Origin of the sequence: Methylobacterium sp. 37f (assembly GCF_023093475.1) — a bacterium.
Taxonomy (GTDB): domain Bacteria; phylum Pseudomonadota; class Alphaproteobacteria; order Rhizobiales; family Beijerinckiaceae; genus Methylobacterium.
The window spans coordinates 56362-99472 of the sequence record NZ_JAGHKN010000017.1; the positions used below are offsets into that span (position 1 = coordinate 56362).

46 protein-coding genes (1 of these 46 cut by a window edge) are annotated in these 43111 nt (G+C 67.8%); 23 read left to right on the forward strand and 23 right to left on the reverse strand.

Going from position 1 to position 43111, the window contains the following annotated elements; genetic code table 11:
- Positions 1 to 107, reverse strand: partial view of an MFS transporter gene (locus J7U37_RS13455; protein ID WP_056182866.1) — the start only. The gene continues 1063 nt to the left of window position 1, outside the view; only the first 107 of its 1170 coding nucleotides appear in the window; the start codon lies at positions 105 to 107; its stop codon lies beyond the left edge, outside the window.
- A gap of 116 nt (positions 108 to 223) precedes the next feature.
- On the opposite strand from J7U37_RS13455, the gene J7U37_RS13460 reads away from it, so the two are divergent.
- Entirely contained in the window at positions 224 to 1243 is a 1020-nt protein-coding gene (locus tag J7U37_RS13460; protein ID WP_247636043.1) for a LysR family transcriptional regulator, read from the forward strand.
- Here J7U37_RS13460 and pqqA (J7U37_RS13465) read toward each other — a convergent pair.
- Together pqqA (J7U37_RS13465) and pqqA (J7U37_RS13470) are read right to left on the reverse strand one after the other, a co-directional pair.
- A complete protein-coding gene (pqqA, locus tag J7U37_RS13465) occupies positions 1236 to 1325 on the reverse strand; it encodes a pyrroloquinoline quinone precursor peptide PqqA (RefSeq protein ID WP_056182869.1) in 90 nt (29 codons plus the stop codon). The two genes, J7U37_RS13460 and pqqA (J7U37_RS13465), sit on opposite strands and share 8 nt — an antisense overlap.
- Positions 1326 to 1403: 78 nt before the next feature.
- Entirely contained in the window at positions 1404 to 1493 is a 90-nt protein-coding gene (gene pqqA / locus J7U37_RS13470; RefSeq protein ID WP_056182869.1) for a pyrroloquinoline quinone precursor peptide PqqA, read from the reverse strand.
- A gap of 541 nt (positions 1494 to 2034) precedes the next feature.
- Here pqqA (J7U37_RS13470) and mgtE point away from each other — a divergent pair.
- Positions 2035 to 3405 (forward strand): magnesium transporter, encoded by a 1371-nt coding sequence (mgtE, locus tag J7U37_RS13475; RefSeq protein ID WP_056480409.1) that lies wholly within the window; start codon positions 2035 to 2037, stop codon positions 3403 to 3405.
- A gap of 99 nt (positions 3406 to 3504) precedes the next feature.
- Here mgtE and J7U37_RS13480 read toward each other — a convergent pair whose 3' ends face one another.
- Together J7U37_RS13480 and J7U37_RS13485 are read right to left on the reverse strand one after the other, a co-directional pair.
- Entirely contained in the window at positions 3505 to 4215 is a 711-nt protein-coding gene (locus J7U37_RS13480; protein WP_244476804.1) for a sigma-70 family RNA polymerase sigma factor, read from the reverse strand.
- A gap of 435 nt (positions 4216 to 4650) precedes the next feature.
- Complete coding sequence (locus J7U37_RS13485) at positions 4651 to 5361, reverse strand: Crp/Fnr family transcriptional regulator (protein ID WP_082503671.1); 711 nt, start codon at positions 5359 to 5361, stop codon at positions 4651 to 4653.
- Between the two features lie 482 nt (positions 5362 to 5843).
- On the opposite strand from J7U37_RS13485, the gene J7U37_RS13490 reads away from it, so the two are divergent.
- From J7U37_RS13490 to gmd, 3 genes are all read left to right on the forward strand, one after another.
- The gene (locus tag J7U37_RS13490) at positions 5844 to 6602 is read left to right on the forward strand and encodes a Crp/Fnr family transcriptional regulator (protein ID WP_244476805.1); all 759 of its coding nucleotides are present in this window, start codon (positions 5844 to 5846) and stop codon (positions 6600 to 6602) included.
- Positions 6603 to 6824: 222 nt separating this feature from the next.
- The gene (locus J7U37_RS13495) at positions 6825 to 7790 is read left to right on the forward strand and encodes a GDP-L-fucose synthase (RefSeq protein ID WP_247636044.1); all 966 of its coding nucleotides are present in this window, start codon (positions 6825 to 6827) and stop codon (positions 7788 to 7790) included.
- Between the two features lie 51 nt (positions 7791 to 7841).
- Positions 7842 to 8918, forward strand: a complete 1077-nt coding sequence (gene gmd, locus J7U37_RS13500; protein WP_247636045.1) for a GDP-mannose 4,6-dehydratase — start codon at positions 7842 to 7844, stop codon at positions 8916 to 8918.
- Positions 8919 to 9046: 128 nt separating this feature from the next.
- Here the strand turns inward: gmd and J7U37_RS13505 are convergent, their stop codons facing one another.
- A complete protein-coding gene (locus J7U37_RS13505; protein ID WP_200935809.1) occupies positions 9047 to 9220 on the reverse strand; it encodes a hypothetical protein in 174 nt (57 codons plus the stop codon).
- A 253-nt stretch (positions 9221 to 9473) separates the two neighbouring features.
- On the opposite strand from J7U37_RS13505, the gene J7U37_RS13510 reads away from it, so the two are divergent.
- Together J7U37_RS13510 and J7U37_RS13515 are read left to right on the forward strand one after the other, a co-directional pair.
- A complete protein-coding gene (locus J7U37_RS13510) occupies positions 9474 to 10640 on the forward strand; it encodes an efflux RND transporter periplasmic adaptor subunit (protein ID WP_247636062.1) in 1167 nt (388 codons plus the stop codon).
- A gap of 12 nt (positions 10641 to 10652) precedes the next feature.
- A complete protein-coding gene (locus J7U37_RS13515; RefSeq protein ID WP_247636046.1) occupies positions 10653 to 13793 on the forward strand; it encodes an efflux RND transporter permease subunit in 3141 nt (1046 codons plus the stop codon).
- 110 nt (positions 13794 to 13903) lie between these two features.
- Here J7U37_RS13515 and J7U37_RS13520 read toward each other — a convergent pair whose 3' ends face one another.
- From J7U37_RS13520 to J7U37_RS13535, 4 genes are all read right to left on the reverse strand, one after another.
- Positions 13904 to 14098, reverse strand: coding sequence for a hypothetical protein (locus J7U37_RS13520; protein WP_056182889.1), 195 nt, complete (start codon positions 14096 to 14098; stop codon positions 13904 to 13906).
- 149 nt (positions 14099 to 14247) lie between these two features.
- The gene (locus tag J7U37_RS13525) at positions 14248 to 15654 is read right to left on the reverse strand and encodes an ATP-binding protein (RefSeq protein WP_056182891.1); all 1407 of its coding nucleotides are present in this window, start codon (positions 15652 to 15654) and stop codon (positions 14248 to 14250) included.
- Positions 15655 to 15659: 5 nt separating this feature from the next.
- Complete coding sequence (locus tag J7U37_RS13530; protein WP_056182895.1) at positions 15660 to 16382, reverse strand: response regulator; 723 nt, start codon at positions 16380 to 16382, stop codon at positions 15660 to 15662.
- Positions 16382 to 16891 carry a MarR family transcriptional regulator gene (locus J7U37_RS13535; protein ID WP_247636063.1) on the reverse strand — a complete coding sequence of 170 codons (510 nt, stop codon included), beginning with the start codon at positions 16889 to 16891 and terminating at the stop codon, positions 16382 to 16384. Before J7U37_RS13535 ends, J7U37_RS13530 begins: the two co-directional genes overlap by 1 nt.
- 335 nt (positions 16892 to 17226) lie before the next feature.
- Here J7U37_RS13535 and J7U37_RS13540 point away from each other — a divergent pair, with 335 nt between their 5' ends.
- A complete protein-coding gene (locus J7U37_RS13540; RefSeq protein WP_247636047.1) occupies positions 17227 to 17472 on the forward strand; it encodes a DUF3072 domain-containing protein in 246 nt (81 codons plus the stop codon).
- A gap of 230 nt (positions 17473 to 17702) precedes the next feature.
- Positions 17703 to 17918, forward strand: coding sequence for a Flp family type IVb pilin (locus tag J7U37_RS13545; protein ID WP_247636048.1), 216 nt, complete (start codon positions 17703 to 17705; stop codon positions 17916 to 17918).
- Positions 17919 to 17943: 25 nt separating this feature from the next.
- On the opposite strand, the gene J7U37_RS13550 is transcribed toward J7U37_RS13545, so the two are convergent.
- Complete coding sequence (locus tag J7U37_RS13550) at positions 17944 to 18819, reverse strand: DUF937 domain-containing protein (protein WP_247636049.1); 876 nt, start codon at positions 18817 to 18819, stop codon at positions 17944 to 17946.
- Between the two features lie 182 nt (positions 18820 to 19001).
- Here J7U37_RS13550 and sfsA point away from each other — a divergent pair, with 182 nt between their 5' ends.
- On the forward strand, positions 19002 to 19724 hold the full coding sequence (gene sfsA, locus J7U37_RS13555) for a DNA/RNA nuclease SfsA (protein WP_247636064.1): 723 nt from the start codon (positions 19002 to 19004) through the stop codon (positions 19722 to 19724).
- Between the two features lie 30 nt (positions 19725 to 19754).
- Here the strand turns inward: sfsA and J7U37_RS13560 are convergent, their stop codons facing one another.
- Entirely contained in the window at positions 19755 to 20585 is an 831-nt protein-coding gene (locus J7U37_RS13560) for an FkbM family methyltransferase (protein WP_247636050.1), read from the reverse strand.
- 346 nt (positions 20586 to 20931) lie between these two features.
- Here J7U37_RS13560 and J7U37_RS13565 point away from each other — a divergent pair, with 346 nt between their 5' ends.
- Both J7U37_RS13565 and J7U37_RS13570 read left to right on the forward strand, forming a co-directional pair.
- A complete protein-coding gene (locus J7U37_RS13565; protein ID WP_247636051.1) occupies positions 20932 to 22191 on the forward strand; it encodes an outer membrane beta-barrel protein in 1260 nt (419 codons plus the stop codon).
- Positions 22192 to 22385: 194 nt separating this feature from the next.
- Positions 22386 to 23150, forward strand: coding sequence for an alpha/beta hydrolase (locus J7U37_RS13570; RefSeq protein WP_056480454.1), 765 nt, complete (start codon positions 22386 to 22388; stop codon positions 23148 to 23150).
- 17 nt (positions 23151 to 23167) lie between these two features.
- Here the strand turns inward: J7U37_RS13570 and J7U37_RS13575 are convergent, their stop codons facing one another.
- The 9 genes from J7U37_RS13575 to J7U37_RS13615 all read right to left on the reverse strand — a co-directional run bounded on the left by J7U37_RS13575 (position 23168) and on the right by J7U37_RS13615 (position 29305).
- Positions 23168 to 23929: an ABC transporter permease gene (locus J7U37_RS13575; RefSeq protein ID WP_247636052.1), complete on the reverse strand. Its 762-nt coding sequence runs from the start codon at positions 23927 to 23929 to the stop codon at positions 23168 to 23170.
- Positions 23926 to 24852, reverse strand: coding sequence for an ABC transporter ATP-binding protein (locus J7U37_RS13580; protein ID WP_247636053.1), 927 nt, complete (start codon positions 24850 to 24852; stop codon positions 23926 to 23928). Before J7U37_RS13580 ends, J7U37_RS13575 begins: the two co-directional genes overlap by 4 nt.
- Positions 24853 to 25025: 173 nt before the next feature.
- Complete coding sequence (locus J7U37_RS13585) at positions 25026 to 25511, reverse strand: ATP F0F1 synthase subunit B (RefSeq protein ID WP_200940927.1); 486 nt, start codon at positions 25509 to 25511, stop codon at positions 25026 to 25028.
- A 95-nt stretch (positions 25512 to 25606) separates the two neighbouring features.
- Complete coding sequence (locus J7U37_RS13590; protein ID WP_056182929.1) at positions 25607 to 26170, reverse strand: ATP synthase subunit B; 564 nt, start codon at positions 26168 to 26170, stop codon at positions 25607 to 25609.
- Between the two features lie 91 nt (positions 26171 to 26261).
- Positions 26262 to 26489 (reverse strand): F0F1 ATP synthase subunit C, encoded by a 228-nt coding sequence (locus J7U37_RS13595; RefSeq protein ID WP_018044493.1) that lies wholly within the window; start codon positions 26487 to 26489, stop codon positions 26262 to 26264.
- A gap of 93 nt (positions 26490 to 26582) precedes the next feature.
- On the reverse strand, positions 26583 to 27338 hold the full coding sequence (locus tag J7U37_RS13600) for a F0F1 ATP synthase subunit A (RefSeq protein ID WP_056182933.1): 756 nt from the start codon (positions 27336 to 27338) through the stop codon (positions 26583 to 26585).
- 121 nt (positions 27339 to 27459) lie between these two features.
- Positions 27460 to 27834, reverse strand: coding sequence for an AtpZ/AtpI family protein (locus J7U37_RS13605; protein ID WP_056182936.1), 375 nt, complete (start codon positions 27832 to 27834; stop codon positions 27460 to 27462).
- A 193-nt stretch (positions 27835 to 28027) separates the two neighbouring features.
- On the reverse strand, positions 28028 to 28681 hold the full coding sequence (locus J7U37_RS13610; protein ID WP_056182939.1) for a thioredoxin domain-containing protein: 654 nt from the start codon (positions 28679 to 28681) through the stop codon (positions 28028 to 28030).
- Between the two features lie 138 nt (positions 28682 to 28819).
- Positions 28820 to 29305 carry a DciA family protein gene (locus J7U37_RS13615; RefSeq protein ID WP_247636054.1) on the reverse strand — a complete coding sequence of 162 codons (486 nt, stop codon included), beginning with the start codon at positions 29303 to 29305 and terminating at the stop codon, positions 28820 to 28822.
- A gap of 224 nt (positions 29306 to 29529) precedes the next feature.
- Here J7U37_RS13615 and mutY point away from each other — a divergent pair, with 224 nt between their 5' ends.
- A complete protein-coding gene (gene mutY, locus J7U37_RS13620; RefSeq protein ID WP_247636055.1) occupies positions 29530 to 30843 on the forward strand; it encodes an A/G-specific adenine glycosylase in 1314 nt (437 codons plus the stop codon).
- A 70-nt stretch (positions 30844 to 30913) separates the two neighbouring features.
- Here mutY and J7U37_RS13625 read toward each other — a convergent pair whose 3' ends face one another.
- Positions 30914 to 32107 (reverse strand): site-specific DNA-methyltransferase, encoded by a 1194-nt coding sequence (locus J7U37_RS13625; RefSeq protein WP_280138732.1) that lies wholly within the window; start codon positions 32105 to 32107, stop codon positions 30914 to 30916.
- A gap of 602 nt (positions 32108 to 32709) precedes the next feature.
- On the opposite strand from J7U37_RS13625, the gene J7U37_RS13630 reads away from it, so the two are divergent.
- From J7U37_RS13630 to J7U37_RS13660, 7 genes are all read left to right on the forward strand, one after another.
- Positions 32710 to 33066: a septal ring lytic transglycosylase RlpA family protein gene (locus J7U37_RS13630; RefSeq protein ID WP_056182943.1), complete on the forward strand. Its 357-nt coding sequence runs from the start codon at positions 32710 to 32712 to the stop codon at positions 33064 to 33066.
- A 125-nt stretch (positions 33067 to 33191) separates the two neighbouring features.
- Entirely contained in the window at positions 33192 to 33506 is a 315-nt protein-coding gene (locus J7U37_RS13635) for a polyhydroxyalkanoic acid system family protein (protein ID WP_055951202.1), read from the forward strand.
- 101 nt (positions 33507 to 33607) lie between these two features.
- Entirely contained in the window at positions 33608 to 33835 is a 228-nt protein-coding gene (locus tag J7U37_RS13640; RefSeq protein WP_056480471.1) for a hypothetical protein, read from the forward strand.
- Positions 33836 to 33891: 56 nt separating this feature from the next.
- Positions 33892 to 35715, forward strand: a complete 1824-nt coding sequence (locus J7U37_RS13645) for an ATP-binding cassette domain-containing protein (RefSeq protein WP_247636056.1) — start codon at positions 33892 to 33894, stop codon at positions 35713 to 35715.
- Positions 35716 to 35780: 65 nt separating this feature from the next.
- Positions 35781 to 37862 carry a hypothetical protein gene (locus J7U37_RS13650; RefSeq protein WP_247636057.1) on the forward strand — a complete coding sequence of 694 codons (2082 nt, stop codon included), beginning with the start codon at positions 35781 to 35783 and terminating at the stop codon, positions 37860 to 37862.
- 22 nt (positions 37863 to 37884) lie between these two features.
- Positions 37885 to 38166, forward strand: a complete 282-nt coding sequence (locus J7U37_RS13655) for a hypothetical protein (RefSeq protein WP_056182956.1) — start codon at positions 37885 to 37887, stop codon at positions 38164 to 38166.
- Positions 38167 to 38374: 208 nt separating this feature from the next.
- Positions 38375 to 40936 carry an HWE histidine kinase domain-containing protein gene (locus J7U37_RS13660; protein WP_247636058.1) on the forward strand — a complete coding sequence of 854 codons (2562 nt, stop codon included), beginning with the start codon at positions 38375 to 38377 and terminating at the stop codon, positions 40934 to 40936.
- Between the two features lie 64 nt (positions 40937 to 41000).
- Here the strand turns inward: J7U37_RS13660 and J7U37_RS13665 are convergent, their stop codons facing one another.
- Complete coding sequence (locus tag J7U37_RS13665; RefSeq protein WP_247636059.1) at positions 41001 to 41621, reverse strand: biliverdin-producing heme oxygenase; 621 nt, start codon at positions 41619 to 41621, stop codon at positions 41001 to 41003.
- A 194-nt stretch (positions 41622 to 41815) separates the two neighbouring features.
- On the opposite strand from J7U37_RS13665, the gene J7U37_RS13670 reads away from it, so the two are divergent.
- The 3 genes from J7U37_RS13670 to J7U37_RS13680 all read left to right on the forward strand — a co-directional run.
- The gene (locus tag J7U37_RS13670) at positions 41816 to 42259 is read left to right on the forward strand and encodes a DMT family transporter (RefSeq protein WP_056182964.1); all 444 of its coding nucleotides are present in this window, start codon (positions 41816 to 41818) and stop codon (positions 42257 to 42259) included.
- Positions 42260 to 42378: 119 nt separating this feature from the next.
- On the forward strand, positions 42379 to 42840 hold the full coding sequence (locus tag J7U37_RS13675; protein WP_247636065.1) for a tellurite resistance TerB family protein: 462 nt from the start codon (positions 42379 to 42381) through the stop codon (positions 42838 to 42840).
- A gap of 144 nt (positions 42841 to 42984) precedes the next feature.
- The coding region (locus tag J7U37_RS13680) for a GTP-binding protein (RefSeq protein ID WP_247636066.1) at positions 42985 to 43111 on the forward strand (127 nt) is incomplete at its 3' end.

Here is a 43111-nt window from a genome sequence, read left to right on the forward strand (position 1 = left end):
CCGAGATCGCTCGCGATCAGCGGCAGCATACCCATCGGGGTGAACTCTGTGACGCCGATGCCGAAGGCACCGATGGCCAGGGCCAGCAGGGATGGATGGAGGGTCATGGCATGACGTCCCGGCACGGGGTTTTTGAGCAGTTGTTCCGGACATGCACATGATACCATCCGGGACAGGGCGGTAGTCCCGTTTCCGGATCGACATCTGTGCGTCAGGAGCACGAATGCAGCGCGACAAAATCGATCGTACGGGGGAGATGGCGACGTTCCTCGCGGTGGCGCGAGACGGCAGCCTGTCCGCCGCCGCTCGCACGCTGGGACTGACCGCCTCGGCCGTCAGCCGCATCGTGGCGCGCCTCGAAACCCGCCTCGGCGTCCGGCTGATCGTGCGGACCACCCGTACCCTGCGCCTCACCGCCGAGGGCGAGAGCTATGCCCGGGCGGCGCGGCGCATCCTCGCCGACATCCAGGAGAGCGAGAGCGCCATCGCCGATCAGGCCTCGCCCCGCGGCCGGGTTCGGATCAGCACCGCCTCGGCCCATGGCCGGCTGGTGATCGTGCCGCTGCTGGCGGAGTTCGTGAGGCGCTATCCCGGGATCTCCGTCGACATCGATCTCAGCGACCAGATCGCCGACATCCTCGGCGGACGGGCCGACGTGGCGATCCGCTTCGGAACCCTGCCCGACAGCCCGCTCACGGCGCGACGGCTGGGCGAGACGGGCCGCACGATCGTGGCCTCGCCCGCCTATCTGGCGCGTGCCGGGGTGCCGGTCGTTCCGGCCGATCTCGCACGGCACAATTGCCTGGATTTCAATTTCCGCCGCGCCGAGCCCGGCTGGCCGTTCCGCGAGGCGGGGCGCGATTACCTGTTGGCGGTCGGCGGCAACATGACCGCGAATAACGGCGAGACGCTGGTGCAACTCACCCTCGACGGGATCGGCATCACCCGCGTCGGCCATTTCCATATCGTCGACGATCTTGCGAGCGGTCGCCTGGTGCCGTTGCTGGAGCCCTACAATCCGCAGGACCGAGAGGCCATTCACGCGGTCTTCGTCGGCGGCGCCGCGATGCCGGCCCGCATCCGGGTCCTCATCGACTTCCTGGCGGAGATGCTGCGGGCGCCGACCGGGGCGGAGGGCACCCCGCAGGAGGACGGCGCAAACGAAAGGGGCGCTACCCTTTCGGATAGCACCCCCTCGGATCGGCAGGCCCCGCGAACGGGGCACGCGATCTCCCTTAGTTGAAGGGATCGATCTCGGCGGACTCGTAGCTGGTGACTTCCATGCCGACGCAGATCTCGGAAACGATGGGGGCGGACCACTTCATGACGTCACTCCTGGTTGGTTATGGTTGGAAAGAGCCGAACCCGACAGGTTCGACGCGTCTTCGAACTCAGGCCGGGCCTTAGTTGAAGGGATCGATCTCGGCGGACTCGTAGCTGGTGACTTCCATGCCGACGCAGATCTCGGAAACGATGGGGGCGGACCACTTCATGGGATAACTCCTTCGTGCTCGACGCCCTTGATATGCCGTTGGGTTGGGCACAATACAAGTGGACGCTACACTTATATTTCTCATAGGGTTGGCGGATATCGCGGGTCCAACCCTGGGTTTCAGCGGAAACTCTACGCCGTCCGAGGCTCGAACCGGCGATATGGTGCTGGATTGGAACCCGCGCGTGTCTCGCGTGCGATCCGCCTCGGAGATCGCGCGCTGGCGACGGGGCGGGATCCAACCCGCTCCGCCGGGGGAAAGATCCCGGCCCGGTCGGATTCGGCTTGACGCCCCGGGGAGGGGAGGCGCACTCACGCGCCGCCGAGCGGTTCCGCGCGTGATTCCCTGGTGTTTCACAACGTGCGGCGCGCCCCTCGGCTCCCTCTCGACGAATCCAATGCCCAGCGACAGTCCCGAACGATCGCCCGCGCCGTGCCCGGCCGCCTCCGCCCCTCGCGCCTGACGCCCCGCTGACCGGGCGCGGGTGCCCGATGCGGACGGCCGTTCACGGCCGGATCGCGCGCCCCTGCGAGGTGAGCCCATGAACGAGATCGCCCCCTTCCCGGCCGGCATCGACCCGGCGGTCCTCGCCGCCCGCCTCTCCGACGAGCGTGCGCCCGACATCGTCGAGGCCCTGAACGAGGAAGCTCCCGAGGTCGCCGCCGCCATCCTGCTGGGCCTGCCGCTGGAGCGCGCGATCGAGGTGCTCGACCAGCCGGAACTCGATTGCGCGGCCGACATCATCGAGATGCTGCCGCGCGACCGCGTCGCCTCCTACCTGTCGGGCATGTCGGCGGACCGGATCACCGACCTGTTCCGGGAGATCGAGGAGCCCGGACGCTCGGACCTGCGCGCCCGGCTGGACGCGGAGACCCGCGGCGCCGTCGACCATCTGAGCGCCTATGGCGAGGAGACGGTCGGCTCGCTGATGACGACCGAATTCGTCGCCGTGCCGGGCAACTGGACCGTGCAGCAGACTCTCGACCACGTCCGGCACGTGGAGAAGACGCGCGAGACCATCTACGCGATCTTCGTCCTCGATCCGCGCACCCGCGCCCTGACCAAGGCCGTACCCCTGCGCCGGCTGATCTCGGGCGATCCGGGCGACAACGTGCTCTCGGTGGCGCCGAACCGGCGCCCGCTGGCGGTGTCGCCGACGGCCAGCCGCGAGGAGGCCGCCCGCCTGATCTCGAAATACGACCTCCTGGCCCTGCCGGTGATCGACGCGGTCGGCCACGTCATCGGCATCGTCACGGTCGACGACATGATCGACGCCATGGTGGAGAAGCAGACCCAGGACGTGCAGCGCTTCGGCGGCATGGAGGCACTGCCCGAGCCCTACATGGATATCGGCTTCGGCACGATGATCCGGAAGCGGGCCGGGTGGCTCTGCGCCCTGTTCCTCGGCGAGATGATGACCGCCACGGCAATGCAGGGCTTCGAGGGCGAGCTCGAAAAGGCCATCGTGCTGACCTTGTTCATCCCCCTGATCATGAGTTCGGGCGGCAATTCCGGCAGCCAGGCGACGTCGCTTCTCATCCGTGCCCTGGCGCTGCACGAGGTGCGCCTGCGCGACTGGTGGCGGGTGGCCCTGCGCGAACTGCCCACCGGCCTCGTGCTCGGCATGATCCTCGGGGCGATCGGCATCATCCGTATCGTGATGTGGCAGAAGATCGGATTGTACGATTACGGCGAGCACTGGATGCTGGTGGCCGCCACGGTCGGAGCGGCGCTCGTCGGCATCGTCACCTTCGGCTCGCTCACCGGCTCAATGCTGCCGTTCCTGCTTCAGCGACTCGGTTTCGATCCCGCCACCGCCTCGGCGCCCTTCGTGGCCACGCTGGTCGATGTGACCGGGCTCGTCATCTACTTCTCGGTGGCGATGCTGATCCTGCGCGGAACGCTGCTGTAGGGTCGACCGGGTGGGCCGGCCGATCCCGTTCGGAAGGCCGGCATCCGACTGCGTCCGTCGCGACAGGCGGGGTTCGGCCGCAGGGTTCGGACGCGGGCCTCAGACCCGGGGCCGCAGACTGACGTCGCTCAGCACCGAATTGGCCAGGCGGTCGGGACCGATCTCGTTGGCGGAATAGCCCACCAGGGCCGCGAGGCTTTCGCGGGCACGCCAGACCCGGCTCTTCACCGTGCCGATCTTGCAGCCCATCACGGCGGCGGCCTCGTCGTAGGTCATATTATCGATGGCCACCAGGGTCAGCGCCTGCCGCAGGGTGCTCGACAGGCGCCCGATGGCGGCGTTGACATCCTCCAGGTCGAGGATTCCACCCTGCGCCGGCAGAGTGACCAGCTGGGCGGCGTAACTGCCGTCGCCATCCTCGACCTCGTGGACCCGCTTGCGCTGGCCTGAATAGAACGTGTTGCGCATGATGATGGTGAGCCAGCCGCAGACGTTGGTGCCGGGCGTGAAGCTCTCGCGGTACATCCAGGCCCGCAGCATCGTGTCCTGCACCAGATCGTCGGCGCGCGCGGCGTCACGGGTCAGGGAAAGGGCGTATTTGCGCAGCCCCGCCGCGTGATCCTGCAGACCCTGACGCACCTCCGCTGTGAGCGACTCGCCCCGGGCCGCCAGCACCGCCTCGAGGCGGGCGAGGAGGACGTCGAACCGGTCGGGCTGCTCGTCCTCCAGAGAGGCGTAGGTCTCGCGCAGATGCTGGCCGAGGGATCGTCGGATCGACGGCGCGATCTGCGGCGCCTCATTCGAGGTCAAGCGAGTCGGTACATCGGATGCGGATTGCGCTGTCATCCAGTCTCTTCTCGGGCAACTGGGAACGATAAAGGCCAGCAACTGGCCGGTTCCCTTCAGTTGCCGAGAGTGTGCAAAACCAGGAACACACTCGCATCAACACAGGTTAATGGGAAGACTTTCGTAGATCTACGGCACGTTTCCGTACCATTCCGTGCCAAAGTCATTGGATACAGCGAAGATTATTTAGTTTCCTCATGGAACAAAGCCGCAAAAAGCCCGCCGCGGCCGAAGCCGGGCGGGCCAAGTCTGGGGAGGAACGCATGATGCGTAGTCGGTCAACCGGCGCACGCGGCACGTGTTCACTGCCGAAAGCGCCGAGCTCATCGACGTCCGGGAGCACGACAGCGTGGGGGTGGTGACTGGTGGGTGCCGGCCCTGCCGGCTGGCCCGTCGAGATCAGGCTTCGTCGATCAGCCGGATGTATTCGGCCTCGGGCACGCCGTAGCTGTCGCCCGCGACCGCCAGCAGACCGGCCCGGTCGAGCACCTCGATGCGGCCGCGGCGGGCCTTGATCAGGCGGTTGCCCTCGAGCATCTGCAGCGCCAGCGTCACCGTCGTGCGCTGGACGCCAAGCATGAATGACAGGAAGTCATGGGTCACGGTGAGCTCGTCGCCGATGACCCGGTCGTGGCACATCAGGAGCCAGCGGGCGAGCCGGACCTCGATGTTGTAGCTGGCATTGGCGAAGGCCGTCTGCGCCGTCTGAACCAGCAGCGTCTGGACGAAGCGCAGCAGCAGCTTGCGCAGGGTCATGCTGCGCTCGGTGGCCGAGGTCAGCTCCGCGGCCCCGATGGCGATCATCTCGCCGGCATTCTGCACGAAGTGATCGTAGGGCGTGCGGTCGCTGCCGAGCAGCACCGGCGCGGCTCCCACCACACCCTCGGGCCCGATGATGCCGACCTCGACCTTGCTGTTCCCCGACGTGGTGATCGAAGCATAGCCCGCCTCCGGGAAGAAGAGGTCCCGGATCGGCTGATGCGGCTGGATCAACCCCTGGCGCAACTCCGTCGGAAGCGAGCGCAGATGCGGCTGAAGCAACGCGAAATCGCTTGGCGCGAGACGTTTGAGCAAACGGTTACGAACGGCAGATTGCTCTAGCAGCGACACGGCCTTGTCCCTTGGGGCAAGAGCACAAATAGTCTCTCGTGAACCCATACACAGGAATATATACAAGCGATCCCCGACTATCTGTACGATGCGAGACAAAGGCAAGCCCGCAAAGACGTCTGTCGGGTAGTCGACATTCGCCAAGTGTCGGGCACCACACCGAAGCCGAAGACCGGTGTTCAACCCAGCAAATTCGGATTTATAAGCCAGGAAGCTGGGGCAAATTCGTGGGAAATCCCTGGCTTGGTCGATGCTGGAAGACGCTTGCGCCTGCCGATGCAAGGGAACGATGCGCTGAGCGTCGCCTCTCCTTGCCCGGCTCTCGGCGATAGGACGCGCTAGTCGGCCCATGGGCAGGATGAACGGGCCGAGGATCAAGCAATAGTGACAGGTCATGCGAAGTGGAGCGTGAGCATCCATCACCTTGCTTCCTCGCATGCGTTGCGTGCGGGTCGATGAGGCCGGCATCACGCAGGACGGGATTGGTCCTCGACGCCGGCTCCGAAGTGGAAAGCCGCGCGGTTCGACCGCTCATCCATAAACTCGAGCGCTTCGGACCTCTTGCGGAGCCCGAACGGGACCTGCTGACCCGTCTCGCCGCCGAGGCCAGCCTGGTCGCCCCGCGGACGGATCTCGCCCACGAAGGCGAAATTCCGAACTGCCTCTTCGTCTTCCTCGAGGGCATGGCCTGCCGCTACAAGGTCCGAAGCAGCGGTGCGCGTCAGATCCTCGCCTATCTGGTGCCGGGTGATTTCTGCGACGTCGATGTCGGCCTGCTGACGCGCCGGGATCATGCGATCAGCACCCTCTCCAGCTGCCGCGTGGCCCGGATCGAACTCGATACCCTCCAGGACCTCATCGTGAATCAGCCGTCGCTGATCCGGGCGATGCGTCGGGCGACGCTGGTCGACGACGCGACCGCGCGCGAGTGGCTGGTCAATGTCGGGTCCCGCTCCGCGATCGAGCGCATCGCCCACCTGTTCCTGGAACTGCTCCTGCGCTTGCGGGCGATCGGGCTGACGCGCGGCGACAGCTACGATCTGCCGGTGTCGCAGCTTGATCTGGCCGAGACGACCGGACTCTCCACCGTTCACGTCAATCGCACGCTCCAGGACCTGAAGCGCCAGGGCCTCATCGAGCTGCGGTCCCGTCTCCTGACGATCCGGAACGTGCCACGACTGGTCACCCTCAGCGGCTTCAATCCACGGTACCTGTCGCTCGAAACGGTCGGGCTGCCCTGAAGGGCCTCGTGCGGCCGGGCGGGGCCGCCCGCAACAGCCGGTTGCAGCCGTGCCTTTCTCCTGCGGGCCTTTCTCCTGCGGGCCGTGTGCCGACCTGAACCACCGTCCAGGGGCCCGATTTCCGAAGCGCCCCGTCTCTGCTATCGCGGTCCGATCTGCAGGAAGCCGGAAGGCGCGGGCGAAGGCCCGGCCGGATGCCGGGCTCAAGGATCTGGTCATCCGATGACGTCATCCACCGAACGGTCCGGGTCCTACGATCTCACCGGCAAGCGCGTCCTGGTCGCGGGGCATCGGGGCATGGTGGGTGCGGCGCTGGTGCGCCGGCTCGCCTCGGAGAACTGCACCATCCTGACCCTCGGGCGGGACCGTGTCGATCTGCGGCGCCAGGCCGAGGTCGAGGCCTGGATGGCGGCGGAGCGGCCGCAGGCCCTGATCCTGGCCGCCGCCAAGGTCGGCGGGATCGTGGCCAACGACACCTATCCGGCCGACTTCCTCTACGACAACCTCATGATCGAGGCCAATCTGATCCAGAGCGCCCATGCGGTCGGCGTCGAGAAGCTGCTCTTCCTCGGCTCCTCCTGCATCTATCCGAAGATGGCGGCCCAGCCGATGACCGAGGACGCGCTTCTCACCGGGCCGCTCGAGCCCACCAACGAATGGTACGCCATCGCCAAGATCGCCGGATTGAAGCTGTGCCAGGCCTATCGCCGCCAGCACGGGGCCGACTTCATCTCGGCCATGCCGACCAACCTGTACGGGCCGGGCGACAATTACGATCCCCAGGGCAGCCACGTCCTGCCCGCCCTCCTGCGCAAGGTGCACGAGGCCCGGCGCGACGCCCGCGACCGCATCACGCTTTGGGGCACCGGAACCCCGTTCCGCGAGTTCCTCCACGTCGACGATCTGGCCGATGCCTGCATCTTCCTGATGCGGTCGTATTCGGGCGACGGTCCGGTCAATGTCGGCTCGGGCCAGGAAGTCACCATCCGGGCGCTGGCCGAGACCATCGCGGACGTCCTCGACTGGCAGGGGCAACTGGACTTCGACACCACCAAGCCCGACGGCACCCCGCGCAAGCGCCTCGACACCTCCCGCCTCGAGGCCCTCGGCTGGCGGCCGCGGATCGGCCTGCGCGACGGGATCGCGGAGGCCTATGCGTGGTTCCGCCACCATCACCCCGAGGCCTGACCCGGCCGGCCGCGCGCCTCATTCCCCTCCCGACGCCCTAAGGAGCGACGCATGTCCACGACGCAGAAAAGCGTGTCCACGACGCAGAAAACAGCTTTGATCACGGGCGTCACAGGACAGGATGGCGGCTATCTCGCCGCCCTGCTGCTCGCGAAGGGCTACATCGTCCACGGCATCAAGCGCCGCTCGTCGTCCTTCAACACCGGACGCGTGGACCATCTCTACGACGATCCCCGCTTCGCGCGGACCGACTTCCACATGCATTACGGCGAGCTGACCGACGCCACCAACCTGATCCGCATCATGCAGGAAACCCTGCCGGACGAGGTCTACAACCTCGGTGCCCAGAGCCACGTCCAGGTCAGCTTCGAGACCCCGGAATACACCGCCAATTCCGATGCCATCGGCACCCTTCGCCTGCTGGAGGCGATCCGCATCCTGGGCCTGAGCGAGAAGACGCGCTTCTACCAGGCCTCGACGTCCGAGCTCTACGGCAAGGTCCAGGAGGTGCCCCAGCGCGAGACGACCCCGTTCTATCCGCGCAGCCCCTACGCGGTGGCCAAGCTCTACGCCTACTGGATCGCGGTGAACTACCGCGAGGCCTACGGCATGCACGCCTCGAACGGCATCCTGTTCAATCACGAGAGCCCGACCCGGGGCGAGACTTTCGTCACCCGCAAGATCACCCGCGCGGTCGCGGCGATCGAGGTCGGCCGGCAACCGACGCTGTATCTCGGCAACCTCGATGCCATGCGCGACTGGGGCCATGCCCGCGACTACGTCGAGGGCATGTGGCGCATCCTCCAGCAGGAGGTGCCGGACGATTACGTGCTGGCCACCGGCGAGATGCACTCGGTGCGCGAATTCGTCGAGCGCTCCTTCGCGGTGGTCGGCCGGACGCTGGTCTGGAGCGGGGAAGGCGTCGACGAGCAGGGCCTCGACGCCAAGACCGGCCAGGTGCTGGTCAAGATCGATCCGGTGTATTTCCGGCCGACGGAGGTCGACCAGCTTCTGGGCGACCCCACCAAGGCCCGCGAGAAGCTCGGCTGGACCCACACCGTCACCTTCCCGGACCTCGTCGACGAGATGGTGCGCGCCGACCTCGCCGCCGCCCAGGCCAACCACTGAGGGACGACGTCCCGAATCTGCTTGTCCAACGCGAAACGCCCTCCTGTCCGATCGGACGGGAGGGCGTTTCGCTGATGGTCGACCGGGCTTGGAGACGACCGGGCTTGAAACGGTCATCCGGCGGCGAATCAGTCGATGGCGCGGGCCACCGGGCAGGCCGAGCGGATCGTCTCCGGCAGAGCCGTGTAGTCGGAATACCCGGCCTCGCGCGCCATCGCGTCCAGGGCCGAACTCGCGTCGAGGGCACTGCCGGTCCACAGAACGGCGCCATTGGTCTGCTGACGGACTTCGAAGATGCTCATGATTGGTTAACCCTCGCGGGGGAAAAGTCTATCCTTCTCCCAACGTGATGCCTGGCGAAAAGTTGCAGGGTTTCTTGCTCCCCGACCGCTCGTCGGCGCCGCGATCGGCCGTGCCCGGGGATACGCCATGAAAACGCCGGCCTCCTGCACCAGACATCGGCCTCCCGTCGTCGCCGAGCGAGTCATGCAGCCCCTTCGCTCCCCGATGTGCGGTCCCGGATCCCGCTTCGCCTTCGCTCTCGCCGCTTCCCTCATGGCTGGCGCGTTCGCGACAGGTGGCAGGGCCTGGGCCGCCGAGCCCGCCTCCGTGCCGGAGCCCGCCGCGGTGGCACCGGCCGTCACGGTGGTCGCAGCCGTGGAGCGCGCGGTGATCGAGCGCGCGGTGGTCACCGGAACCCTGGTGCCCCGCGACGAAATCCTGGTGGCTCCGGAGATCGAGGGCACCCGCATCACCGAATTGCTGGTGGAGGAGGGCGCGCAGGTGGCGCACGGCCAGCCCCTGGCCCGCCTCTCCCTCGAGATGATCGTGACCCAGGAAGCCGCCAATGTCGCCACCCTGGCCAAGGCGCAGGCCGCGATCATCCAGGCCCGCAGCCAGATCGTTCAGGCCGAGGCCGCGCAGGTGGAGGCGAACCTGGCGCTCGAGCGCACCCGCAGCCTCGTCCGCACCGGCAACGCCACCGCCGTAACCTTGGAACAGCGCATCTCGACCGCACAGGGCAACGAGGGCCGTCTCGCCGCCGCCCGCGGCGGCCTTCAGCTCGCCCAAGCCGATCTCGAAACCGCGCGGGCGCAGGGCGCCGAGATCGCCCTGCGCCGCGCCCGCACCGAGATCCGGGCCCCCGAGGCGGGGATCGTCAGCCGGCGCACCGCGCGGGTCGGTGCCACCGCCACGGCAGCCGGTGAGCCGATGTTCCGGCTGATCGCCCGCGGCGAGATCGAGCTCGAGGGAGAGATTCCCGAGGCCTGGATGCCGCGCCTGCATGTGGGCGACCCGGTCCAGCTCGATTGGGACGAGGGCCGGACCCTGCGGGGCCGCGTCCGCCGCATCGATCCGGAGATCGACCGCGCCACCCGCCTCGGCCGCGTCCGCATCAGCCTCGATCCCGACCCCACCCTGCGCATCGGCGCCTTCGCGCGCGGCAAGGTCGAGGTCGCCCGCCGAACCGGCGTCGCCGTGCCGCTCTCGGCGGTGCTCTACGCCGCCGATGGTGCCGCGAGCGTCTTCGTGGTGGCGAAAGACCACGTCGAAGCGCGCCGCATCGTTCCGGGCCTCGCGGCCGAGGGCTTCATGGAGATCCGCTCCGGCGTGCAGGCGGACGAGGCGGTGGTGGCCCGCGCCAGCAGCTTCCTGCGCGACGGGGATCGCGTCCGGGCCGTCGTCCCGCCCCTGAAGGCGGCCGATGCCGCTCCCCGCTGATCGGACCATCCCATGCGGTTGAACATCTCGGCCTGGGCGATCCGCAAACCGATCCCCTCGCTCGTCCTCTTCCTGGTGCTGGTCGTCCTCGGGCTGGTCAGCTTCCGCGCCCTGCCGATCACGCGCTTCCCCAACATCGACATCCCGATCGTGTCGGTCCAGGTCCTGCAATCGGGGGCGGCCCCGTCCGAGCTGCAGACTCAGGTCACCAAGGTGGTCGAGGACGCGGTGGCGGGGGTGAAGGGCGTCAAGCACGTCATCTCGACGATCTCGGAAGGCGTCTCCAGCACCACCATCGAGTTCCGCCTGGAGGTGAACAGCGACCGGGCGGTCAACGACGTCAAGGACGCCCTCTCGAAGGTCCGGGTGAACCTGCCCCGCACCATCGAGGAGCCGATCATCAACCGCGTCGAGATCGCGGGCCTTCCCATCATGATCTACGGCGCCTCGGCGCCCGCGATGACCCCGGAGGACCTGTCCTGGCTCATCGACGACGTCATCGCCCGGCAAGTCCAGAGCGTGAAGGGCGTCGGCGGCGTCGAGCGCCTCGGCGGCGTCGCCCGCGAGGTCCGGGTGACCCTGAAGCCCGACCGCCTGCTGGCCCTCGGCATCACGGCGGCCGACGTCAATCGGCAACTGCGCCTCACCGCCGCCGACATGGCCGGCGGGCGTGGCGAACTCGGTGGCCAGGAGCAGTCGATCCGGACCCTGGCGGGTGCCGCCAGCCTCGACACCCTGGCGGAGACCTCGATCATCGTGCCCGGCGGCCGCAAGGTGCGCCTCGACGAACTCGCCACCCTGGTCGACGGCTCGGAGGAGCCCCGCACCTTCGCCCGCTTCAACGGCGAGCCGGTCGTCGCCTTCGCGATCTCGCGCTCCACCGGCGCCAGCGACGCCGAAGTCGCGGTCGGCGTGGCCAAGCGCATCGCGGAACTCGGGAGCCGCTACCCGGGCGTGCGCTTCGACCTGATCGACACCTCCGTCATCAACACGGTGGGCAATTACCACTCGGCGATGCTGAGCCTCGTTGAGGGCGCCGCCCTGGCGGTGATCGTGGTGTTCCTGTTCCTGCGCGACTGGCGCGCGACCCTGATCGCCTCGATCGCGCTCCCGCTCTCGGTGCTGCCGACCTTCTGGGTGATGAGTACCCTCGGTTTCTCCCTGAACGCCGTCAGCCTGCTCGCCATCACGCTGGTGACCGGCATCCTCGTCGACGATGCCATCGTGGAGATCGAGAACATCGTCCGGCACATGCGCATGGGCAAGTCGCCCTACCGCGCCGCCCTGGAAGCCGCCGACGAGATCGGGCTCGCCGTCATCGCCATCACGGCGACGATCATGGCGATCTTCGCGCCCGTCTCGTTCATGAGCGGCATCGCCGGACAGTATTTCAAGCAGTTCGGCCTGACCATCGCGGCGGCGGTGTTCATGTCGCTCCTAGTGGCGCGCCTGATCACGCCTCTGCTCGCCGCGTATTTCCTGCGCGACCACGGCCCCGACCTGACGCGGGACGGGCCCGTCATGCGCGGCTACACCCGCGTGGTCGCCTGGTCGGTGCGCCACAAGTTCATCACACTGGTGCTCGGTTTGGCCTGCTTTGCCGGGTCGATCCTGTCGACCGGGCTGCTGCCGGCGGGCTTCCTGCCGGCGGAGGACGCGGCCCGCACCATCTTCGTGGTCGAGTTGCCGCCCGGCGCGCGCCTCGCCGACACCACGCGGGTCACCGACAGCCTGGTGGAACGCATCCGCGCCCTGCCGGAGGTACGCAGCGTCTTCATCGACGGCGGCCGCCAATTGCCGGGGAAGAAGGAGGTGCGGCTCGCCACCTTCACCATCAATCTCACCCCGAAGAACACCCGCCACCGCACCCAGAAGCAGGTCGATACCGCCGTGCGGGCGATCCTGCACGAGGAGCCCGACATCCGGTTCTGGGCCCTGCGCGAGGGCGGCCAGCGCGACGTCACCCTGATCGTTTCCGGCCCGGACAAGACCGTGGTGGCCGATACGGCGGCCAAGCTTCAGCGCGAGGCGGCGCGCGTTCCCCACCTCGTCAACGTGCTCTCGACGGCGCCCCTCGACCGCACCGAGATCCGCATCCGCCCGAAGCCCGGCGTCGCGGCCGAACTCGGCGTCTCCACCGATCTCATCGCCGAGACCGTGCGGGTGGGCACCATCGGCGACATCGGTGCGAATCTCGCCAAGTTCAACACCATCGACCGGCAGGTGCCGATCCGCGTGCAACTGCCCGAACGCCTGCGCGGCGACCTCTCGCAGCTCGAAACCCTCAAGGTCCCGGTGAAGGGCGGGGGGGCGGTGCCGCTCTCCACGGTGGCGGATCTCAGCCTCGGGCGCGGCCCCACCGCGATCGACCGCTACGACCGCGCCATCCGGGTGGCGCTGGAAGCCGACATGGAGGGGTCCGATGCCCTGGGCTCGCTCATCGCCGCGATCCTCGACCTTCCCACCGCGAAGGACCTTCCGCCCGGCGTGACCATCCGGCAGACCGGCGACGCCGAAGTGATGGGCGAGGTGTTCGAAGGCTTTGCCCTCGCCATGGGCGCCGGCCTGATGATGGTGTTCGGCGTGCTCGTGCTGCTGTTCGGCAACTTCCTGCAGCCGCTGACCATCCTGTTCTCGCTGCCGCTCTCCATCGGCGGCGCCATCCTGGGCCTGCTGATCTTCAACAAGCCGATCTCGATGCCGGTGGTGATCGGCATCCTCATGCTGATGGGCGTGGTGACCAAGAACGCCATCATGCTGGTGGACTTCGCCGTCGAGGAGATGGCGCGCGGGGTCGACCGCGTCACCGCGATCGTCGATGCGGGCCGCAAGCGCGCCCGGCCGATCGTGATGACCACCATCGCGATGGCGGCCGGCATGGTGCCCTCCGCCATGGCCCTCGGCATCGGCGGCGAGTTCCGGGCGCCGATGGCGATCGCGGTGATCGGCGGCCTCATCGTCTCCACCGGCCTGTCGCTGATCTTCGTGCCGGCGATCTTCATCCTGGTGGACGACCTGTCGCGCCTGTTCGTGCGTGTCTTCGGCCGCTTCATCGGCGCGGTGGACGAGCCGACGGAAGGCGCCTTCGCGCTGCCGGCGACGCCCTCGGCCAACGACCCGAAGCCGTTCCAGCCCCGCATCGCGGCGGAGTAGGGCGAGGCCAGCGACGCCGGGATGGCCCCTGAACGAAAACGCCCGGACCTCTCGGCCCGGGCGTTTTCGTCAGTGTCGCGAACAGGTTCGCTGCCGCGAACCCGAAAGCTTCAGCCCTCGGTGCGGGCCGCGAGGCGGCTTGCGGCGAAGCAGAGGCCGCCGGCGACGATGAACAGCACCACGAAGGTCTTCACAGTGGCGTAGAACAGGGCCGGCTCGATGCCCGCATCCGTATACAGCACGGCGCCGATGGCGGTGATCGGCAGGAGCAGGAGAATCAGGAGGGGGGTCAGCGGGTTGTTCATGCGGGTCTCTCAACCTCTGTCGGACCCGGTTCACCGGACCGTGTGGCGTTCACTGCCTTCCCCATAGCATCGCGGGGCGGTGCGCGCCAAGATCGTCTGGCCAAGCTCCTGCGGGACCGAGACGCTACGGCACGAACGAAGAAGCCCGGTCAGGCGGGAATTCGCACGGTCGCCCGCAGACCGCCGAGCGGACTGTCGTGCAGGGCGACGTCTCCGCCGTGGGCGCGGGCGATGTCGCGGGCGATGGAGAGGCCGAGCCCGGACCCGCCGGCATCCTGGCGCGCGTCGTCGAGGCGCACGAAGGGCTTGAACACCTCCTCCCGCTGATCGGCGGGAATGCCCGGTCCGTCATCGTCGATGGAGACCAGAAAGGCCCGGTGCTCGCGCCGGCCCGTGATCAGCACGGTGTCGCCGTAGCGGGCTGCGTTGGCGGCGAGGTTGAACAGGCAGCGCCGCATCGCGTCCGGCCGAAGCGTCACGTGGAAGGACGTCACGTCCGGGTGATCGTCCATTTCCACCGCGTCCACATGGGCGCCGAGGCGCTCCACATCGGTGCGCAGGTCCTCCAGCAGGGCGCGCATGTCGGTCGGCACCGCCGCCTCGCCCGAATCGCCGCGCGCGAAGGCGAGATAAGCCTCCAGCATCCGGCTCATCTCGTCGACGTCGCGCTGCAGGTCCTCGACCTCCGGGGTCTGCTCGACCAGCGCGAGGGAAAGCTTGAAGCGCGTGATGATGGTGCGCAGGTCGTGGCTGACCCCGTTGAGCATGGTCGTGCGCTGCTCCATCGCCCGCTCGATGCGTCGCTTCATCTCGATGAAGGCATGGCCCGCCTGACGGACCTCGCGGGCGCCGCGCGGCCGGAACTCGATCTCACGACCCTTGCCGAAGCTCTCGGCCACGGCGGCGAGACGCAGGATCGGCTTGATCTGGTTGCGCAGGAACAGGATGGCGACGCCGAGCAGCACCAGCGACGATCCACTCATCCACAGCAGGAAGATGTGCGAATTCGAGGCATAGGCCATGCTGCGCCGGGCGGTGACGCGCATCACCCCGTCGGGGATCGCCACTCGGATCTCGATGAGGCTGGAGCGGCCCACCGTATCGATCCAGTAGGGCCGGCGGATCTGGCGCCGGATCTCGTCGGAGAGGGCTTCGTCGAGGATCGAGAAGAACGGGCGCGGCCCCGCCGGCGGGAGCTTGGCCCCTTTCAGGATGTCGACGTCGAGGTTGAGCCGGTCGTTAGCGATCCGGGTCAGGGTCTCGGAATCCTTGTCCTGCGGATAGCTCTCGTAGATGTCGATCAGCGCGGCGACATCGGCCGTGACGGCGGCGGAGAGACGCCGCGTCACGAGCTGCCAGTGCCGCTCCATGAAGGTGTAGGCGATCACCGATTGGAGCAGCACCACGGGCGCGATGATGATGATCAGGGAGCGGGCATAGAGCCCCTTGGGCAGCACGTCGCCGATGGCGCGGCTGAGCAGCCGCCACAGGCGGGCCGGGCGGGGCAGGGCGGCGAGACGGGTCGCGGTGCGCTGCAGGAGGCCGGAGGCGGCCATGCGGATCAGTCGATTGCGAGGCGGTAACCGACGCCCCGCACCGTCTGCAGGAACAGCGGATTGGTCGGATCGACCTCCGTCTTCCGGCGCAGACGGTTGATCTGCACATCGATGCTGCGTTCGGCGGCGAGGCCCCCGCTCCCGGCCAGCGCCTCACGCTCCACGTTGGCCCCACCGGCCTGCGCCAGGATGGTCAGGATTTCCCGCTCCCGCTCGGTGATGCGGATGGTCTCGTCCTCGCGGCGCAGCTCGCCCCGGTCGATGCGATAGGAGAACGGGCCGAAGGTCACGGTGTCGTGCCCCCGGGCCCGGCCGCCATCGTCGCTGCGCCGCTTGATGATGTTGGACAGGCGCAGGATCAGTTCGCGCGGCTCGAAAGGCTTGGGCAGATAGTCGTCGGCACCGATCTCGAGACCCATCACCCGGTCGTTGGGGTTCGAGCGGGCGGTCAGCATCAGGATGGGGACGCGCGAGGTCTGGCGCACTTCGCGGGCATAGTCGAAGCCGCTCTCACCCGGCATCATCACGTCGAGCACCAGGGCGTCGAAGACGAAGCACTGTGCCTTGATCCGGGCCTCCGGGACGTTGCCGGCGGACGTCACCCGAAATCCCTGTTCGTAGAGGAAACGGGACAGCAGTTCGCGCACGCGGCGGTCGTCGTCGACCACCAGGATGTGCGGCGCATGGTCGGGCAGTTCGCTGCCCAGGCGCGGGCTGGGCGCGGCCATCAGGCGGCGCTCCGGGTGCGGCGCGCCATGAGGCGCCGGACGGCCGCGCGCGCGTCGGGTTCGATCATGCCGAACAGGAAGCTTTCGGCCGAGAGCGGCCGCTCGCCGCCATGCTCGGAATCCGTCAGCGCCCGTGCCACCCGGCGGCTCTGCAGCCGGATGAGATCGCCCGCGAGGTCGGCACCGGCGGCGGTGCAGAACAGAAGGCGCTGGCGGCGATCGTTCGTGCCGGTCTTCTGCGCGATGTAGCCCTGCTCGATCAAATCCTTCAGCACCCGATTGAGGCTCTGCTTGGTGATGCGCAGGATATCCAGAAGTTCGGCGATCGTAAGACCCGGATAGCGATCGACGAAATGCAGCACGCGATGGTGCGCCCGCCCGAAGCCATACTGGGCCAGGATGCGGTCGGGATCACCGACGAAATCCCGGTAGGCAAAGAACAGGAGCTCGATCAGATCGTCACCGGAGCCTGGGGTCGGCAGCTTTGCATCGGGATCGGCGTCTCGCATCACGGGGGCACTCACGTCGGGGGCGACCTCGATTTATGTCAGTGATGTTGACATGTTCCAGCCCCCCGATGAACCGTCAAGTCTCCTGGTCGAGAACAACACCGGCTGGATCCGTCAGGCGATTCCGGCCGGCGTCCCGCGTTGGCCGAACCAGGCTCGGCCGGACAGCACCGCATCAGCGTGTGGAACCCTGCACCGAGACCTGGGACACTTGCCTGGGACACTTGCCTGGGACACTTGACTACGGGACACGGCGATCCGCAGCGCGAGACCGCTGGAACCCGTCTGCGATCGCCGCGTTCACAAGAACATTTCGTGAACTCGAGGAACACACCATGGCCAAGACCCAGCATGCCGAGTCGGACACCAACCCGAAAACCGACCCGAAGGACACCTCCAATCAGATCAAGGATCCGAGCCAGTGGACCACTGGCGGCGAGCCGATGACCGGCGCGCAGGCCTCCTATCTCAAGACCCTGTCGGAGGAGGCGAAGTCGCCGGACTCGTTCGACCCGGACCTCGACAAGGCCGAAGCTTCGCAGCGGATCGATGAGCTGCGGAAGGAATCCGGCAAGGCCTGACGGGCGCCGACCCGCGACCCCCAGGACGGACCGGGCTGTCGCGGGCATTCCCCCGACGACCCGGTGCCAGCCGAAGACCCGGTGCCAGCCGAAGATTTCGCCACCGGCAAAATCCTTCCGAAAGAATTTTTCGGAATTTACCTCCGGGCTCGCCCATCAGCTTAAGGCCTCCGCAAGAAAGACCCTTTACCCATCAGCCGGCTAGGCCAGACGAAAGACACGATGCGACCATGACCGATCTGGTATCCAAACGAGCCAGCCTGCGGTCATGGACTGCCAATTCCGCCCTCGTCGGACGTTTCCTCAAGAATACGACCGGTTCTACGGCGATCGAGTACGGCCTAATTATGGGCTTGGTCTTCCTAGCGATCGTGACGGCGATCCATTACATGGCCGACCAGACCGCCGCGATGTACACCTATATTGGCAGCAAGCTCGTGAGCTAGTCGTCCTGATCCCGCCGACCGGCCCTCAGCGGCGGCCTGGCCCCCCAGCCCTTGGGGCAGGCCTCGAAGGATCTCCGGAGACGGAGGTTTCGCGGGGTGCAGAATCAGCGTCGATTTTCTTCGGGGCCTGCCAGAACGTGTCGAACAGGCGTTGCATCGCCCGCGCGTTCTCCTGCTGCACCTCCAGGCCGGTCTGAAACATCTGCTGCATTAGATCGAAGCCTGCATCTGCGCCGGGCTTGCTCTCTGCATTGGCCTGGGCCTTCGCGGAGGTTTTCGCCGAAGGCGTCGTTGAGGTCGCAGCTGTCGGGATGCGTGCCGGAGCCGGACGAAGTGGCGTCCGGGGTGCGGGTGCAGCGCTCACGCCCAGACCACCGCCCGTCAGAAAGGCTTGCATCATGTCGGACCAGGCATTGGGCGAAAATCCGAACGGATCGGGCATCGCACGGGGCGCCGGCGCGGGCTGCGGCGCCTGATTGATCATCACGTGGACGATGCCCGCCACCACCATGCCGGCCATGACGGGCAGCATCTGCTTCAGGGCCGGCATCGCCACTCCGCTCACGGTCGCCGCCTGCTGAAGCACCGCCTGGCTGAGATGGGGCGACCCGAAGAGCTGCTTGACCAGCATGTCCATCTGCGACGGCGGCGGCGGCGCGGCAGGGCCGACGAGGTTGAACATCTGGGCGAAGCCCATCGGGTCCTGGGCCGCATTGCGCTGCAACCCCATGGTCAGGGCCGGCAGAAGGGCCTGCATGGCGCGCAGACCCTGTTCCTGCGACAGTCCGAATTGGGGCCCGAAGCTCTGCAGCCCCCCCCCCGGAAACCCGAATCCCGGAATCGCCGAGCCCTGAGTCTGGGCGCCCGCCTGCGCCTGGAGAATGTCGAACAGGTTGAACATGGCGGCCTCGCGGACGAACACAGACGATCCCGGACGACGATCCGGGAATGTCCCATGGAGCGGGACTCTCCGATGGAGTCTGTCGCATCCGGCCAGCACTGACCAGCCCGGACGCCTCATCGCCGCCCGATTCCGGGGTGACGGGGGCGGACATCAACCTGTTTGTGACCCCGGACCCGCCGATGCGCTTCGCCGCGCCCCTGATCGAGGCGCGCCTCGTGCGTCGCTACAAGCGTTTTCTGGCCGAGATGGCGCTGGCGGACGGGCGCATCGTCACGGCCCACTGCGCCAATCCGGGAGCGATGCTGGGCCTCACGGCGCCGGGCGCGCGGGTCCTGCTCTCCGAGGCCCGCAGCCCGACACGCAAGCTCGCCTTCTCGTGGGAGCTGGTGGAGGCGGACCTGCCGGGCGGGCCGCAATGGGTCGGCATCAACACGATGCGGCCGAACGCCCTGGTGGCGGAGGCGTTCGCCGACGGGACCCTGCCGCCGCTTGCCCGCTACACGGCGCTGCGCCCGGAAGTCCGCTACGGCCGCGCGAGCCGGGTCGACTTCCTGGCCTCCGGGGAGAGCCCCACCGGTGCTCCTGTTCCGGCCTGCCACGTGGAGGTGAAGAACTGCCACCTCATGCGGGTGCCGGGTCTGGCGGAGTTTCCGGATTGCGTCGCGGCCCGGAGCGCCCGACACATGGCCGAGCTGGCCGCCGTGGTGGAGGCCGGAGGCCGGGCCATGGTCATCATCGTGGTGCAGATGTGGGCCGAGCGTTTCGACACCGCCCGCGACCTCGATCCGGCCTTCGACCGCGCCTTCCAGGCCGCCCGTGCGGCGGGTGTCGCCGTCCATGCCCATCGCTGCCGGATCGACCCGGCCGGCATCACCGTGGCCGATGCCATTCCGGTGCTGTAGCGCGGCGCATCCGGGCAAAAGGCCCTGCCGTCAGGGCGTGCGCTCGAAGATGAGGTTCAGGCGGGTCTGGGCGATCCGGCGGTAGCCGTGCTGTTCCAGCAGGGCGGGCAAGTCGATCTGCCACTGGTCGATGCCGTTCTCGACGATGAGCAGCCCGGGATGGAGCGAGGCCGGGGCGGCGCGCAGGAACGGCTCGAGGATCAGATCCTCCGCCCCCTCGACGTCGAGCTTCATGGCATCGATGCGCTCGATGCCCTCGCCGCGGGCGAGGTCCAGCAGGGGCAGAGCCGGGACGCGGATCTGAGCGCCCTCGTTGGTGCCGACGATCTTCAGGCTCGATTCGCCCCGGTTGCGCGGATCCACGAACAGGGTCAACTCGCCGGCCTTGTCGGCGACGGCGCAGGCCACGGCCTTGACCGTCCCGAACGGGTTCTGACCGATGTTGTAGGTCAGGCGGTCGAACACGTCGGGCTGGGGCTCGACGGCGAGGATGCGGGCGCGCGGCCCCGCGAAGGCGGCCACGAACAGCGCATAGGCGCCGATATTCGCCCCGATATCCAGGAAGGTGCAGCCCGGCCGCAGCTTCGCACGCAGACAATCCCGCTCCTCCGGATCGAAGAATTGCGGCGTGAAGAGCACCTTCTTCTCGCAGTTGTTGTTGTAGGGGTAGAGCCGCATGCGGGCGCCATAGCGCTCGACATCGAGAGGCGCCCCGCGGAGCAGGCCGATCGCCACGCGGCGGAGGAAAAGGGCGAGGCGCCGACCCGCCCAGCTGCCATAGGAAAGCCGGCCCGTCTGCCGGGCAATGCCCGCGACGAGGCCGGTGGGAGCGTAGGTGCCGAAGGGCTGGAAGTCTTTCATCGCGCCTGCTGATGCCAGCGCGGGAGCACGGCGGCAAGCGGTGGCGCCCGCGGCGCGGCGAACGGCACCTGTGGCAGCGCCCTAGGAGGTCGCAGCGATGCGACGGACACGAGCCGTGATCGAGGCTCATCGCTGCGAGACGGAACCGGTTCATCTCAACCGACGAGCGATCCGACGGGCTGAGGCCAGTCGCAACCTGTTCCATTGTGGCAACACCACGACCCAAACCGCGGCGCGCAGGTCTAATCTGCCTCAAAAGTAGGCGGATGCACAAAGGATAGCTTTGCCGCGACGCAGGTACTTTGAGACGTTCAATGCAACATCGATCCCGCCTCAGAGTTCCCCAATGACCATCAAGCAACCGCTCCTTGCTCTTACGGCCATCCTTCTCTCCTCGGTGTGTGCCTACGCCGCCGATCTGAGGGCGCCCGTAGCTCCGGCTCCGATCCCGGCGTCCTGCAAGGCTGAAATCACCTTCCCGGCCTATGGCGGCATCATCAAGCAGAACCCGAACCCGGCCTGCCTGACCATTGGCGGCTTCGGCGACATCTATGTCGGCGGCGCGGTGACCGGTTACTTCTACACGCAGCCGAACCAGTACACGTTCTCGCCCGCGCCTCTGCCGAGCGATCGCGCCGGCCGCGTCGACGTCTCGAACCTGATGGGCTTCATCCAGAAGGCTGACGGGCCGTTCCAGTTCTATGCCGCCTTCGGTGCCTACTCGATCCCGGGTCTCGGTCTGCCGATCTACGGCACCTTCGATCAGACCGATCTGCTGTACTCTCCCGCCCCGATCGTGTTCGGCAAGTACGTGATCAACGACAACTGGTCGGTCCAGGGCGGCCGCATGCCGACCCTGATCGGCTCCGAGCTGCCGTTCACCTTCCAGAACCTGAACATCTCGCGCGGCCTCCTCTTCAACCAGGAGAACGTGATCAACCAGGGCGTGCAGGTGAACTACTCGGACGGTCCGTGGGCGGCATCGTTCGCTGCCACGGACGGCTTCTATTCGGGTGAGATCAACTGGGTCACGGGTGCGATCACCTACAAGATCGACGCCGCCAACACGGTCGGCATCAACGGCGGCACCCACTTCTCCACCTACACCAACTTCGACTTCGTCAACCCCTTCGGCCGCCGCGGCCTGCGCTACCAATACGCCACCCCGGCGGCTCTGCAGAACAGCAGCATCATCAGCGCCAACTACACCTATGCCGACGGTCCGTGGATCGTGACGCCCTACGTCCAATACACCAACGTCGAGAGCAGCGTGGTGCTCGGCCTCGCCGGTGCCGAGACGATCGGCGGCGCACTTCTCGCCAGCTACGCCTTCACCGACAACTTCGCCCTGGCCGGCCGCGTCGAGTACATCAGCCAGAGCGGCAACCGTGGAAACCCGTTTGGGCAGACGTCGGTCCTCTACGGTGCCGGCAGCTCGGCCTTCTCCTTCACCGTCACCCCGACCTTCACCTTCGACCGCTACTTCGTCCGCGGTGAGTTCTCGACGGTCCAGCTCTACGACATCACCCCCGGCCTCGGCTTCGGCCGCAGCGGCCTGAAGACCTCGCAGGAGCGCTACATGCTCGAAACCGGTATCACTTTCTGATCCTCGCGATCCGACCGGTCTGACGAAAAGCGGCGGCAGGGGAAACCTGCCGCCGCTTTCTGTTTGAACGAGGCGGTCCGGCAGAGACATCTGCCGTTGAGATTTTCCGGCGAGCAGCATCGCGGGGCTTTCGTCAGGGCGCCGCACGGTCCAAGGAGGCAGGCACCATGCCCCGACCGATAAGGCCCGAGCCCATGCAGAGCTTCGATTCCGATGGTGTCGCGATCGCGTATATCGACGTGCCGGCCGAGGGCGGCACCGGCGATCCGGTGTTGCTGATCCACGGCTTCGCCTCGAATCATGCGGTGAACTGGGTCAATACCCTGTGGGTACGGACGCTGACCCAGGCCGGCTACCGCACCATCGCGTTCGACAACCGCGGCCATGGCGAGAGCCAGAAGCTCTACGACCCGGATCTCTACGGGGCCGACCTCATGGCCCAGGACGCGCGCCGCCTGCTCGACCATCTCGGCGTCGCCCGGGCCGACGTGATGGGCTACTCGATGGGTGCGCGCATCGCCGCCTTCCTCGCCCTCGACGCGCCGGAGCGGGTGCGCTCGCTGTTGCTGGGCGGTCTCGGCCTCCACCTGGTCGAGGGCAGGGGGCTTCCGGACGGCATCGCCGAAGCCCTGGAGGCGGAGCCCGGTGCGCCGGCCCCGAACCCGACCGCCGCCGCCTTTCGAACCTTCGCCGAGCAGACGAAGAGCGACCTGCGCGCCCTGGCCGCCTGCATGCGCGGCTCGCGCCAAGCCCTATCGCGGGCCGAGGTCGCGGAGATCCGCGCGCCGACCCTGGTCACCACCGGCACCCTCGATACGGTCTCGGGTTCCGGCCCGGCTCTGGTCGCTCTCCTGCCGAACGCCACCGCGCTCGAACTGCAGAACCGCGATCATAGTACGGCGGTGGGTGACCGGGGCCATCGGGCCGGCGTCCTCGATTTTCTCAAGCAGCGGCCCTGACCGGGTGCCGCCGGACCTCAGCTCTTGAGACGATAGCCGGTCCGGAAGATCCAGGTCACGCCCGCAAGGCACAGGGCCAGGAAGACCAGCGCCATGGCGAAGCTGACGCCGACGCCGACATCCGAGGTGCCGAAGAACGACCAGCGGAAGCCGCTGATCAGGTAGACCACCGGATTGGCGAGGCTCACCGCCCGCCAGAACGGCGGCAGCATCTCGATGGCGTAGAAGCTGCCGCCCAGGAAGGTCAGCGGGGTGACGATGAGGAGTGGCACCAACTGCAGCTTCTCGAAGCCGTCGGCCCAGAGGCCGATCAGAAAGCCGAACAGGCTGAAGGTCACCGCCGTCAGGAGCAGGAACAGCACCATCACGAACGGATGCTCGATGCGCAGGGGCACGAACAGGGTGGCGGTGGCAAGAATGATCAGGCCGATCAGAATCGACTTCGAGGCCGCTGCGCCGACATAGCCCAAGACGATTTCCAGCGGTGACACAGGCGCCGACAGGATTTCGTAGATCGTGCCGGCGAAGCGCGGGAAGTAGATGCCGAAGGAGGCGTTGGCGATGCTCTGCGTGAGCAGCGACAGCATCATCAGCCCGGGCACGATGAACGCCCCGTAGGCGACGCCGTCGACCGAGGCGACGCGTGAGCCGATGGCCGCCCCGAACACCACGAAGTAGAGCGAGGTGGCGATGACCGGGGCGACGATGCTCTGCAGCGCCGTGCGCCAGAAGCGGGCCATCTCGAAGCCGTAGATGGCACGGACCGCATACCAGTTCATGCGCGCTCCTTCACGAGGTCGACGAAGATTTCCTCCAGCGACGACTGGCTGGTCTGGAGATCGCGGAATCGGATGCCGGCCTGGGCCAGGTCCGCCAGCAACGCCGTGATGCCGGTGCGCTCGCCCTTGGTGTCGTAGGTGTAGACGAGGTCCTGGCCGCCCGGCTTGAGGGTGAGATCGTGGCGGGCCAGGGAGTCGGGAAGCGCGGTGAGCGGTTCCTGCAGGTTCAGGGTCATCTGCTTCTTGCCGAGCTTGCGCATCAGCTCCGCCTTCTCCTCGACCAGGATGATCTGTCCCTTGCGGATCACGCCGATGCGGTCGGCCATCTCTTCGGCCTCGTCGATGTAATGCGTGGTGAGGATGATGGTGACGCCCGTATCGCGCAGGGACCGGACGAGCCGCCACATGTCCCGCCGCAATTCCACGTCGACGCCCGCCGTCGGCTCGTCGAGAAAGAGGATGCGCGGCTCGTGGCTCAGCGCCTTGGCGATGAGAACGCGCCGCTTCATCCCACCGGACAGGGTCATGATCCGCGCGTCGCGCTTCTCCCACAGGGAGAGGTCCCGCAGCACCCGCTCGATATGGGCCGGATCGGGCTTGAGGCCGTTGAGGCCGCGACTGAAGCTCGTGGTGGCCCACACCGTCTCGAAGGCGTCGGTGGTGAGTTCCTGTGGCACGAGGCCGATGAGGCGGCGCGCCTTGCGGTAATCCCGGGCAATGTCGTGCCCAGCCGCCAGGATGCGCCCCTCGCTGGCGGTGACGATGCCGCAGACGGTGCTGATCAGCGTGGTCTTGCCGGCGCCGTTGGGGCCGAGAAGCGCGAAGATCTCGCCCTCGGCGATGTCGAGGCTGATGCCGTCGAGGGCCTTCAGGCCGGAGGCGTAAACCTTCGACAGGTTCTGGATCGAGATGATCGGCTGCATCGGGACTCCGCTGCGGCGTGGCGCCGGCACGATCGGGCCGGCGCTATAGCATGCCGCCGACGGGCAGGCGCCCGGAAAACGAAAAAGCCGCCTCGCGGCGGCTTCTGCGATGTCGCAGAGGATCGGTGTGCCGATGCCCGGTGCGGGAAAGACCCGGCATCGGGGATGCGACCTCAGGCCTGGAGGCGGTTCCGGACCTCGCCAAGGCTCTGGCGGACCAGACCTTCGGCGGCTTCGCCCTGCATGCGCTCGCGCAGGATCACCTCGGAGACCTTCACGGCCGCGTCGGCGGCGGCGGCACGGACCTGGGCGGTAGCCTGAACCTCAGCCTGGGCAATCTTGGTCTCGGCCGACTTCGTCCGGCGGGCGATGAAGTCGTTCAGGCGGGCATGGCCCTCCTCGGCGATGCGCTGGGCCTCCTCGCGGGCGGACGCCACGATCGCCTCGGCCTCGCGCTCGGCCTCCGAGCGGCGCTTCTTGTAATCGGCGAGCACGCCGGCAGCCTCTTCACGAAGCCGACGAGCCTCGTCGAGTTCGTGCCGGACGCGCTTGGCGCGGCCGTCGAGGCCCTTGGTGACCTGGTTGAAGCCGCCGACCTTCCAGACCAGGGCCATGAACAGCACGAAGGCGACTGCGACCCAGAACTCGGCTTCCAACAACATGCTCGTCGTCCCAACGTGGTGGCGTCCGGCGGGTGAGCCCGGGTCGGAGGACCCTCAGGCTCGGCCGGTGAGGTTTGGTTTGGCGGTCCGCCTCAGTGCGGGAACGCGACGCTGTCGAGGGCCCTGGCGAGGGAGGCCTCGTCGGGGCTGCGGCCGGTGAGGCGCTCGACGATGGCCGAAGCCGTCTCGCCGGCGATTCCGCGGACATTGCCCATGGCCTCGGTGGTCCGGGTCCGCAGCGTCGCCTCGGAGGCGGCGATGCGGGCATTGAGCTCGGCCTCGAGCGCCTTGCGCTTGGTCTCGGCTTCCTGCGTGAGGGCGGTGCGGGTCTCGAGGGCGATGGCCTGCGCCTTGGCCTGCGCGTCGCTCAAGGATTTCTCGTATGCGGCTCCGGCGGTGTCCGCCTCGGCCTTCAGGCGCTGGGCTTCGTCGAGGTCACCCGACAGGCGCACCGCGCGATCATGCAGGATCGCCTGGATGCGCGGCAGGGCGATCTTGTCCATCAGGTAATAGAGCAGCCCGAAGGCCAGGGCGAGCCAGATCAGCTGCGATGCGAAGGTATGGCTCTCGAAGGGCGGAAAGCCGCCGCCGTGCTCTGCAGGCGGAGTCGCCATGAAACCATCCTGTGTTGCGGTTGGGTGCGCCGGCTGAGCCATGACGTCCTTCGGAAAATGAGTTGGTCAGGACCGGACGCGTATCGCATCCCCTCGGGGACGCCGCGTCCGGTCCGATATCGGTTCGCTTCGACTAGACGGCGAACAGGAGCAGCAGCGCGACGAGCAGCGAGAAGATGCCGAGCGCTTCCGTGAGCGCGAAGCCAAGGAGCAGGTTGCCGCGCTGGCCGTCGGCGGCCGAGGGGTTGCGGAGCGCGCCGGCGTAGAACTGGCCGAAGAGGTTGCCGAGGCCGATGGCGGCGCCCGCCATACCGAGACAGGCGAGGCCGGCACCGATGTACTTGGCAGCTAAGGGATCCATCAAATTGCTCCTGGTGTCCGTATCGTCGTTGCGTGGAGAGAAATCCGGCCGCGATCGCGAACCGGGGACGGAAGGGGATGGCGTCCCGGCGCCTTAGTGGCCGGGATGCAGCGCGTCGCTGAGATAGATCGAGGCGAGCGTCGCGAAGACGTAGGCCTGCAGACCGGCGACGAGGAATTCAAGGGCCGTGACGGCGACGCTGAGCGCCAGCGGCAGCGGCGAAATCGCACCCCAGGCACCGGCCGCGAGCAGGGCCGGGACGAAGCCCGCGAAGATCTTCAGCGCGATGTGGCCCGCGAGCACGTTGGCGAAGAGACGAACCGCGAGGCTGATCGGGCGCGAGATGAACGACACGATCTCGATGGCGACGATCATCGGCAGCAGCCAGCCGGGCACGCCGGAGGGCACGAAGACCTTCAGGAATTTCGTGCCGTGGGCCATGAAGCCGTACACGATGACGGTGCCGATCACGAGCAGCGCCAGCGCGAAGGTGACGATGATGTGGCTGGTCACCGCGAAGGCGTAGGGGATCATGCCGAGCATGTTCAGCACGAGCACGAACATGAAGAGCGAAAAGATCAGCGGCATGAACCGCTCGGAACCGTGGCCTGCGGATTGGCGCAGGGTCGAGCCGATGAACTCGTAGAAGATCTCGGCCATCGACTGCATGCGGCCCGGCACCACCGAGCGGCGGGATGTAGCCACCACGGTGATCAGCGCGATGATCCCGACGGCGGCGAACATGTAGAGCGCGGACTGCGTGAACGCGATCTCCTGGTTACCGATATGACCGAAGGAGACCAGCGGCTTGAGCTCAAACTGGTGGATCGGATCCATCTTTACGGCCATTGCCGCTCCCGCCCTTCTGAACCTTGGCGAGCCAGACGACCCGCCACCACCGGTGCCGCCGAAGCGGCATTCTGAAAAACCCTGGTCCGGCCGCGCGTGCGGCGTTCCCCATCGGGACCACTCAAGGGTCCCGTTCCGTCGTCGGCGCCTTCGAGAGCGATCCCGCGGCACGCATGACGTTGTAGACGCCGGTCGCGAAGCCCAGCATCAGCAGGACGATCAGCCCCCAGGGTTTCGTCCCGAGGAAATGATCGAACATCCAGCCGAGAATGCCCCCGGCCAGGACGCCCGCGATGAACTCGGTCGAGAGCCGCATCGCTTGGCCGAGAGGAGAAGGCCCGGTCGCGGGACCGGGACGCGTGGAATGACCGGGAGGGGCACTGGGCCGCTTCCGCTCAATCTGCGTCTCAAGACGTTTGAGCCTCTGGGAGAGGTCGGCGTCCAGTGCTTTCTTCCGTCCGTCCCCGCCTTCGTCCCCTGTTTCGTTGCCGCTCACGGCGAAAACTCACATTGGCGAGAGGGTTGGGAACCGGTCGGAACGCCTCCGTCAGGCGGGGCGCACCATAGTTTCGCCTACCTTGGGTGTCAAGGCACCCTCGACACAGCGTAAGGTCCTGGCAACACACGAGAAATTCGTGTTTTACCGATCCGCCCCCAGGCGTTCGCAAAAGCCGGGAGCCGGTGGGTGATCAGGCGCCGAGGAGCGGCTTGATCACCTTTTCCATCCCGTCGATGGTCATCTCGCCCTTGAAGCGCTCGCCATTGATGAAGAAGGTCGGCGTCGAATCGACCTTGAAGGTGTCCATGCCCTTCTGCTTCACCGCGTTGACGGCTCCGTAGATCTTCTGATCCTTCAAGCAGGCCTCGAACTTCTCCTTCGAGAAGCCCGCCTGGCGCAGCATCTGCTCCAGGGCATCGACGGGCGATTGCGGCTTCTGGACGTAGGCCCAGCCCGCCTGCTGGTCGAACAGCAGGTCCGTAATGGGATAGTATTTCGCATCCCCGTCGCAGCGCGCCAGCATGAAGGCCGCCGTCGCCAGAGGGTCGAGGGGAAATTCCCGGAGCGTGAAGCGCACCTTGCCGGTGTCGATGTAGCGCTCCTTCAGGGCCGGCCAGGTGTTCTTGTGGAAGGCGGCGCAATGCGAGCAGGTCATCGAGGCATATTCGATGATCGTCACCTTGGCGTCCTTCGGTCCGAGCCAGACGTCTCCGAGCGGGCCGGGCTCCATCAGGGTCGAGAGGTTCGCATCCTCGGCCACGGCCGGGAGGGTGAACCGGGGCAGGAGGATCGCCGCGCCGACGGCAAGGCCGGTGGCTTTCAGGGCGTCGCGTCGGGTGATCATGCTCGGGGCGGGCTCCGGTCGCGGACCAAATCTGTTCGTCAGCGATGCGGTAGAATCCCGCAAGCGTCCTGACAAGGCAGCATGCGCCAACTCGCGCGCAGGAGCATGCGCCAACGCGCGCGAAACCGGATGCGTCGACTAGCGCTTGTGGGTGGTCGCGATGATCGCGGTCCCGAGACGATCGAGCGCATCGCGCAGGGCATCGTGCTCGATCACCTGCACGGCGAGCGCCACTTCGCCGCGGCGAACGGGGTCGATCACCGGGGGCGGTGGCCGGCGCCCGATCCGGTCCACCCGGCCCTGGCGCATCACGATCTTGCCGATGCAGGCCCAGCCGTAATGCGCGTTGATGCGCTGGATCACCACCGGCGCGAGATGCTGCAATTCGAGGGCGAACACGCCCTCCACCCGGACCACGAGGGTGCCGGGATCGGAACGACCCTCCTCCTCGCGCCGACGCCGGCGCGGCCATTCGAGCTTGGAGGGCTGGCAGTAGCGCGCCAGCCGCTCCCCGACGATCTCGGGCCAAGCGGCCAGGATATCGGTGGAGGCGAATCCTTGCGCCGCGAAGGCCGGGCCGATGCAGCCCTCCAGCAACTCGGCAAGGGGTTTGACACGCGCCATGCGCAGGGTTCCGTGGGTCGGTTCGCGACGGGTCCGAGACTCCGGTATCGCGTTCAATGGTTAGCATGCGGTTCCGGCGGGCCGAAGCCGCATTCCTCCGAGCGGCTTCGCTCGAAGGCGCACCGCTCGAAGCCGCACCACTCGAAGCCGCTTCGCCGAATGCGCGCTTTGAAGCGTCCGGCCGGACGGCTATGGACGGGCATCCCCACCACGCGCCGGTGCCCGTGTCCCACACAACACCTCTCGCCCCCGAGGCCGCGGACCTTCTGACCTGGTACGACCGGCATCGTCGGGTCCTGCCGTGGCGGGCGCTGCCGAGTGAGACACCCGACCCTTACCGGGTCTGGCTGTCGGAGGTGATGCTGCAGCAGACCACGATTGCGGCGGTGAAGCCGTATTTTCAGAAGTTCCTGGAGCGGTTTCCCACGGTGGAAGCCCTGGCGGAGGCGCCGGAAGAGAGCGTGATGTCGGCCTGGGCCGGGCTCGGCTATTATTCCCGCGCCCGCAACCTGCACGCCTGCGCCAAGGCGGTAGCGGCCGCCGGCCGGTTCCCCGACACGGCGGCGGCCCTGCGCAAGCTTCCCGGCATCGGCGCCTATACGGCGGGCGCCGTGGCGGCGATCGCCTTCGACCGGCCGGAAGCGGCGGTAGACGGGAATGTCGAGCGGGTGATGACGCGGCTCTTCGCCATCGAGACGACGCTGCCCGCGGCCCGCCCCGAAATCCGTCTCGTCACCCAGGCTCTGGTGCCGTCGGACCGCCCCGGCGACTTTGCCCAGGCCGTGATGGATCTCGGTGCCACCATCTGCACGCCGAAGCGTCCGGCTTGCGCCCTCTGCCCCTGGATGGCGCCGTGCCGCGCCCGCACCCTCGGCCTGCAGGAGACCTTCCCCCGCAAGGTGAAGGCGGTGAAGGGCACGCTGCGACGGGGCGCAGCCTTCGTGGCGATCCGCAGCGGCGACGAGGCGATCCTGCTGCGTACCCGTCCCCCCGAGGGCCTGCTGGGAGCCATGGCCGAGCCGCCCATGAGCCCGTGGGAGCCGGATTACGACCCGGCCCAGGCCCTCCTCGACGCGCCGCTGGATGCCCGCTGGAAGCGCCTGCCGGGGCTGGTGCGGCACGGCTTCACGCATTTCCCCCTTGAGCTGACGGTGTTCTGCGCGAAGGTCGCACTCAGCACGGCGGCGCCCGCCGGCATGCGTTTCACGCCGCGCCGCGACCTCGACGACGAGCCCTTGCCGGGCGTGATGAAGAAGGTGCTGGCGCACGCCTTCGACCCGAAGCCCGAGCCGGAGAAGGCCGCCAAGCCCGGTCGGCCGAAGGCGATGCGGAGCGTGCCGGACACACCGCTCTTCGCCGACCCCGAGCCGGAATCGATACCGCCTCAGCCGCGCTTCCGTCCCGTGCCGAAGCCGACCCCACGCCCGGCACCGGCGCCGCCGCGGGACATCGACGACGAGATGGGTGGGTTCGAGGCACCGGCCGACGCGGCACCCCCGGTCGGTCCGCGCAAGCGCGGACGACCCCGGACGCGTTAGAGTTTTTCGTTTTCGCTTGTCTCGTCGGGATAACCGGTTTCCACCGATCCCTGACAAACGCGAGCGCGGCTCAAGCCGCCGAACCCATGGCGATGCGCATCTTGGCCCGGAACACGTCGATGAGGACCGGCTTGCCGTCGCGGGTGGCGTGCCAGAAATCCCAGCCGTTGCAGGCGGGGAAGCCTTGCACCAGGGCGCCGATCTTGTGGATCGAGCCCGTGGCCGGCCCGGCCATCAGGGTTCCGTCGGGGCGCACGATGGCGCTGTGGCGGCCGCGCGCGTCGGTAAGGGTTTCGCCGGGACGGATATGCCCCGCCTCGATGACGCTGAGGAAGGCCACGCGCGGCTCGGCGCGCTTGCTCGGCGCCACCAGAAGGGCCGCCTGCGACAGCGGCTCGACGGCATCGATGCGGGCGCGGGCGGCTTGCGCATAGGCCGTCTCACGCTCGATGCCGATGAAGCGGCGGCCGAGACGCTTGGCGACGGCGCCGGTGGTGCCGGTGCCGAAGAACGGATCGAGCACCACGTCGCCGGGGTTGGTCGCCGACAGGAGGGTGCGGGCGAGCAGCGCCTCCGGCTTCTGGGTCGGGTGGACCTTCTGACCGTCAGCGCCCTTCAGGCGTTCGTCGCCGGTGCAGAGCGGGATGAACCAGTCCGAGCGCATCTGGACGTCGTCGTTGCCGCCCTTCAGCGCCTCGTAGTGAAAGGTGTAGCCCTTCGAGTCCGCCGAGCGGGAGGCCCAGATCAGGGTCTCGTGCGCATTGGTGAAGCGCTTGCCTCGGAAGTTCGGCATCGGGTTGGCCTTGCGCCAGACGATGTCGTTGAGAATCCAGAAGCCGAGGTCCTGCAGCGTGGCGCCGACCCGGAAGATGTTGTGATAGGAGCCGATGACCCACAGGGTGGCGTTCGGCTTCATCACCCGGCGCGCGGCGGCGAGCCACGCATGGGTGAAGGCATCGTAGGCGGCGAAGGTCGAGAACTTGTCCCAGTCGTCGTCGACGGCGTCGACGCGGCTTTGGTCGGGACGCAGCAGCGAGCCCTCTCCGAGCTGGAGATTGTAGGGCGGGTCGGCAAAGACGCAGTCGACGCTGGACGCCGGAAGGGCGTTCATGGCCGCGATGCAATCGCCGACGAGAATCTCGTCGAGGGGAAGACGCTGAGCGGGGGGTACGAGACCCATCCGCGGCGCTGACACGAGCCGCCCGGCACGCGAGACACTTTTCCGGGCGGCGGTGTCGGCGACCGCGGTACGCAGGGAAGCCATGGCAAACACCGGTTACGCGACTGACCGGCAGACCTTGGCCCCGTTAACGTAAAGGCCGGGTTGCCGGCATCCCGACAAGACGTCTCGATTTGGGGCTGCAATTTTTGCCGGGTTGGTCGTTCCGCGCAGAAGCAGGCTATTCCGGCGGTCACTGCAAATATCGGCTTTGCAGATCCAATGTCATCGCACGTCAACCTCAGGCAACGGCTCGCTTGACGCCACGCCTGATCTCGGCCCGTCGGAAGACCCGCTCGGGCCGGCGGATTCACCTCTCGCTCGATCGGGAGAAAAATTCTCTCCGTCCGCCCGCTACGATCGCCTGCAGGACAGGGTTTCGCTCAGCGCATCGGTAGTTTCGTTCTGTCGCAGCCCAACGTTGTACCGGAGGGCCCGTCACAGCCCATTTTCACCGGCGTGATCTATGCGACAGCAAGGCCTCCGCATCATTGGAATCCGCGCGGTTATTCGACAATATCGCCGCACACAACTGGAGATCAAGAAATCGTTATAGCCTCAAACAAGGCACCTGAGGCCACATTTCGCCGGTCTCATTTTGGCCCCGTTCCGCTTCATTTTGCCGGCCATCCGAAACAACAAAGGGAATGCGGATGACTATCAAGCCTGTTCGTGGGGCCGCTGCCATCATCGGGACCGTCGTGACACTCGCCGCCGTTCAACCAGCCAGCGCCCAGAGCGGCGCCGCGTCCTGGTATGCGAGCGGGCACCGGACGGCGAACGGCGAGCGCTTCAATCCGAACGGGATGACGGCCGCCCACCGCAGCCTGCCGTTCGGCACCCGAGTCCGGGTCGAGAACAAGCGCAATGGCCGCTCCGTGGTGGTACGCATCAACGATCGCGGCCCCTTCGTGCGCGGTCGAATCATCGATCTTGCCCGGGGCTCGGCCCGTGCGCTCGGGATGGGCGGCACGACCTATGTCGCCTTGAGCGTGGTGAACTAAGCGCGTGATGAACTGAGCTCGTGATGACCTGGGCTCGTGGAGAACTGAGCTTATCGGGCCGGTCGGCGTTGTGAGATGGACCAGCCGGCCCCATCTCGCCGGCAGAACCGAGAGCTCAGAACCCCATGGCAAAGCCGCTGATCGTCGAAATCCCTCATGAACTCGGCCTGGCCGAGGCCCGCCGGCGCATCGCGGATGGCATCACCCAGGCGGACGGGCTGTTCGCCAAGGCGGGTGTCGCCGTCGAAAAGATGGCCTGGACCAACGACCGGCTCGACTTCGCCATGGCGGCCCTGGGCCAGAAGGTCGACGGGCAGGTGGATGTCCGCCCCGAGACCGTGCGGGTCGAGGTCCGGCTGCCCCTGCTGCTGGCCCTGTTCGCACAGCAGATCCAGAAGAAGCTCGGCAGCGAGGGCAATCTGCTCCTGACCAAGAAGTGACGGCGAGCGGGAAGTGAAGGCGGGCCGCCGCCGCTCGGAACCTCCCTCCGGGGCGGACTGTTCCACCGGTCCGTTCCTGAGGCTCTGAGAGGCGCTAAGCGATGTCGAACCCCGGCCCGATCCCGGAAGCCCCGGTGCCTGAGACGCCCTACGAGGCCCCCCAGACACCGGCGCCCGGCCCCGACACCCCCGGCACCGACGTGCCGGGTACGACGCCCACCGAGGCCCCGGACGTGACGCCCACCGAGATCCCGGTCAACGATCCGGATATCGGCCCCGCCATCGCCCCGGACCCGATGCCGACCGGTCCCGCCAACCCGACGATGTGAGCCCGCCCGGATTGCGGGTTTGTTCGGAGGCGCTGTCGCTGCCATAAGCCGGCCCCATGGCCGCTCCTCCGCTCCTCACCCTCCAAGACGTCGCGCTCACCTTCGGCGGAACGCCGCTGATCGAGCGCGCCGAACTCGCAATCTCGCCCGGCGAACGCACCTGCCTCGTCGGGCGTAACGGCTCGGGCAAGTCGACCCTGATGAAGATCGCCGCCGGGCTCGTCGAGCCCGACAAGGGCAAACGCTTCATTCAGCCAGGCACCACCATCCGGTACCTGGCTCAAGAGCCGGACTTCTCGGGCTTCGAGACGACCCTCGATTTCGTCGAATCCGGGCTCAACCACGACGACGACGCCTATCGCGCCCGCTACCTGCTGGAGAGCCTGGGCCTCACCGGCGCAGAGAACCCGCGCAGCCTGTCGGGCGGCGAAGGACGCCGCGTCGCCCTGGCCCAGGCCCTGGCCCCCGAGCCCGACATCCTGCTCCTCGACGAGCCCACCAACCACCTCGACCTGCCGGCCATCGAGTGGCTCGAATCCGAACTCAAGAGCGTGCGTGGCGCCCTGGTGCTGATCAGCCACGACCGGCGGTTCCTCTCAGCCCTGTCGAAGACCACGATCTGGCTCGACCGCGGTGTGACCCGGCGTATCGAGCAGGGCTTCTCCACCTTCGAGGCCTGGCGCGACGCCTTCTTCGAGGAGGAGGAGCGCGACCGCCACAAGCTCGAGCGCAAGATCGCCGACGAGGAGCACTGGCTGCGCTACGGCGTCACCGCGCGGCGCAAGCGCAACGTGCGCCGGCTCGGCAACCTGCATGCGCTGCGCAAGGAGCGTCGCGACGACCGGCGCCCCGTGGGCACCGCCACCATGACCTCGACCGAGGCCGAGAGCTCCGGTGCCCTGGTGATCGAGGCCAAGCACGCGGCCAAGGCCTACGGAGAACGCCGGATCGTCGACGATCTGTCGCTGCGGGTGATGCGCGGCGACCGCCTCGGCATCGTGGGCGCCAACGGGGCCGGAAAGACCACCCTGATCAACCTGCTCACCGGGCAGGTACCGCCGGATTCGGGCACGGTGGCGCTCGGCACCAACCTCAAGATGATGCTCCTCGACCAAGCTCGCGCCGTGCTGGAGCCGAGCATGACGGTCACCGAGGTCCTGACCGGCGGTAGCGGCGATTCGGTGATCGTCGGCGGCGTCAGCCGCCACGTCATCGGCTACCTCAAGGACTTCCTGTTCGCCCCGGAGCAGGCACGCACTCCGGTGAGCGTGCTTTCGGGCGGCGAGCGCAACCGCCTGCTCATCGCCCGCGCGCTCGCCCAGCCCGCCAACCTCCTCGTCCTCGACGAGCCCACCAACGACCTCGACCTGGAGACCCTCGACCTCCTGCAGGAGATGCTGGCGGATTATTCCGGCACGCTGATCCTGGTGAGCCACGACCGAGACTTTCTCGACCGCGTCGTCGGGAGCGTTCTCGTCAGCGAGGGGGAGGGGGCCTGGGTCGAATATGCCGGCGGCTACACCGACATGATCGCCCAGCGCGGGGAGGGCGTGCAGGCCCGCGCCGTCGCGCAGCGTGCCGGAAAGGTTGAGTCGCGCGGGGATGCGCGAGACCGTGCGAAGACCCCGGAGATTGGGACGTCGGCCGGCAAGTCGAAGCTCGGCTTCAAGGACCAGCACGAGTTGAAGACCCTACCGGACCGGATGAAGAAGCTCGAGGCGGATATCGGCAAGCTGCGCGAGGTTCTGGCCGATTCGGGCCTCTATGCCCGCGACCCGGCACGCTTCGCGAAGGCTTCGGACCTCCTCAGGGTCGCCGAGACCGAACTCGCGAAAGCCGAGGACCGATGGCTCGAACTGGAGATGCTGCGCGACGCATGAGCGGCCATCGGCCTTCATGATGCCGCGATGCGCCTGTGGAATACCATCGACGTGCGCCCGCTTCCATGCGCCACCTGCCACCGGGGTCCGACGTGTCCGCCGCCTCTCCATTTCGCGACCGATGCCGTCGCCTCGGCTGGGCCGTCGGTCTGCCCGGGCTCGCAGCGATCCTGGGCGTCTCCGCCGCCTGGATCACGCCGCGCGTCGAGGATCGCCTCGGCGCGGAGGCCGATGCGATCGCGCGGGCGACGGCCGAACCCGGTGCGGAGCCGTGGTTGCGCGTCGCGGTCGCCGGGCGCGACCTCATCCTCAACGGTGAGGCGGCCGATGCCGCGACCCGCGACACCGCGCACCGGCGCCTCGCCGCCCTCCCCGGCGTTCGGCGTCTGGTCGGGCCGGTCGGATTGGTGGCGCTGGCCTCGCCCTTCGTCTGGATCGCGACGCGAAGCCGGGACGGGGTCGACCTGACGGGATCGCGCCCGGCCGAGATCGGGGTTGGAGCCTTGGCCGAGCAACTCGCCCCGGCGCTGGAGCCGGGAACACCCCTGCGAGACCAGGCCCATGCCGCCCTCGGGGGCCCGCCGGACTTCACCGCCGCCGCCACCTACGCCCTGGCCCGCCTGCGTGCCCTCACGCCCGGCAGCCGGATCATGCTGGAGGACACGCGGCTTTCCATCCTCGGAGAGGCGGCGTCGGTGTCGGACGACGAGGCCCTGAGAGCAGCCCTCACCGATCTGCCGATGGGCTACAGCCTCGGCCGGATCGCGATTCTACCGGCTATGATTCCCAACTTCCGCTTCGTCGTGACGCGCTCCGCCGAAGGCGGACTGGACCTGTCCGGCTACGTGGTGTCGGACGCGGTGCGCGCCGAGATTCGCGGCGAAGCGGCGGCCGCAGCGGAGAACGGCCAAGTCATGGACCGGATGCGCAACGCGCGCGGACTCCCGCCGGAGATCGATGCGGCCGCGATGGCGCGCGTGGCGCTGCAGCTCGCTGGCCTGATGCAGGAGGGCAGCGTCACCGTGGCCGAGGCGCGCGTCTCGCTCAGCGGAGTCGCCATGGACGCGCAGGCGATCCCCGAGATCGACACCCTGCTGCGCACCGGATTGCCCGCCGGCCTCGCGCGCGGCGACGTGGCCCTGACCACACGTCCGCTCTCGCCCTATCGGGTAGCGATGCGGCGGGATGGAGACAGCGTCACCCTGACCGGGCACCTTCCGGATACCGCAACCCGGGAGGCGCTGCTCGGCACCTTGCGGGCGCGGCTGTTTCGCGAACGCCTGATCGACAGGACCCGCCTGGGACAGGGGGCGCCGGCCGAACTCGCCCGCGCGCTTCAGGTTACCGCGGGCTCCTTCACGCTCCTGGCCAAGGGCGAGGCCCGCATCGCCGACCGCTCCGTGACCCTGACGGGCGAGAGCCTTTACCCGCAGGGTGCCCGCCGCATCGCGGTCGATCTGTCGGCGGCGATGCCGCAGGGCTGGAATGCCGAGACCACGCTGACCTCCCCCGGGGCGACAGCGGTCCGGACCCCCGAGGCCTGCGTGACCGCGTTCGACGCCGGCGCGGCCGGCCCGGGCCCTGTGTTCTCGCCGGGAAGCGCCACGCTGAAACCGGCCTTCTATCCACGTCTCGATGCGATCGCCGCGTTGGCGAAGACTTGCCCGACCCTACGGCTCCTCATCACCGGCCATGGCGATCCGAGCGACCCCGCGGCATCGGCCAAGACTGCTGTCGCCAATTCCACCCTCGACAAGACTGCAGTCGACAAGCCCACTGTCGAATCGGCGGTGGAAAGCACCGCGTCCCTGGAAGCCACGCGTTTGGAAAAGCCGGAGACCGTCAAGAGGCCGGGTGACAAGGGCTCGGACAAGCAGGACTCGAAGGACAAGTCCCTCGCCAAGACCGCCCCGAAGACGGCACCAAAGACCGCGCCGAAAACCGACTCGGCCAAACGCGCGCCGGGTCAGACCGACGCGAAGCCGGCAGCAACGGCGGAACCGGGGCCGGACCTCGCCCAGCAGCGGGCCCTGGCGATCGTCGACTACCTGCTTCAGGCCGGCTTGCGACCGGACCAGGTGGCGATCGCAGCGGGCGGGACAGTACGGCCCGCCGCCGAGGGCGTGGGAATCGCGAACCGGTCATGACGCGCGACGCGAGGCAGAATCCGTGCCCCTTCTGATGACGTTGCTGTGGCCCGTGCTGGTCGCCAGCGCCCTTCTCGGAGCCGCCGTCGGTTGGCTGACGGGACTTCCCCGAACGCCGATGGCCCGCGGGATCGCGGTGGTTCTGGTCGCGGTCGTCGCAGCCGCCGCCGGCATCGCGGTCTTCGGCCTGGTTCCGGGCCGTGCCGGCTTCTGGGTCGAGAGCGCGGCGCTTGCGCTTGCGGCCTACCTGATCGGCACGACTTTGGTCGCGGCCGTTCTGCACGGCAGCGGCGAACGGCCATGACCGGCCGCACCCGGTCTTTCCCGCTGGACGAACCCTTTTCGCTTCGGGACATGCGTTGCTCTTTTCGGTGCAAGCGTTGCCTGACCGTCACATTTGCGAAGGATTTGCGTCCGGTCCCCGACAATCGACGGGACTTTCCCGGTGTTCTGTCGTTGTTCCCGGGGCGCGCCACCCTCCGGTACCAGCGGCCCCCAGCACACCAGACCTGATGACGGATCACGCAGAACGAACCCAGCCCCTGGATCTGTCATCCTGCGACCGTGAGCCGATCCACATCCTGGGTGCGGTTCAGCCCTTCGGTTTCCTGATCGCCGTCTCGTCGGACTGGATCGTGGTTCGCGCGTCGGAGAACGCGGCCGTCCGTCTCGGTCTGTTGGAGCCGGATCTCCTCGGACTTCCCCTGTCCGACCTGATCGACGGGGAGACGATCCACCTGATCCGCGGCCATCTGCAGGCCCTGCGCGGACCCGACGCCATCGACCGGATCTTCGGCACCCCCCTGCGACCGGGCGGCACACCCTACGACATCGCCCTGCACCTCTCCGATGGGGCCATCGTCATGGAGATGGAGCCGAGCGTCAGCGAGCATCTCAACGCCGGCAACCTCGTCCGCAGCATGGTCGGGCGGCTGCAGCAGACCATCGGATTCGATCCCTTCTGCCGCGAGGCCGCGCGCCAGATGCGCGCGCTGACCGGCTTCGACCGGGTGATGGTCTACCGCTTCGATCCCGATGGCTCGGGCGTGGTCATCGCCGAATCCGCGCGGTCCAGCCTGGATCCCTATCTTGGACTGCATTACCCGGCCTCTGACATCCCGAAGCAGGCGCGCGCCCTCTACGAGCGCAACTGGCTGCGCATCATCGCCGATGTCGATGCCGAGCCGGTCGCCGTGCTGCCGCAGCGCGACCCGCACGGGCGCCCGCTCGACCTGTCGATGAGCACGCTGCGGACGGTGTCTCCGATCCACCTCGAATACCTGCGCAACATGGGGGTGGCGGCCTCCCTGTCGGTGTCGATCCTGCGGGGCGGCAAGCTCTGGGGCCTGTTCGCCTGCCACCATACCGAACCGCGCCACATCTCCCTGGAGCGCAGGACCGGCGCCGAGCTGTTCGGCCAGATGTTCTCGCTGATTCTCGAGAGTCGGGAGCGCGAGGCGGAGGCGGCTTACGAGGGAAGTTCCCGTGCCCTGCACGATCGCCTCATGGGCGCCCTCGCCTCCGGCGGCACCAGCCTGGAGAATATCACCGACTTCCTCGACGACATTGCCGGCATCGTCACCTGCGACGGCATCGGAGTGTGGGTGAACGGGCAGATCACCCTGCGGGGTGCGACCCCGACGGCGGAGGAATTCACCGGCCTGGTCCGCTTCCTCAACCGGACCGCCACCAGCCGGGCCTTCGCGACGCAAGAAATCGGTGCGGTCCATCCGCCGGCTGCCGACTACACCGAACGGGCGGCCGGTCTCCTGGCGATTCCGATCTCGCGAGCGCCGCGCGACTTCCTGGTGTTCTTCCGGACCGAGATCGCCCGGACGGTGACCTGGGCCGGCAATCCGGAAAAGCCCGCATCGCTCGGCCCGAACGGCCTGCGTCTCACCCCCCGCAAGAGCTTCGAGGCCTGGACCGAAGTCGTGCGCGGCCAGTCCGCGCCCTGGAGCGCGGCGGACCTGCGCATCGCCGAGGCGCTGCGGATCACGCTGCTCGAAGTCATCCTGCGGCTCACCGATTCGGCCGAGAAGGAGCGCAAGACCGCGCAAGAGCGCCAGGAGCTGCTGATCGCGGAACTTAACCATCGGGTCCGCAACATCCTGAACCTCATCCGCGGCATCGTCGCCCAGAGCCGATCGCGGGCGACCAGCGTCGAGGAGTTTTCCAGCGTGATCGGGGAGCGCATCCAGGCTCTCGCGCGTGCACACGACCAGATCACCACCACGAACTGGGGACCGGGCTCGCTGCGCGACCTGATCACCCTCGAGGCCGAAGCCTACCTCAACCAGCAGGCGGTCCGGGTTCGCCTGGAGGGAACCGACGTCCTCCTCGAACCTCAGGCGTTCTCCACCCTCGCTCTGGTCATCCACGAACTGATGACCAATTCGGCGAAGTACGGCGCCCTGTCGGAGGCCGCCGGGCAGGTGGACGTGACGTGGGAGCGCGATCCGTCGGACTGCCTCGTCATCCATTGGTGCGAGAGCGGCGGCCCGCCGGTGAAACCGCCGAGCCGACGCGGCTTCGGCACGACGCTGATCGAGCGCTCGATCCCGTACGAGCTGAAGGGCGAGGCGGAGATCAGCTACGCGTTGACCGGTCTGCGCGGGCGCTTCGCAGTGCCGGCGCGCTATGTGCGCCCGGCCCCGATTGCACAGCCCCAGGCGGCGCCGGGTCGCGAATCCATGCTGGACCTCGATCCCATCACCCTGTCGGGCACGGTTCTGGTGGTCGAGGACAACATGATCATCGCCCTCGAGGCTGAGGAGATCCTGGCCTCTCTCGGGGCATCGGCCATCGACATGGCAGGCTCCGTCCACGAGGCTCTGCGGCAGATCGAGGCGGCGCGCCCCAGCTTTGCGCTTCTGGACGTCAATCTCGGATCGGAGACGAGCCTACCGGTCGCGCGTCGCCTGCTGGCCTCCGGAATTCCGTTCGTCTTCGCCACGGGCTACGGCGAGAGCTTCCGCATCCCGCCCGAACTCGGCGCCGTGATGATGATCAAGAAGCCCTATACGGCCGACACCCTGCGCCGGGCCCTGGCGTCTCTTCCCGGAAGGCAGTGACATCTTGCGGCCCAGCATCGCCGATGCGTCGGCCGCCGCGGCGCAGAGCCGGCAGAGCGATGGTCTATCCCGTAGATTGCGCCGCTGCGAACAGCGCGAAGGCGCGATGCGCGCCCCGAATAGCGGCCTCGTGCCCTTCCGCGGGGCGGGCTCCCAACCAGGCGGCGAAGCTCGGCCACAGGCGCTGGCCCTCGCCATGGCTCAGGAAGCGGGCATTCGCCCGAACCTGCGGATCGATGCTGGTCACGACTTGTCGCAGCAGGACCTGACCGCCGAGGCGCGATCCCTCCAGAACGTAGAGCAGACCCGGCGCCTCCTCCTCAGACGGCCTCTCGGCTCCGGATTCGGCGCCTGCGGCGGGATCGAATGCAAGCCCCAGACCTTCCAGGTCGGCGCGAAGCTCGCGAAAGCGGCGGCGCACGGGCCAGTCGGTCGGCAGGAACGCGGCCTCGATCCCGTCGAGCCATCCCTCGATCTGCCAGAAGGGACCGGACATCGCCGACAGGAAGGCGACGTAATCCGCACGGCGCGTCAGGTCGTGAGCGGCAAACCCCGCATCGAGGCGACGATGGGCCGCGTCCGTCGCGTCACGAAGCACGAAGCGGAGATCGCGTGGCTCGGCCACACGGCGCTCCCCCGGCTCCGGCATCGCATGCACCGCGAACGGCACCTGTCCCTCGTCCATGCCCAGATCCCCCAGGTAGCCCGATTCTTCGCCATCGGGCCCGCTGCGCCGGATGGTCCCGACGGTCTTAGACGATCCGACGCCGCCGCCAAGGATCGATCACAGGATCACGGTGACATCCACGCCCGTTCACCACGCACTTCATCGTCCGTTTCCTCGCCCATTTTCCCGCCCAGGATTCTCCAGGATTCCCCATGTGGCTCCTCTATGGCTTCGCCCTCGTGGCCGGCATCGCCAACGCGGTCCAGTCGGGAACCAACGCGACCCTGTCGAAATCCCTGGGGCAGCCCTTCGCGGCGGCCATCGTTGTTTCGCTGGTCGGCGCCGGGACCCTGCTGGTGGTCGGCCTGATGCTTGGCCGCTTCGCCCTGCCGACCGTCGACGAGATCCGGTCCGTGCCGCCCTGGGCCTGGCTCGGCGGCACCCTGGGGGCGCTCCTCATCCTGTCCCAGCTCTTCGTAGCCCAGACCATCGGGGCCGCGCCCTATTTCGGTCTCCTGGTGACGGCCGGAGTCGTGACGTCGATGCTCCTCGATCATTTCGGCTGGATCGGGTTCGAGCAGCACGGCGTGACCGTCTGGCGCCTCCTCGGAGGCCTGCTGATGATCGCCGGGATCGCCCTGGTGGCGATGTTTTGACCCCGTCGCACAGGACCCGGAATCGTTCGCCCCGCTTGTCATCCGGCGCCGGACCGGCAAAGCCTCTCCGCTACGTCGACGCCCCCATTCTCACCGACCCGACCGCTGCCAAGGCTGCCATGACCATTTTCCAGGATCTCGTCAGCCGGTTCAGCCAGACCGTGGCGGCCTATGCGGGTGACAAGGCGTTGATGCAGGCCATGGTCTCGGCCGCCGCCAACGTGATCGTGGCCGACGGGGAAGTCGCGAGCGAGGAGTTCGACATGGCGTTGGCGGGCATGCAGGCCAACCCGATCCTCGAGAAGGGCTACGACCGGCTGATGCTGGAAAGCGAACTTTATGACGGGATCGCCCGGGCCAGGACGCGGGCCGGCCGGGCCGAAAACCTGCGCCTCGTCGCCGCCATCGAGGGCCGGGGGCAGGAGGACCGCGAGGCGACCTTCCTCATCGCCGCGGATGTGGCCGACCTCGATGGAATCGTCGACGTGGAGGCGCGGGCCCTGGACGAGATCGCCGCGGCACTCGGCCTCGACAAGGCCGCGCTCCTCGCCGCATCGCCGGTACGGCGCCCGGTTCCGTAGAGCGCGGCCGGCCCGAATTTGGCAAAGCCCTTGATCAAAGGACGGCAAGCCTCTAAGCGAGCCACCGTCTTTCGCCCGGCTCGACATCGCGTCGAGCGACAGCCCGGGCGACCGCTCGTGTGAGCTTGCCGCAGGAAAGAGACGATGGCCAAAGAGAAATTCGCGCGTACGAAGCCGCACTGCAACATCGGCACGATCGGTCACGTTGATCACGGCAAGACGTCTCTGACGGCGGCGATCACCAAGGTTCTGGCGGAGTCGGGCGGTGCGA

Bases quoted from the DNA above. Each gene is read 5' to 3' on its own strand.
- J7U37_RS13590 (WP_056182929.1), bottom strand. From the start codon at position 26,170: ATGGCTCAGCCGGCGCACCCAACCGCAACACAGGATGGTTTCATGGCG.
- J7U37_RS13610 (WP_056182939.1), bottom strand. From the start codon at position 28,681: ATGATCACCCGACGCGACGCCCTGAAAGCCACCGGCCTTGCCGTCGGC.
- J7U37_RS13525 (WP_056182891.1), bottom strand. From the start codon at position 15,654: ATGGCCGCCTCCGGCCTCCTGCAGCGCACCGCGACCCGTCTCGCCGCC.
- J7U37_RS13505 (WP_200935809.1), bottom strand. From the start codon at position 9,220: ATGAGCATCTTCGAAGTCCGTCAGCAGACCAATGGCGCCGTTCTGTGG.
- gmd (WP_247636045.1), top strand. From the start codon at position 7,842: ATGTCCACGACGCAGAAAAGCGTGTCCACGACGCAGAAAACAGCTTTG.
- J7U37_RS13565 (WP_247636051.1), top strand. From the start codon at position 20,932: ATGACCATCAAGCAACCGCTCCTTGCTCTTACGGCCATCCTTCTCTCC.
- J7U37_RS13570 (WP_056480454.1), top strand. From the start codon at position 22,386: ATGCAGAGCTTCGATTCCGATGGTGTCGCGATCGCGTATATCGACGTG.
- J7U37_RS13595 (WP_018044493.1), bottom strand. From the start codon at position 26,489: ATGGATCCCTTAGCTGCCAAGTACATCGGTGCCGGCCTCGCCTGTCTC.
- J7U37_RS13510 (WP_247636062.1), top strand. From the start codon at position 9,474: ATGGCTGGCGCGTTCGCGACAGGTGGCAGGGCCTGGGCCGCCGAGCCC.
- J7U37_RS13630 (WP_056182943.1), top strand. From the start codon at position 32,710: ATGCGGATGACTATCAAGCCTGTTCGTGGGGCCGCTGCCATCATCGGG.
- J7U37_RS13660 (WP_247636058.1), top strand. From the start codon at position 38,375: ATGACGGATCACGCAGAACGAACCCAGCCCCTGGATCTGTCATCCTGC.
- J7U37_RS13495 (WP_247636044.1), top strand. From the start codon at position 6,825: ATGACGTCATCCACCGAACGGTCCGGGTCCTACGATCTCACCGGCAAG.
- J7U37_RS13650 (WP_247636057.1), top strand. From the start codon at position 35,781: ATGCGCCACCTGCCACCGGGGTCCGACGTGTCCGCCGCCTCTCCATTT.
- J7U37_RS13545 (WP_247636048.1), top strand. From the start codon at position 17,703: ATGACCGATCTGGTATCCAAACGAGCCAGCCTGCGGTCATGGACTGCC.
- J7U37_RS13615 (WP_247636054.1), bottom strand. From the start codon at position 29,305: ATGGCGCGTGTCAAACCCCTTGCCGAGTTGCTGGAGGGCTGCATCGGC.
- J7U37_RS13535 (WP_247636063.1), bottom strand. From the start codon at position 16,891: ATGCGAGACGCCGATCCCGATGCAAAGCTGCCGACCCCAGGCTCCGGT.
- J7U37_RS13575 (WP_247636052.1), bottom strand. From the start codon at position 23,929: ATGAACTGGTATGCGGTCCGTGCCATCTACGGCTTCGAGATGGCCCGC.
- J7U37_RS13530 (WP_056182895.1), bottom strand. From the start codon at position 16,382: ATGGCCGCGCCCAGCCCGCGCCTGGGCAGCGAACTGCCCGACCATGCG.
- J7U37_RS13550 (WP_247636049.1), bottom strand. From the start codon at position 18,819: ATGTTCAACCTGTTCGACATTCTCCAGGCGCAGGCGGGCGCCCAGACT.
- J7U37_RS13675 (WP_247636065.1), top strand. From the start codon at position 42,379: ATGACCATTTTCCAGGATCTCGTCAGCCGGTTCAGCCAGACCGTGGCG.
- pqqA (WP_056182869.1), bottom strand. From the start codon at position 1,325: ATGAAGTGGTCCGCCCCCATCGTTTCCGAGATCTGCGTCGGCATGGAA.
- J7U37_RS13540 (WP_247636047.1), top strand. From the start codon at position 17,227: ATGGCCAAGACCCAGCATGCCGAGTCGGACACCAACCCGAAAACCGAC.
- J7U37_RS13640 (WP_056480471.1), top strand. From the start codon at position 33,608: ATGTCGAACCCCGGCCCGATCCCGGAAGCCCCGGTGCCTGAGACGCCC.
- J7U37_RS13670 (WP_056182964.1), top strand. From the start codon at position 41,816: ATGTGGCTCCTCTATGGCTTCGCCCTCGTGGCCGGCATCGCCAACGCG.
- J7U37_RS13645 (WP_247636056.1), top strand. From the start codon at position 33,892: ATGGCCGCTCCTCCGCTCCTCACCCTCCAAGACGTCGCGCTCACCTTC.
- mgtE (WP_056480409.1), top strand. From the start codon at position 2,035: ATGAACGAGATCGCCCCCTTCCCGGCCGGCATCGACCCGGCGGTCCTC.
- J7U37_RS13460 (WP_247636043.1), top strand. From the start codon at position 224: ATGCAGCGCGACAAAATCGATCGTACGGGGGAGATGGCGACGTTCCTC.
- pqqA (WP_056182869.1), bottom strand. From the start codon at position 1,493: ATGAAGTGGTCCGCCCCCATCGTTTCCGAGATCTGCGTCGGCATGGAA.
- J7U37_RS13560 (WP_247636050.1), bottom strand. From the start codon at position 20,585: ATGAAAGACTTCCAGCCCTTCGGCACCTACGCTCCCACCGGCCTCGTC.
- J7U37_RS13580 (WP_247636053.1), bottom strand. From the start codon at position 24,852: ATGCAGCCGATCATCTCGATCCAGAACCTGTCGAAGGTTTACGCCTCC.
- J7U37_RS13625 (WP_280138732.1), bottom strand. From the start codon at position 32,107: ATGGCTTCCCTGCGTACCGCGGTCGCCGACACCGCCGCCCGGAAAAGT.
- J7U37_RS13665 (WP_247636059.1), bottom strand. From the start codon at position 41,621: ATGGACGAGGGACAGGTGCCGTTCGCGGTGCATGCGATGCCGGAGCCG.
- J7U37_RS13600 (WP_056182933.1), bottom strand. From the start codon at position 27,338: ATGGCCGTAAAGATGGATCCGATCCACCAGTTTGAGCTCAAGCCGCTG.
- J7U37_RS13515 (WP_247636046.1), top strand. From the start codon at position 10,653: ATGCGGTTGAACATCTCGGCCTGGGCGATCCGCAAACCGATCCCCTCG.
- J7U37_RS13520 (WP_056182889.1), bottom strand. From the start codon at position 14,098: ATGAACAACCCGCTGACCCCCCTCCTGATTCTCCTGCTCCTGCCGATC.
- J7U37_RS13635 (WP_055951202.1), top strand. From the start codon at position 33,192: ATGGCAAAGCCGCTGATCGTCGAAATCCCTCATGAACTCGGCCTGGCC.
- sfsA (WP_247636064.1), top strand. From the start codon at position 19,002: ATGCGCTTCGCCGCGCCCCTGATCGAGGCGCGCCTCGTGCGTCGCTAC.